Origin of the sequence: Sphingopyxis granuli, from assembly GCF_001559015.1 — a bacterium.
Lineage (GTDB): Bacteria > Pseudomonadota > Alphaproteobacteria > Sphingomonadales > Sphingomonadaceae > Sphingopyxis > Sphingopyxis granuli.
On sequence record NZ_CP012199.1, the window covers coordinates 839,560 to 896,634 of the forward strand.

Below are 57,075 nucleotides of genomic sequence, written 5' to 3' on the forward strand. Positions count from 1 at the left end.
GACCAGTCGATCGTGCCGTCTTCGGCGACGGGGCTTGCCGCCACCCCGTCGGGCAGCGTCGCCGCCTTGTCGGTGCGCTTGTCGTAATCGAAGGTCGCGGCCCCCTGGCCGAGGTCGGCCCCCGCGCAATAGGCGCGGTCGCCCGACCCGGTGAAGATCACCGCGCGCACCGCGTCGTCGGCGTCGCACTCGTCGAGCGCGGCGACGATCTCCAGCATCATCTGGGTGGTGAAGGCGTTCATCCGGTCGGGCCGGTGCAGCGTCAGCAGCGCGATACCGTCCTGCTTGTCGAGGCGAATCTGGTCGAAGCTCATATCACTCTCCTTGGGGCTCGGGACATGGTTGCAAGCAGGACGGGTGAAGGCAAGCGCTAGTTGACGTGGACGTAAGCGTAAACCCGTGCAGCCTGCCTGCGCGGCCGGTTCGAGACCGGGCTCGTCCTTTTCTTCGACAAGGAACCGTTCCCCGGCGAAAGCCGGGGAACGGGCGAGACCAGCCCGAGGGTCGCATAGGCCAGACAGGGTCGGGTGGTGAGGGACCGGGATGCGGCCTTGCTTCCACCTTTCCGCCCCGGCGACGCGAGGGATGACGCGCCGCGACTTTGCCGCTATAGGCCGCCTCGTCGCCCCGGCGCCGCGCCTCGCCTGAGTCGCTTGTCGCCGGGGTCATTCTTTTGGTTCCGGCAGAAAGTGTTTGCGCCATGGCCCGTCGCCGCCAGATCTACGAAGGCAAAGCGAAAATCCTCTACGAAGGCCCCGAACCGGGCACGCTGATCCAGTATTTCAAGGACGACGCGACCGCTTTCAACGCGCAGAAGCGCGGGACGATCAACGGCAAGGGCGTGCTCAACAACCGGATTTCGGAGCATGTCTTCACGCTGCTCGGCAATATCGGCGTGCCGCATCACTTCATCCGCCGGCTCAACATGCGCGAACAGCTGATCCGCCAGGTCGAGATTGTGCCGATCGAGGTCGTCGTCCGCAACGTCGCCGCGGGCTCGCTGTCGAAGCGGCTGGGGATCGAGGAGGGGACGCAACTTCCCCGCACGCTGATCGAATATTGCTTCAAGGACGACGCGCTCGGCGATCCGCTGGTCGCGGAGGAGCATATCGCCTGCTTCAACTGGTGCAGCCAGGACGAGCTGCACGACATCCAGGACCTGGCGATCCGCATCAACGATTTCATGAGCGGCATGTTCGCGGCGGTCGGCATCCGCCTGATCGACTTCAAGCTGGAGTTCGGGCGCCTGTGGGACGGCGACTACAGTCGCATCATCCTGGCCGACGAGATCAGCCCCGACGGCTGTCGCCTGTGGGACATGACGACGAACGAGAAGCTCGACAAGGACCGCTTCCGCCGCGACCTCGGCGGCGAGGTCGAGGCGTATCAGGAGGTCGCGCGGCGGCTGGGGCTGATGCCCGAGGGTGGCGACACCGCGGTGCTCGACCTGGAAAGCCACCGCAAGAAAAAGGGATAGTCCGCGGTTCGCGGCGGGCGGCGGACGCCGTTCGTCGAAGGATCGCGCGGCCGGCGCTTCCACGGCTTGACGGGCGGGAAATCGCGGCCAGAACGGACGCATGACGCTTCGCCTGATCCGGCGCGCTTCGGCCGCGCTGTCGCCCCTTCTCCTGCTTGTTGCTCTTGCGCCGCCGACTTTCGCGCGCGCCGATGGCGCGCCGCCCGCCGCCGCCGCCGTCAACCCGCAGACCGACGCCGCGCGCGCGTGGAATTTCGCGGCGAGCGACATAGCGGTCGATCCGAACATCGTCTTCGGCGTGCTGCCGAACGGGATGAAATATGCGCTGCTCCGCAACACGACGCCGAAGGGCAGCGTCGTGATGCGCCTGCGCTTCGACGTCGGCAGCTTCGCCGAGGCCGACGACCAGCGCGGGCTCGCCCATTTCCTCGAGCATATGGCGTTCAACGGATCGACCCATGTGCCCGAGGGGGAGATGGTCAAGCTGCTCGAGCGCAAGGGGCTGGCGTTCGGCGCCGACACCAACGCCTCTACCGGGTTCGACGAGACGATCTACAAGCTCGACCTGCCGGACGCCTCGGACGACCTGATCGACACCGGGCTGATGCTGATGCGCGAGACGGCGAGCGAACTGACGATCGATCCGGCGGCGGTCGACCGCGAACGCGGCGTCATCCAGTCCGAACGGCGCGCCGGCGACAATTACCAGCGGCGCAACACGCTCGATCATTTCGCCTTCCTCGCGCCGGGCATGACGATCGCCGACCGCTTCCCGATCGGAACCGAGGCGGTAATCCGCACCGCCACCGCGGCGCGCATCCGCGACCTCTACGACCGCTATTACCGGCCCGAGCGCGCGACGCTGGTGATGGTCGGCGATTTCGACCCGGCGGCGGTCGCGGCGAAGATCGAGGCGCGCTTTTCGGACTGGGCGGGGCGCGGCCCCGCCGGGCCCGATCCTGATATCGGCACGATCGACTATGCGCGGCCGTCCGCCGCCGACGATTTCGTCGACCCGGCGGTCGCCGATACCGTGACGCTGGCGATGTTCAAGCCGTGGGTCGAAGAGGCCGATACGCGGGCGAAGCGTGCCCGCTCGCTCGCCGAATCGGTCGGCGAGGCGATCGTCGGCCGCCGGCTGTCGAAGATCGCGCTGCGCGAGGATTCGCCGATCGTCGGCGGCTCGTTCAGCGAGGCGGCGGGCTGGAAGGTCTTCGACCAGATCACGCTGAGCGCGGTCGCGAAGGAAGGCGCGTGGCGCGAGGCGCTCGCTATCCTCGAACAGGAATATCGCCGCGCGGTCGAGCACGGCTTCACCCAGGCCGAGGTCGACGAACAGGTCGCGATTCGCCGCACCGCGCTGCGCAACGCGGTAGCCGGGGTCGACACGCGGCGCAGCACGACGCTCGCCGACACGCTGGTCAAGGCGGCGAAGGGCGACTTCGTCTTCGTCCGCCCCGAAACCTCACAGGCCTTGTTCGAACAGGTCGCGCCGACGCTGTCGGCCGCGGCGGTCGCCGACGCCTTCCGGGGGCGCGTCGCGGGGATGAGCGCGCCGCTCGCGCGCGTGACGTCGAAGACGGCGATCGAGGGGGGAACCGACGCGATCCTCGCCGACCTGCGCGCCTCGCAGCAGGTCGCGGTGGCCCCGCCGGCCGAGGCGGCGACCGCCGCCTTCGCCTATCAGCATTTCGGCACGCCGGGGACGGTGGTCGCCGACGACCGCGTCGAGGACCTCGGCATCCGCCGCGTCCGCTTCGCCAACCATGTGATGCTGAACATCAAGCGGACCGATTTCCAGAAGGACCGCGTCTACCTGTCGGTGCGCGTCGACGGCGGCGACCTGCTCGCGACGCGCGACGACCCGACGAAGGTGGCGCTTGCCGGGTCGCTCTCGCTCGGCGGGCTCGCCGCGCACAGCCTCGACGAACTGCGCAGCATCCTCGCCGGCCGGACGGTCAGTCCCAGCTTCGGCAGCGGCACCGACGCCTTCGGCGGCAGCGCGCTGACCTCAGCGGAGGATTTCGCGCTGCAGGCGGAGTTGATGGCGGCTTTCGTGACACATCCCGGCTATCGCGCCGATGGGCTCGCGCTGATCCGCCGCTACCTGCCGCAGCAATATGCCGCGAATGACGCGACCGCCGCGGCGGTGCTCGCGCGCGACGCCGCGGGCATCGTCGCCGACGACGATCCGCGTGCGCAGACGCCTCCGCTCGACCGGCTGATGACGCTCGACTGGTCGCAACTCGAACCCGCGATCGCCGACAGCCTGGCCCACGGTGCGATCGAGATCGGCGTCGTCGGCGACATCGACGAACAGGCGGCGATCGACGCGATCGCGGCGACTTTCGGCGCGTTGCCCGATCGCCGCGCCGGCTTCGATCCGCGCACGGAGGCGCGAGTGCGGCATTTCGCCACCGACCGCAGCGAACGCACGCTGATCCACAAGGGCCCCGCCGAGCAGGCCGAGCTGCGCGTCTATTGGCCCGCCCGCGACGACAGCGACCTGGCCGAGGCGATGCGGCTCAACCTGCTCGCGCGCGTGATGCAGCTCGAACTGGTCGAGGAGCTTCGCGAGCGGCTGGGCGAGACCTACAGCCCGGGGGCCGGCGCCAGCCTGTCGGACGAATATCCGGGATTCGGCTATCTGGTCGCGGCCGGCAACGTCGATTTCAAGGATCTCGCGACGACGCGCGCCGCGATCTTCGCCATCGCGAAGGCGCTGCGCGACACGCCGGTCGACGCCGACATGCTCGACCGCGCGCGCCGTCCGCTGGTCGAGGCGATGACCAAGGCGCGGCGTGAGAACAGCTATTGGCTCGCCTATGTCGCCGAGGCGACGAGCCGCGCCGACCGCCTCGACCGCAGCCGCAACGGGATCGCGGAAGTCGAGGCCGCGACCCCCGCCGAGCTGCAGGCGCTCGCGCGGCGTTATCTGGTCGACGACAAGGCGCTGGTGATCCGGGCGATGAGTGACAAGGCGGGGTCCTGATCGGAAGGAGGCCGGTATCTCGCCCCCTCCCGCCTGCGGGAGGGGGCGGGGGTGGGCCAGCGACTTTGCGCCGGTGAGCACCCCAAATGCTCCCCGGCGAAAGCCGGGGTCCAGATGGCATAGTGCTGCCTCGCATGGACCCCGGCTTTCGCCGGGGAACAGGCCCTTGCGTGTGTGAAGGGTTTGTACGCCCTTTGCGTCTGCCCACTCCGCTGCGGGTAGAGAACGCAGTTGCAATTCTCGCTGCCCCGCCTGCAAGCGGCAGGAGAGGTCGTTTCAGCCTCCCCCGACGCTTCCCGGCGCTCTGGCGCGCAGGAAATTGCCGAGTGCGACGAACAGCATCTCGCGGGCGTCGCCGCCGAGCATCTCGCCGCTCAGCCAGTCGAACTGCGCGCGGTTGCCGCGCGCCACGGCGCCGATCATCGTTGCGAGCAGCGCCTCATCGAAGCTGACGCGCGGACAGCAGGGCGGGGCGACCGCGAAGGGATCGGGCCAGATCTGGCCGATCGCCTCGACCACCAGCCGATAGCGCCGCGCGGCGAGCACATTGCCCCAGCGCCGTTCGAGTTCGGGCATCGGATCGCGCTCGCTGCGGCGGCAGAGAATGCAATAGCGCAGCGCGAGCACGGCCTGCGCGGCGTCGACGGGCAGGTCGCGGACCAGCGGTTGCGCGGTAAGCCGGCGAACCAGCGTGCTGCTTTCCATGGTGCCTCCCGTCGCGGCCCGGTCGCCTTGCAGTCCTCCCGCCGGGTCCGAAAAAGGTGCCGGCTGCCGCTTTCGCAGCAGCCGGCAGGAGGTGACTGCCTCACCGTGCTATTGAGAATTAATCGCAAATACAAGCAAAAAAAGAGGCACCGTGAAGGTGCCTCCGATTCTCGCGGAAATCCGTGCCGGAGGCGCCTTCGCGGCGCCTCCTTGCGGGATGCGTCAATCGTCCCCGGCGGGCTTCGACTGGAGCTGGATGTAATTTTCCATCCCCATCCGCTCGATCATCTCGAACTGCTTCTCGAGTTCGTCGACATGATGCTCCTCGCTTTCGAGGATGTCGGCGAACAGGTCGCGGCTGACATAGTCGCGCACGCCTTCGGCATGGGCGATCGCGTCCTTGAGCAGCGGGATCGCCTCCTCCTCGAGCGCGAGGTCGGCCCTCAGTATTTCCTCGACCGTTTCGCCGACACGCAGCCGGCCGAGCATCTGGAAGTTGGGCAGGCCGCCGAGGAAGAGGATGCGGTCGGCCAGCTTGTCGGCGTGTTTCATTTCGTCGATCGATTCCTCGCGCTCGAAGTGCGCGAGCCGCGCGACGCCCCAATTGTCGAGCATGCGATAGTGCAGCCAATATTGGTTGATCGCGGTCAGCTCGTTCTTGAGCGCCTCGTTGAGGAAATCGATGACCTTTTCGTCGCCCTTCATTCGTCTTGTCCTGTCATTGTCCGGGTGTGGGATGGCGGGCGGCATCATAGCCGCCCGGACCCGGTCAGGCCAAGGCTAAAAAGGACGGAAATCCTAGGAAAATCAGGCGGTCGCCGCGGCGTCGCTGATGATATTGCGAGCGAATGACAGGCACTGGCCGCACTTGGGTTTGCGACCCAATTGCGCATAGGCGGCCTTGGCGCTGCGCAATTCGCCATTCCGCGCCACATCGCGCAGTTCGCGTTCCCTTATTGCGTTGCAGACACAGACGACCATGTGCGAATCCCTCTCAACAATCCTTCCTCTAGAGATAGTGCGAAGGATTCGCAACAACAAAGATGCGACTGGTTCGCAATCCCGGTTCGTGGCTCGCCGCCGTTTTTTCGCTCGCCGCTCCGTTTTCGCCGCCCCTTGCCCGCGCGGCGATTCGCGGGCATAGGCGCGGTCCTTCTCCCACGCTGCTTCGCAAAGGTTCGCCGCCATGAAAGTCCAGGTTCATGTGACGCTCAAGCCCGGGGTGCTCGATCCGCAGGGCAAGGCGATCCACCACGCGCTCGAAGGGCTGGGCTTCGCGGGGGTCGAGGACGTTCGCGCCGGCCGCTTCATTGAACTCGACGTCGCCGACGACGTAACCGACGCCGACCTCGACGCGATGTGCGCGAAGCTGCTCGCCAATACCGTGATCGAAAATTACCGCATCACCCGCGCCTGACCGGCCGATACCGAAGGAGCCACGCCCATGAAGACCGCCGTCATCGTCTTTCCGGGCTCCAACTGCGACCGCGACATGGCGGTCGCGCTCGAAACCGTGACCGGCCGCGCCCCGGCGATGGTCTGGCACCGCGAGAGTGAACTGCCCGCGGGGACCGACTTCATCGCGCTGCCGGGCGGCTTTTCCTATGGCGACTATCTGCGGTCGGGCGCGATGGCGGCGCGCTCGCCGATCCTGCGCGCGGTTGCCGAGGCCGCGGGGCGCGGCGTTCCGGTGCTGGGCGTCTGCAACGGCTTTCAGGTGCTGACCGAGGCACAGTTGCTGCCCGGCGCGTTGATGCGCAACGCGGGACTGAATTTCGTCTGCCGCAGCGTGCGGTTGACCGTCGAGAACAGCCAGTCGCTGTTCACCGCCGGCTACCGCGCGGGCGAGACGATCACGATCCCGGTGGCGCACCACGACGGCAATTATTTCGCCGACGACACGACGCTCGACCGGCTGGAAGGCGAGGGGCGCGTCGCCTTCCGCTATGCCGATGCGGTCAACGGATCGGCGCGGCGGATCGCCGGGGTGCTCAACGATGCCGGCAATGTGCTGGGCATGATGCCGCACCCCGAGCGCGCGATCGACCCCGCGCACGGCGGCACCGACGGCCTAAGGCTGTTCGAGGCCGCGCTCGGCGTCCTCGCCTGAGGCAACCGGATCGAGCGCCCCGGGCGCATCGCCGCGTGGCGGGTGCAGCCAGCGCCCGACGAGCAGCAGGATCGTCGGCCAGAACATCGTGTTCCATATGTCGTGCCAGTGCGCCGCGTCGGGCTGGATCGCGGCGTCGCTCGCCTCGACCGTCATGTCGAGCCATTCGCCGCCGCACGCCATCGCGAGCACCGCCAGCCAGGCGACGAGCCAGCCGCCGCGCCAGCGCCAGATCAGCCGGACGAGCAGGAAGAGCGCGAGGCCGAAATAGATGTGCAGCGCATCCTTGTCGAGCCCGGTCGCCTCGATGACCGAGACCTTCCGCGCCTCGAACAGCGAGGCCAGTTCGATCAGCGTCATGCCGGTTCAGCCTCTGGCGCCGAAGGGATTGAAATCGGTGCCTTCGTCGAAGACGTCGACACCCTCGCGGCGCTTCAGCGTCCCGACCACCCAATAGGTGAGGGGGGTCAGCGCGGCTTCCCAGCCCGTCTTGATCAACCATTGCGACAGCACGACCTGCATCAACTGGTCGGGCGGCCATCCGGCAAGCCCGTAAAAGGCGAGCGGGTAGAAAATCAGGCTGTCGAGACCCTGGCCGACGATCGTCGACCCGATGGTGCGCATCCACAGGAAGCGCCCGCCGGTCCACAGCTTCATCCGCGCGAGAACATAGGAGTTGGCGAATTCCCCGGCCCAGAAGGCGGTCATCGAGGCGATGACGATGCGCCAGCTGTTGCCGAAGACGAATTCGTAGCTCGCCTGGCCGGGCCAGCCGTCGGCGGGGGGCAGCGCGACGACGACCCACGCCATGAAGGCCATGAAGGCGAGCGCGGCGAAGCCCGTCCAGATCACCCGCCGCGCGCGCGCATAACCATAGACCTCGGTCAGCACGTCGCCGATGATGTAGCTGATCGGAAAGAAGAGGACGCCGGCGCCGAACGCCCACTGACTGCCGTCGGGCATCGGGATGTAGCTGGGCTTCGAGGCGCCGATGATGTTCGACAGCAGCAGGATGGCGACGAAGGCCGCCATCACCAGGTCGTAATAGCGGAAGTGCCGGACGCTGGCGGCGCTGACCTGGGCGGGCCGGGCCGAAGCGGCCGAAAGGGAGACGGGGGAGTCGGGCATGGCGTTGCTGCTTAACCTGCTTTGCGCGATGCGCAAACCACGCTATGCGCCAGCGGGCGCCGACCGCGCCGCGCGCCCGTAGCTCAGCTGGATAGAGCACCCGCCTTCTAAGCGGGTGGTCGCAGGTTCGAATCCTGCCGGGCGCGCCACATTCTCTTGGACGTCGATCCCCGTACCGTGGGGCCTATCGCGACTTCGACTATTCGCGCGGCCTCGTCCGGCTGGGCTGGACCGATGGTGGCGTCGAAGCTGGCACGCATCGACCGTGCGCCTGTTCGTGTCGAGCCGATTCCCTTTGCCGGTCAGCGATCCCCAAGCGCTGCGGCTCAACCATTCGCGAGGTGTCGGAACGCCGCCTCGAGCGCTGCCATGAGCTGCGCCGGCTGTTCCAGAGGTATCAGATGGCCGGTCCGATCGATGATCGTCATCGTCGATTGCGGGATATGCTCGTGCAGCGTCACGCTTTCCTCGACGGATCTCAGTTCGTCATCGGCCGCGGCGACGACGAGCGTCGGGCACCTGATCTCGCCGAGGCGCGCGGTGTCGTCGTCGCGGTGGAGCCGGGATTGGCGATCGAAGACGTCGCCGCCCAGGCGGCTGCTCATCCGCTGGACGCGCGCGATCAATTCGTCGCTGCGATGCGCCGGATGAAGGGAGCGGCTGACCGCGCCGCGGCTGAGTTCGCGAAAGCCCGTCCGGCCCAGCTGCGTGGGCGCGCGCGGGGTGCTGCCGCGGGACGATGTCGCGATCAACGCAAGGCCAAGGACCCGTTCCGGCGCCCGATACGCGATCTGCCGGGCAACATATCCACCCATCGAAAAGCCGACCAGCAGGGTGGGTTCGGTCATCGACTGAACGGCGCGGTCCGCCATCGCCTCGATCGAACCGTCCCGCGTCGTATCGGCATCGACGACATGGCCGAGCCGTGCAAGGCCGGGACGCATATCGCTCCACAGGTCGGCGTCGAGCATGAAGCCGGGAACGAGAAGAATATCCATCGACCCGCTTTGGCACGACCGATGCCCTTCGTCACCAGCGCGACGCGCAGTACCCCATTACCACGCCCCGGGGGCGCGGTTTCGGCTGCGCCCTCCGCTGCGCGGGCGGTGCGGCCGTCAGTGTGCGCTGCCACCCAGCGTCGACAGCGGGACGTGCCGCCAGAGCTGGCGAATCTCGTCGTCGTGGCCGGTGAGGTCGTACCGCAGCAGCGAGACCGGCAGGCGGCCGGTGTTCATCAGATAATCGTGATAGTCGCGGATCGAGAATTTGTCGCCGAGCTGCCGCTTGCGGTCGACGAGCAGCTTCTGCAACTGCATCGCCCCGATCGTGTAGGTCATCCCATAGCCGGGAGGACGGCGGATATAGATGCCCGCGTCGACGCGCGCGACATTGTCGTCGAGATAGGGCGTCCATTCCTTCCAGAAATTCATCGTCTGCTCGACGCTCATCTCGTTGCGCTGCATCTTCACGTCGCCGATTGTGCGCGCCGCGCGGAACAGGCCGAAGATGTAGATGAGCTCGCGCGTCCGCGGCCGGTCGTCGAACAGCCCGAGCTGGAGCGCGCTTTCCTCGAGATAGAAGCCCCACCCCTCGGTCCGCCCGCTGTCGCTGACAAGGCGGCGGATCGGGTGCGTCACGCGTTTGCCCGTCATGCCATCGAACCGGTGCCCCGGGAAGGTGGCGTGAAGATGGTCGGGCGAGGCGTCGCGGAACTGCACCTGTTCCCAGAACATCGGGCCGTTCGGCCGGACGATCCACGGGGCGTTGAAGCCGACCTCCTGATAGCTATCCGGAATATAGTCGGGGATCGAGATGATCTCCTCGTCGCGCAGCCATTTGCGGATCTTGGCGTCGGTCCCGGCGAGCTGCGCCTCATATTCCTCGGCCGATCCGGGCAACTGCAGCTCGGGCAGATTGCGGTTGCGGTGCCGCTCGGTCGTGTAGTTCGCCCAGTGCCGATCGAGCTCACGCTCGGCGAGCGTGACGATCTGGTCCGAATCATAGGGCATCAGCCGGACGTTCTTCAGGAACCAGTCATAGGCGGGCTTGCCGACGCCGGCCTGCGCGGTCATCGTCGGTCGCGATGCGACGAGCCAGTCGCGAAAACCCGCGATCGCCTTTTGCGCCGCGTCGATGTCGGCCACCAGTGCGGGCTGCTGCGTCGTGGCGCGCCCGCGCAGGTCGGCGAACCAGCCGATCAGCCCCTCGGGCTCCACCGCGCGATAGGGCATGCCGTGACCGACGCCGTCGCCATGCGACAGGCTGTGGATCGCCAGGTCGGCATAATCGGCCGCGACAGAATCGAGATTGACCCGCGCCTGCGCCAGATAGGCGGGAATGGTCCGCAGTCGCGCCTGGAACGCCGTGAGGGCGTCGCCCTTCAGCGGCAGGTCGGTGTAGGCGAGGCGCTGCAGCTCGTCGACATACATGCCCGGATCGCGCGCCCACGGCTTGGTGACGTTGAGCGTGAAGTCCATCAGGTCCATCTGCGCGCGGACGGCCAGATAGTCGACCTGCCGGTGGCGGTCCCAGCGCGCGACCCCGAAATCGGGCAGCTTCGCCTGAAAGGCGCGCAGCTCGGCGCGGCGCTTCTCGACGGTGGCGGGGCTGTAATCCACCACGCCGTTCACGGCCGTGGGCGTCTTCCATTCGGTGAAGGCGGCGAACAGCGTGACGAGATCGTCGTAGCTGCCCTGGCCGTCGGGTGGGCTGTCGGGGCCGGGCGCCGCCTGTTGGGTGGCCGCGGCGGCGACGGGGATCGGGCTGCTCGCGCCCGCCAGCAGCGCCGCGATGACCAGGATGGATGCCTTGCGCATGGATCGTCTCCTCCCGTGTATCTGCCGTGACCGGGCCGGCAGTTTCAATTTAGTTCTAAAAACGCGTGAATTTGGTTATGATGTAATGCTTGTGGCGCGAGGTCAAGAGACCATTTACTGCTGGGTGACGGCATCGGCGGCGGCCGGCGAATTGTAGCCGCCGCAGCAGGCGGCGGGCGATCGCGGTCGTGGCGTGGACAGAGCGATCGTTCTAATATAGCTTTATATATCAGCATATTATCTGTTTCTTACCCTTCGGCAGAGTGGAAAGGGTCTCTCGTCCGGGAAGGCTGCTTGCTTCAAAAGTGACAGTTTTCACATTTTTTTATGTCGCGGAATTGACTGTCGCTTCACATTATGCTCAAAATCACGCAACTGTTCACAGGAATGGCGGTAATCAATGCCGGCGACCGTGGAAGTCACAGACGGGTTTCCAGTTCGGGGAGTTTAGGAGCATGGATATGAAGCGGGTTGCAGGCATTCGGGCGGGATTGCGGGGCGGATCGGCGCTCTTCCTGTCGATGGCGGTAATGGGGACGGCCATGGCCCAGACCCCGGGTTCCGAAAATGACGGCATCGCCGACGACAGCGTGGGCATCGTCGTCACCGGGTCGCGCATTCCGCGCCCCGACGTCGATTCGAACAGTCCGGTCAACGTGGTCGGCGAGAGCGAGATCAAGCTGGCGGCGACGGTCGAGAGCGAGCAGCTCCTCAACGCGCTGCCGCAGGCCGTCTCAGGGTCGGGCGCGCAGTCCAACTCCGGCAACGGGTCGGCGACGGTCAACCTTCGCAACCTCGGCGCCGTGCGCACGCTGGTCCTCCAGAACGGTCGCCGCATCGTCGGCGCGTCGCAGGACGGCGTCGTCGACCTCAACATGATCCCGCCCTCGCTGGTGTCGCGGGTCGAGGTCGTCACCGGCGGCGCTTCGGCCGTGTACGGTTCGGACGCGATGGCGGGCGTCGTCAACTTCGTCACCAAGGACGATTTCGAGGGACTCGAGATCGGCGGTTCATACGGCATCAGCGACGAGGGTGACGCGCAGCGCTACAACGTCGACCTGACCGTCGGCGGCAACTTCGCCGACGGCCGCGGCAATATCGTCTTCCACGGCAGCTATTACGATCGTGCGATGGTCAAGGGCGCGGCCCGCGATCATGCGGTCGTCTATCTGGCCGACGCCATCGTCGACGGAAAGCCGGTGCTGGTCCCGTCGGGCAACGGCGTGACGCCGCAGGGCACGATCTTCAGCCCGCAGCTGGTCGGCCTCACCGATCCCTACGGCAACACCATCGGCACCGCGGGCATCTTCTTCGCGCCCGAGGGGTGGCGCGCCTATCGCGCGAGCGACGGGTTCAACGACCGTCCCTATACCAATCTGCAGATGCCGATGCAGCGCTGGCAGGGGTCGGTCATCGGTCATTACGACGTGACCGACGATGTTACGGCCTTCTGGGAAGGGTCGTACGTCCACAGCAAGATCAACTCGACGCTGGGCGCCGTGCCGATGAGCAGCTCGGGCTTCATCCCCGGGTTCCAGCTCGACCTGCGCAATCCCTATCTCGCGCCGACGCTGCGCGATTTCCTGAGCGCCAACATGGATGCCGATGGGGATAATCTGGTTCCCGTGAACATCAACCGGCGCCTGCTCGACGGCGGGTCGCGCACCAGTGACCAGACGCGCGATTTCTATCGCTTCGTCGTCGGCCTGCGCGGCAATCTGACCGATCGGCTGAAGTGGGAGGTCTTCTACAACCAGGGCGAGACCAAGGTGACCGACGTCCAGGGCGGCGGCGTTCTCATCGACAATTTCGCCAACGGCTTCCTGACCGATCCGACCGATCCCTACAAGTGCGCGGTCGCCGATCCGAAGTGCGTCGTCCTCAATCCCTTCGGCCTCAATTCGCTGACGCCGGAGATGATGAACTATATCTACACCGACCTCACCAACATCACGACGATCCGGCAGAAGCAGGCCGGCGCGAGCGTGACGGGGTCGCTCTTCTCGCTGCCTGCCGGCGACGTCGGCATCGCGCTGGGCGCGGAATATCGCAAGGAAAGCTCCGCCTTCGATCCCGATCAGCTCTATGTGCAGGGCAAGGCGCTGTCGCGTGCGGCGGGGCTCAGCCCGACCGCAGGGTCGTTCGACGTCTCCGAACTCTATGGCGAGCTCTATGTGCCGATCCTCGCCGACATGCCGGGGATCCAGCTGCTCGCGTTCGAGGGCGGTCTGCGCTACTCCGACTATTCGACCGCGGGCGGGGTCTGGTCGTACAAGCTGGGCGGTGAATATTCGCCGTTCCGCGGCCTGAAGCTGCGCGGCCTCTATCAGCGCGCGGTGCGTGCGCCGAACGTCGTCGAACTCTATTCGGGTGCGACGAACACGGCGCCGCAGGCGGTCGACTTCTGTAACGCGACGCCCGAACGCACGGCGGCGGAGCGCGACTTCTGCGTCAACTCGCTGGGCGTTCCGGGGGCCGTCATCGACGTGTTCCAGCAGGAAAACCAGCAGATCCGCGCGATCACCGGCGGCAATCCGAACCTTCAGGAAGAAACCTCGGACACCTGGTCGGTCGGCGCGGTGGTTCGTCCCGACTTCGTCCCGAACCTTCAGTTGACGGTGGATTATTACAATATCCGCATCAAGGACGCGATCGGATCGTTCGGCGGCGGCCTGCAGTCGGTGATCAACGCGTGCAATGCCAACATGTCGATGAGCAACATCTTCTGTCAGCCGCTCAGCAAGCGGACCCCCGACGGCCAGCTCTATGACGTTGCGCTGCTCAACGCGAACATCGCCAACATGAAGGCGTCGGGCATCGACTATCGTATCGACTACCGGCACAGCCTGGGTTCGGGTAGCCTCAGCTACTATCTGGCGGGCACCTATCTGATTGATTCGATCACGCAGGGCAGCCCGATCGCGAACTCGGTCAATTGTGCCGGCTTCATCGGCGGCGGCAGCTGTTCGACGGCCAACCCCAAGTGGCGCTTCACGCAGCGCCTGACCTGGGAAGTCGACAAGCTGCAGCTTTCGCTCCGCCACCGCTTCATTGGTTCCGCGAAGGATGGTCGAATCGCGGGAGCAAAGGCTTCGGGCGCGGCGATTCCCTTGCTCGCCGTGCCCGAAACCGGCGACGTCCATTACTTCGACCTCAGCGCCAACTATGACGTGATGGACAATTTCAGCTTCTTCGCAGCGGTCGACAATCTGTTCGACCGTGATCCGCCCTACTACCTCTACGAGCGTGAAACCTACGACGCCATCGGTCGCCGGTTCACGATCGGGTTCCGGGCGAACTTCTGAGTGGAAAGGCACCGGCCGCGGCGGCATCATTCCGTCGCGGCCGGGCCGCCGTGCGAAGTGCGTTCAAGCTGGGGTTGCGATAGATGAACAAGGTGGGTCTGTTCCGGTCGGTCGGCGTTGCGCTGGCGTTGGCTCTTTCCTCGACGGCGGCAAGCGCGCAGGATCGCCCCGCACCGCATGCCCCCGTCCACGGCGGCGCGAAGGTGGCGGGGACGTCGCTGTCGATCGACGAACTCTATCGCACCAAGAGTCTGATCGGAACGACGCCCGAAGGCTATAGCTGGGCGGCGGACGGCGACACGGTGTTGTTCCTGTGGAACGACGAAGGTTACAGCTTCCGCGACATCTGGTCTTATTCGGTCCGGACGGGGAAGAAGACGCGGCTCACCTTCCTGGGCCGCGACAGCAAGCCCGAGGCCGAGCAGAAGGGGATCGCGCAGGCGGTCGCGCTCGACCGGGGGCGGGTGGCGTTCACGCTGGGCGGACAGCTTCATATCCGCGAGGCGAACGGCACGGTCACGCCGGTCGAAACCGACAAGCAGGCGGTTCGCAAGCTTGCCGTGTCGCCCGACGGCACGCGGCTGGCCTTCATTTCCGGCAACCCCGTCGATACGCGCAATCGCGTGACGCTGGGCGGCGTGCTCTGGGTCCGCGACGTCACGGCGAAGGGCGGCAATGCCGCGCGCCGCGTCGCGGGGGACGATGATCCCAAGGTCTATATCGGCGATTTCCAGTGGTCGGCCGACGGCAAGGCGATCGCCTTCGAGCAATCCGACGACCGCGCCATGCCCGAGCGCGACATCTATTATTATGCCAAGGGCGGCTTGCAGAACAATCGCGTCATCCGGGCCTTTCCGGGCGACGAGACGACGAAGGCGACGGTCGGCGTCGTCACCCTCGCGTCGGGCGACGTGCGCTTTTTCGAGCGCCCGAACGCCAAGGATCATATCTGGGACTATGGCCTGTCGAACGACGGCAAGCGCCTGTTCGTCAGCGGCTCCGACATGGAGGCGAAGGAACATAGCATCTATGTCTTCGACGTCGCGAGCGGGACGCGCGAGACCTTCTATCAGCTGCGCGAGGCGAAGCATCTGCGCCCCGACTGGAAGGTCGCATGGGCGCCGCGCGACGACGGGCTGATCATCCTGACCGACCGCGACGGTTGGCTGCACCTCTATCACCAGCGCGCCGCGGGCGAAGCGCCGCGCCAGATCACGAGCGGCCGGTGGGAGATCGAATCCTTCGCGGTCGACGGCAAGCGCGGCCAGCTTTATTTCACCGCGAACGAATCCTACATCCCCGACCGCCAGCTCTATCGTGTGCCGGTCGCGGGCGGTGCGATCGAGCGGTTGAGCGGTGCCGCGGCCGGGACGCACCAGCCGGTCTATTCGCCCGATTTCCGGCATATCGCCGACTGGTACAGCAACGACACCACGCCGCCCGAGCTTTTCCTGATCGACACGGCGAAGCCGGGCAAAGCGGTGCAGGTCACCAAGTCGCCGCAACCCGAATTCTATACCCAAACCTGGGCGAACATCGGCTATGTCGAGTTTCCGAGCCATGTCGACGGCACCAACCTTGTCGCGCGGCTGAGCCTGCCCGCCAACTACGACCCCGCGAAACGCTATCCGGTGATCGTCGGCTCGGTCTATTCGGACGCGGTGCGCAACCAGTGGGGCGGCCGCCGCGCGCACCCGACCTGGGGCCTCGACCAATATTTCGTCGCGCAGGGCTATATCGTCCTCAACGTCAATATCCGCGGATCGTGGGGGCAGGGACGCGACCACAACCAGACGCAATATCAAAGCTATGGCGAGACCGACATCAACGACCTGGAAAGCGGCGTCCGCTATCTGGTCGAGAAGGGCTATGCCGATCCCAGGCGGATCGGCATCTGGGGGTCGAGCTATGGCGGGCTGATGACGATCATGTCGCTGGCGAAGAAGCCCGGCGTCTATGCCGCCGGAATCGCCGGGGCGCCCGCGACCAACGTCTGGCATGCCTATCCGTCGCAGATGTGGATCATGGGGCCGCCCGACGGTGCCGACATGCCGGCCCGCTACGAAGCGCAATCGGCGCTCTATCAGGCCAAGGGCATCAAGGACGCGCTGATGATCATCCACGGAACGCGCGACCCGGTCGTGCTCTATTCCGACACGATCGCGCTGATCGAGGGGATGATCCAGCGCGAGCAGATGTTCGAACTCGTCACCCTGCCCGGCGCCAACCATGCCTGGGCCAGCGACAACCTGCCGCAGGCGCGTTTCGCCTTCAAGAAGATGGTCGATTTCTTCGACCGCAATGTGAAGAACAGGGAGTGACATGCTGCGGCGTGCGATTTCCCTGATGATCGGCGGCGCGGCGCTGCTGTCGGCTACGGGCGCCGCGGCACAGGCCGAGGTGCAGGCGCTGGGTGCTGACTTCTGGGCGTGGCGCGCCACGACCCAGCCGGCGACGAGCGACGACATTCCGCGGATCGTGCGTCCCGAAAAATGGACGCCCGACTGGTCGCCCGCCGCCGTCGACGCCCAGAAGCGGCAGCTCGCGGCGTTCGAAACGCGGTGGAAGGCGCTCGCGCAGGCGCCGCGCTCGGTCGGCGAGACGGTCGATTACCGGCTGGTCGGATCGGCGCTGGCGCGCGTGCGCTGGGAACTCGACCATGTCGCCGCGTGGCGGCGCCAGCCGCATTTCTATGTTGCGCAGGCGCTGAACCCGATCTTCGAACTGCTGTTGCCGCCGCCGCCGCTCGAACGGGCGCGGATCGACGACGTCATCCGGCTGCTCGGCCACGCGCCGGCGACTCTCGCTGCGGGCAAGACCAATCTCACCGACATGCGCGGGCCGTTCGTCGACGCCGCGCTCGCGCAGGTCGCGCAGGTCCCGTCCAGCCTGAACGGGATGATCGCCGGCATCGATCCGCACGCGACGCCGGGCCAGCGCCGACAACTCCGCGCTGCGGCCGACAAGGCGATCGCGGCCTTCGCCGATTTCGAAGCCTTCCTGAAGGCCCGGCGCGCCGGCCTGTCCGATGCGACCGCGGTCGGCCGCGACAGCTATCGCTATTTCCTCGGCAGCGTTGCCCTCTATCCCTATTCGCCCGAGGAACTGCAGGTGATGGGGCGGCAGGAATGGGCGCGCTCGGTATTGTTCGAGGAACTCGAGCGCAACCGCAACGCGGGGCTGCCCGAACTGCCGATCGGCGCATCGATTGACGCGGTGACGGCGAAGCTCGACGCCGACGAACGCAAGGTCCGGGCCTTCCTGCGCGACCGCAAACTGCTGACCGTGCCCGAATGGGTGGGCCATTATAACGCCCAGCCCTTTCCGGCCTATCTGGCGCCGATCGGCTGGCTGGGGCGGACCTTCGACCTGACGAGCCGGACGCGCGTCGGACAGAATGCGACCGTCTATCTTCCCGAACCGTCGCCCGGGCTCGGCTATTTCAACCTGTCGATCACCCGCGATCCGCGCCCGATCATCGTGCACGAAGGCGTGCCCGGCCATTTCTTCCAGCTCAGCCTGGGCTGGAAGCATCCGAACCCGCTGCGCCGCCATTATTACGACAGCGGCGCGAACGAGGGGACGGGCTTCTATGCCGAGGAAATGATGCTCCAGGCGGGCCTATGGGCCGACGCGCCCCGGACGCGCGAGATCATCTACAATTTCGCCCGGCTGCGCGCGCTGCGGGTCGAGGTCGACGTGAAGCTGGCGCTTGGCGACTTCAGCATCGCCGAGGCGGCGGACTATCTGGAAAAGATGGTGCCGATGGACCGCGCCACGGCGGAAGAGGAAGCGGTCTTCTTCGCCGCCGCGCCGGGACAGGCGATCAGCTATCAGATCGGCAAGATGCAGACGGCGGAATTCCTGGCCGAGGCGCGGGTGCGCGAGGGCAAGGATTTCGACCTCAAGCGCTTCCACGATTATCTCTGGCTCAACGGCAATGTGCCCATCGCGCTCCAGAAGCAGGAGTATCTGGCGATGGTGGACGGGAAATAGGGAGCGCCATGCGTATCATCCGACTGACCGAACCGCAGTCCGGCCTGTCCGCGCGCTGCCGCCTGATCGAGGATGCGGCGCCCGAATCGGCCGCTTTCCTGTGGGACCTCGCCGAGCGCCGCGCGGCGTTCGAAGCCATGCATGCGATCTGGACCGGCCCCGAGATCTCCGTCCCGATGCCGGCCAGCACGCTGCCGGCCGGGATGGCGCAGCCCGCCATCCCGGCCGAGAACGCGACTTCCTATCCCGAGGCGGGCGACATCGTCCTCGCCTATCTCGCCGCGGGCAGCACCAAAGGGCTGCCGCCGGGCCCCTTCTACGACATCGGCCTCTTCTATGGCGGCGGCGGGCGCCTGCTGATGCCCTTCGGGTGGATCCAGGCGAATGTCTGCGCCCGCATCCTCGACGAGGATCTGGCCAAGGCGCAGGCCGACTGCCGCGCCATCCGGCGCAGCGGCGCCTGCACCCTGACGATCGAAACCGCCTGAGGACGCCCGCCCATGACCTATGACGATCTGATGTCCTTGCTGGGCAACTGGCTGCTTCCGGGATCGCTGGTGGCGATCATGGTGTCGATGGGCCTGTCGCTGACCGCCGACGATTTCCGGCAGGTGTTCCGCAACAAGCGCGCACTGATCTTCGGCGTCTGCTCGATGCTGGTCGTGCCGCCACTGATCGGGCTCACGCTCGCGCTGACGGTGGTGCCCACCGCGGCGCTTGCGGTCGGCTTCGTCCTGCTCGCGACGACCCCCGGCGGCATGTTGTCGAACCTGTTCACCGATATGGCGAAGGGCGATCTTGCGCTGTCGATGTCGATGACGCTGATCCTCAGCATGATCTATATCTTCGTGGTCCCCTTCTACGCGCATTTCGCGCTGCTCCATTTCATGGGGCTGGAGGCGGACGTGCAGGTGCCGCTCGCCTCCTTTTTCTGGGACATCTTCTCGATCACGGTGCTGCCCGCGACGGTGGGCTTCGCGATCCGCGCGTGGCGGCCCGATTTCGCGATCTGGTTCAAGCGCTACCTGAAGAATGCGGCGACGATCGTCCTGTTCAGCTCCTTCGGCGTGATCCTCTACGACCAGGTTCCGGTGCTGCGCGAGAATCTGGGGGCGCTGTTCTGGATCACGGTCGCGCTCAACCTGACCATGGTCGTCGTCGTGATGACCATCGTGCGCTTCGCCGGCTTCTCGCGGCGCGAGAATGTCGCGATCGGGATCGAGCATCTGATGCGGCAGGAAGGCACCGCGATCTTCATCGCCGTTTCGATCGTCGGCAACAACGAGATGTCGTTGCCGATGATCATGAACACACCCGTGGCGCTTTGTTTCGTGCTGCTCTTCGTCGCCATCGCGCGGCGGACGGGGCGGTCGGAGCAGGGCGTTCCAGCCACGATCTGAACCATAGCAAGATAGAGCGCCCGGCAAACGGGCGAGCAGGAAAGTTCGCAGTTATGACAGTGTCCCGAGTTGTGGGCGTCGCGACGGGGTCTCTCCCGCTCGTCGCGATGGGCACCCTCTTCGTCGCTTCGACGGAGCGATGATGCAGCATCGATCGATCTCCCGCGCCGCTCGCAAGGATAGTGTCACGAGCCCGCTGTGGACGGCGACCGCCGCCCCGGGGCCCGCGCTGGCGCCGCTTTCGGGCCATGTCGAGACCGACGTGCTGGTCGTCGGCGGCGGCATCGCAGGAACCGCGACGGCGCTTCATCTGGCCGAAAAGGGTGTCCCGGTCGTGCTGGTCGAAGCGGGCCAGCCGGGCGACGGCGCGACCGGGCAGAGCGGCGGGCTCGTCGCGCCCGATTATATCCGCCATTCGCCCGATTCGGCACGGCAGGCGTTCGGCGCGGAGGACGGCGAACGGCTGAACCGGATGATCGGGGCCTCCGGCCGCTTCGTCTTCGACCTTATCGCGCGGCACGCGATCGATTGCGACGCGCGCCCGGACGGCTTCTACACGCCCGCGCACACCGAGGCGCTCGCCGATAATCAGCGCCGCTCCGCCGACCAGTGGCGGTCGCGCGGCTATGCCGTCGATTTCGTCGAGGGCGCGGAGGTCCGGCGGCTGTTCGGCGCCGACCGCTATTGCGGCGCGCTGCGCTTCGGCGACGGCGGCAGCCTCAACCCGCTCGCCTATGTCCGCGGCCTTGCCCGCGCGGCCGAGCGCGAAGGCGCGCGCCTGTTCGCGAACAGCCCAGTCGCCGCGCTCGAACGGACGACGGACGGGTGGCTTTGCCGCACGCCCGGCGGGACGGTGCGCGCGGACCGCGTCGTTCTGGCTGCCAACGGCGGCAACGGTGCGCTGCACCCGGCGATGCGGCGGACGACCCTGCCGCTGCACGTCTTCCAGTTCGCGAGCGCGCCGCTCGACGACGCGCAGCGCCGGGCGATCCTGCCCGAAGGGGGCGCCTTCACCGACAAGGTCCCCTATCTGTTCACCGCGCGGCTCGACGGGCAGGGGCATCTGGTCTCGGCCTTTCCCGCGTCCTTCCTGATCCGCAGCGATGCCGCGCTCTATCGCGAGGCCCGACGGCGGCTGGCGCAGCATTTCGCGGCGATGCCCGATCCGCAGATCGATTTCCTGTGGCGCGGCCTAGCGTGGGTGAACACCTCCTTCCTTCCCGAAGTCTATGATCTCGGCGAGGGGGCGATCGCCATCCAGGCCTGCAACGGCCGCGGGATCGCGACCAACAGCGTGCTGGGGGCGGAGGTGGCCGCCATGCTGGCGACGGGCGATCGCACGGCGCTTTCGGTGCAGCCGCGCGCGCCGGCGCCGGTGCGCTTTCATGCCGGCGCGGCGTGGCTGCCGAAGCTGCTGATGTCGATGGCCTATCTGTCGAACTGAGGCATGGGCGATCCGGGGTCGATCGACGTTCAGCTCTGGTCCGCAAACAGCGGCGCCATCGGAATGCCGAACTCCGGCACCGGCAAAGTCGCCATTTCCGGCTCGCTTGAACCGCGACCGCCGCTAGGGCGCCAGCGGTTCCAGATTGTCGTGAAGCCGGCCGAGCAGCGCGATCAGTTGCTCGAACTCCTCGGCCTTCAGCCCCGCGATCAGATGGGCATAGATGGGTGCGGTCGCCAGCCGCGCCTCGGCCAGCTGCGCTTCGCCAGCCGGGGCGAGCGCGACCAGCGTCACGCGGGCGTCCTCCCGGCTCGGCGTGGCGGTCACCAGTCCGGCCGCGGTCATCCGCTGGATGATCCGTGTCATCGTCGACAGGTTGATGACCGCCGCCTGCGCGATCTCGCGCGCGCCGCGCGGCGATTCCTCGCCGAGGATCATCAGGACGCGCCAGCTTGGAATATCGAGGCCGATCGCGCGCAGCCGCGCATCGATGATGCTGTTGTACCGGCTGACCAGCCGGTTGAGCAGATAGAAGGGGTATCGATCGACCCGAAAGGCGGTGTCGCCGGGGTTCCCCGACTGAAAGACGTCCATGACCGCCGCTTTAGCTCAAAGCTCTTCGGTTTCAATCCGCCGCGTCCCGGTGCGGCGCCGTTCCCCTGAAAGGAATTCGCCATGGCTCCTGCAATCCCCACCCCGATCCGGCGCTGGTGCCGCGTCGTAGCGCTGTGCGGAGGAGCCCTGCTGCTGGGCGGGGCCGCGACACCCGACCTGCCCGACCTGATCGATCGTTACGAGCATTTCGCGGAAGACTATCCGATGGAGGCGGGGCGCTCCGATCCGTCGCGGGCGCGGGTCGGCTGGCCCGACGAGACGCCGGCGGGCATGGCGCGGCGCAAGGCCGAACTCCAGCGGATCGCCGCAGCGCTCGATGCGCTCGACGATGTGGCGCTGACCGACGAAACGCGCGTCGATCGTGCCTATCTGCGCCAGCTCATCGCCTGGCGGGTCGAGGGGATAGACTTCGACGAACGGCGCTTCGCCTTTGTCGCGCATGAAGGCTTCTACAACACACCCTATTCGCTCGCGCGCGGCCTGACGCTGCGGAGCGAAGCCGATGCGCGCGCGTGGGTCGAGCGGATGCGCGGCATTCCGCGCTATTTCGCCGAGCAGCGCGCCAACCTCGCGCGCGGGGTGGCGTCGGGCTGGACGCACCCCGCGGTCGTGATCGACGTGGGGGTGGCGATCCTGCGCAACCAGATCGCGCAGCCCGTGGCCGAGGACCCGATGTTGGAGCCGCTCAAGCCCTATCCGGCGATCGCGGCGGAGGCGCAGCGATTGATCGAACAGGAGATCCGGCCGGCGCAGCGCGAGGCGCTTGCCTATATCGATGGTCCCTATCGCGCGAAGGCGCGCAAGGAACTGGGTATCGCGGCCGTGCCGGGCGGGCGGGCCTATTACGATTTCCTGCTGCGCTATTATACGACGACCGACCTGACCGCCGAGCAGATCCACGAAATGGGGCTGGCGGAGGTGCGCCGGATCCGCGCCGAGATGGACAAGGTCATCGCCTCGACCGGCTTTGAGGGGAGCTTCGCCGACTGGCTGCGCTTCCTGCGCACCGATCCGCGCTTCTATGCGACGAGCCGCGAAGGCCTGATCGAGAAATATGCCGCGGCGGCCAAGCGTATCGACGGCGTGCTGCCGCGCTATTTTTCGGTTCTGCCGCGCCAGCCCTTCACGATCGTGCCGGTGCCGCGCGAGCTGGAAGAAGGCTATACGACCGCGCGCGGCGGCGGCGGCGGCGATTTCGAGAAGGGCTTTGCCGGGACCTTCGTCGTCAACACTTCGCATCTCGACCAGCGGCCGCTGTACGAGGTCCCGGCGCTCAGCCTGCACGAGGCGGCGCCGGGGCACCACACGCACGGCGCGCTCAACAACGAGAACAAGGCGCTCCCCGGCTTCCGCCGCGCCCGCGACCTGCTGGCCTTCCGCGAGGGATGGGCGCTCTATGCCGAACGGCTCGGGCACGAGATGGGCGTCTATCGCGATGCCTACGAGACCTTCGGTAGCCTCTCGACCGAAATGTGGCGCGCGTGCCGCATGGTCGTCGATACCGGCATCCACGTGATGGGCTGGAGCTATGACCGGGCGCGGCAGTGCTTTGCCGAGAATACGGCGCTGGCCGACATCAACATCGACACCGAACTCGCGCGCTATATCGGCGCGCCGGGGGGCGCGGTCGCCTACAAGGTCGGCGAACTCAAGATCGTCGAGCTGCGCCGCCGCGCCGAACAGGCGCTGGGCGACCGCTTCGACATCCGCGCCTTTCACGACCTGATCCTCGCGCAGGGGCAGTTGCCGATGACGATGCTGGAGGCGAAGGTTGACGCCTGGATCGCGGCGAAACGTTAGGGCATTTGCCGCTCGCAATGACGATTCCGGTCGATTTCATCTCGCTCTAGATTGGGCCCCATTCAAGCTCTTCCCCGAAGGAGGGCTTTTTCGGGCTTCAGCCTGTCTTCCTCGGCAGGGCTTCGCTGAGCGTCGGCGATCAGGAGGCCAGGGCTTGATCGAGTGCCTGGCCTTCCTCGTCCGCCAGCGCCGCTTCGCGCAGGCGGGCGATGTCCGCGGCGGCGAGGCCGCCCTTGCGATACCGCTCGACGATTCGCTCGTAATTGCCGAGGCCGCGCTCGAACGTGTCGCCATAGCCCTTGATCAGCCGCTGGCATTTCACGATCTCGACCGCGACATCGGGCTCGGCGGCGCGGGCGAGCGCCAGCCATGCTTCGATCCGCGCCTGCTCGATCCGGTAGCGCAGCGTGCCGCGCCGCCAGCGCCGCCAGCCGGCGAGCAGCGACAGCATCAGGAACCAGCGCAGGCTGGTCGTCTCGACATGGCGGCCTTTCGCGAACAGCGGCTTCAGCCGCCGCGTCAGTCCCGGGCTGGCGAGGATGCGGCGCCCGATCGGCGTGGGCAGCGTCTCGCAGACCTCTTCGAGCCGCGGATGCATATATTCGGTGAGCTCGACGATCTGATCGTCCTTCGCCTTCACCTCGGCGCGGACGCGGGCGAAGCGGCTCGCCCGGACCTTCAGGGCCGCGACGCGGATCGTGTCCTCATAGGACATCCACAGCGCCAGGTGACGCGCGGCTTCGGTCAGCAGCGCGGGATCGGTCCCCAGCGCTTCGAGCCGGTCGAGGTAGAGGGCGGCATAGGCCGCGTCCTGATAGTCCATCAGCCGTTTCACGCCCTCGACCGCGAAGTCATGCGCTTCGCGCGGCAGATTCGCTTCGATGCGCGCCAGCAGCGCGCGGCCGGCCGCAGTGGTCGGCGCAGTGGCGCGCGGCGTTTCCTGCGGCGTTCCGCCCTTGCCCTGCGCGGCGTCGAAGCCGGCCGCGAAGCCTTGCAGATTGGTTTCGATCGCCTTGCCGCCCGCGCGGATCGCATCCTCGAAGGCCGCGCGGGGAAAGGGCAGGATGCCGCTGCCCGCGAGCGCGCCGAACATGATCGAACTGATGACGCTGCCCGTGCGCGCGGCGGCATCGTCCATGTCGAAGCCGATGAAGCGGCGCGCCCGCTCCTGCGCGGCGGCCAGGATGCGCTCGCCGCTGGCGCGGCCGTCGCCCATCGCCGATTTCTCGTCGATCGCGTAGACACGGTGGGTCGAGCCGATCAGCAGCGTGTCCTTCGACACGAAGCCGCGCAGGATCGCGCGGCCGGCCTCCATCAGTTCCGATGCAAGGACGACATCGACGTCGCCGGGCACCGGCATGAGCGCGAGCACCGGCGGTGCGCTGGCGCAGCCGGCCGGGAACATCTCGATATAATAGACGGTAGCGCCGGTGCGCTGCGCGACGCCGGGGACCGATGTGCCCTGCGCGACATAGTTGTTTGCTTCGCCGAGCTGGACGATCCAGTCGGCGAGGACGCCGCCGCCTTGTCCGCCGAGCCCGAGGACGGCGATGGTGATGCGTTCGCGCCGGGCCATCAGAAGGCCCTCGCGGCCAGCCGGCGCGCCGATCGCTGCTGGAGCGCGCCGATCACCCAGCCGCGCAGCCGATGGCGCAGCCGGTCGCGCCGATTGGGATTGGCGATGATCCGCGCCTTGTAGAAGGACGGGCAGAGGACGGCCGCGTGGCTGACCTCTCCGCACACGCCGCATCCGACGCAGCTGTTCTCGACATGCGCAATCGGGTCCTGGCGCAGCGGATCGGGGTTCGACCGGATCGTCAGCGACGGACAGCCAGACAGGCGGATGCAGCTGTGGTCGCCGGTGCAGGTGTCGGGGTCGACCCCGAAGCGTTCGCGCACCACCCGCTCGCCGGCGCGCAGCGCTTTCGCCATCTGGGGCTTGATGCGCCGCTGGCGGTTGAGCTGGCATTCGGACTGGGCGACGAGCACCTTCGGACCCTTTTCGGGCGAGGTCAGCGCATCGCGGATCGCATCGCGCATCCCAGCCACGTCATAGGTGCGCGTCCGCGTCTGCGCCCAGCCGATGCCGACGCCGCGCACCGCGCGCTCGATCGGGTTGTTGGTCTGGCGGTGCGGCGGTCGCGCGCGCGACGAGGGGATGTCCTGTCCGCCGGTTGCGGCCGAATAGCCGTTGTCGACGATGATCGTCAGATTGTCGTCCTGGTTGAAGACGGCGTTGCCGATGCCCGACGTCAGGCCGTTGTGCCAGAAGCCGCCGTCGCCCATGATCGCGACCGCGCGCTTGCCCTCGGGCTTGAACGCGGAGGCGCCCGCGGTGCCGAGGCCATAGCCCATCGTTGTGTTGCCGATGTGAAAGGGCGGCAGGATCGAGAAAAGGTGACAGCCGATGTCGGCGGAGACGTGCAGTTCCCCGACCTCCTTCTGGACCAGCTTCATCGCCGAGAAGATCGGTCGCTCGGGACAGCCGGTGCAGAAGCCCGCGGGCCGCTGCGGCACCGCGCCCGGCGGTAGCGCGGGCGGCTGGGCGGGCTCCTCGGCCGGTGCGCGGTCGGGAGCGTGGGCGCGCAGGAAGCGGGCGATGCCGTCCTTGATGACCGCGGCCGTATATTCGCCCGCGCGCGGCAGCACATCCTTGCCGATGATGCGCGTCTGGAGGTCGGCGCGGCGGACGAGCGTGTTGAGTTCGTGCTCGATGAATTCGGGCTGGCCTTCCTCGACCACCAGCACCGCGCGCTTGCCGGCGCAGAAAGCCTGCACCTCGTCGGGGATCAGCGGATAGGTGACGTTGAGCACATAGACGGGCAGCGCCGCATTGCCGAAGGCGTCGGACAGGTCGAGCAGTTCGAGCGCGCGGTTGAGCGAATTGAACAGCCCGCCCTGGACGATGATGCCGATTTCGTCGCGCTCGGTGCCGAAATGCTCGTTCAGTCTGTGCCGCCTGACGAAGTCGATGCCGGCGGGCCAACGCTTCTCGATCTTCTCGACCTCGTGCAGGAAATTGGCGGGCGGCAGGACGATGCGGTTGGTGTCGCGCGTCGGTGCCGCCGCGGCTTCGGCGACGGTCAGCGGCGGCCGCCGGTTGTCGCGCGCCGTGAAACTGCCCGTGACATGGCAGGCACGCACCCTGAGTTCGAGCATGACCGGGGTGTTCGACGCTTCGGAAAGCTCGAACCCCTTTTCGACCATGTCGACGATCAGCGGCAGGCTGGGGCGCGGGTCGAGCAGCCACATCTGCGATTTCATCGCGAATGCGTGGGTGCGCTCCTGCATGATCGAGGAGCCTTCGCCATAATCCTCGCCAAGGATGATCAGCGCCCCCCCGGTGACGCCGCCCGATGCGACGTTCGACAGCGCGTCCGACGCGACGTTGGTGCCGACCACCGATTTCCACGCGACTGCGCCGCGCAGCGGATAGTTGACCGACGCGGCGAGCATCGCTGCGGCGGTCGCCTCGCTGGCCGAGCTTTCGAAATGCACGCCGAGCCCGGCCATCAGGTCGCTGGCGTCGGAAAACACGTCCATCAGGTGGCTGATCGGCGACCCCTGGTAGCCGCCGACATAGGCGACGCCCGCTTGGAGCAGCGCTTTGGTGACCGCGAGGATGCCTTCGCCGTGGAAGGGCTCGCCGTCGCCGAGCTTGAGCTGCTCGACCTCCGCCTTGAAGGAACGTTCCGCCATTGCCGCGTCAGCCCGCGACGAGCGCGAGCACGCGCAACGGGCTGCCCGAACCGCCCTTGATCTTGAGCGGCGCGGCGACGACCACGCTGCCCGTCGGCGGCAGCAGGTCCAGATTCTCGAGGCACTGGAGCCCATAGCGGCCCGCCGCGTGGAACAGCGTGTGCGCCGGATAGGCCGGGTCGAGCAGATGCGCCTGCCCCGCGTCGGTGCCGATCGTCTCGACGCCCAGCCCGTGCGCGTCGCGTTCGTCGACCAGAAAGCGCACTGCCTCCGCCGACGGCCCCGGCGTGTGCGCCCCGTCCTCGCGCCGGTTGGTATAGGCGTCGACGTCGCGCTTCGACCAGTCGGTGCGCAGCATGACCCAGCTGCGCGGCGGGATGCGGCCATGCGTGGCTTCCCATTCCTTTATATCCTCGACCGTCAGCAGATAGTCGGGGTCGGCGGCCGCCTTCTGCGAGATGTCGATGACGACGGCGGGCGCGATGAAATCGGCGGGCGCCACCGTGTCGACCGAATTGTTTGGCAGGTCCTTACCCGTGATCCAGTGGATCGGCGCGTCGAAATGGGTGCCGGTGTGCTCGCTGACCGTGAAATTGTTCCAGTACCAAGCGACCCCGCGCTCGTCGTAGCGCGAAATCTCTTCCTGGCTGAAGGCGGCGCACTGGCCGAATTCGGGCGGCAGAACGAGCGTCGGCGTCTCGGGCGACAGCGTCTGGGTCAGGTCGATGGTGTGGATCGCGCCCGATGCGACGCCCGCGGCGAATTGCTGGATAATGTTTGCAGTCATGATCTTTTCTCCCGAGCCGGATTGTGCGTCGAAAAACTTGCATATGCAAGTAAATTGATGATCCCCTAGTCCGCCGGCACGACGTCGAACGCGATCGTCGTGCGGTGCCCCTCGTCGGCGAAGGGGATGGTGCCGTGGTAGAAATAGGACGGGAACAGGACGAGGCGCCCCGGTTCCGGACGCACCGTGCGGACGATCCGTTCGCGGGCGCCGAGGCGCAGGCCGGTTTCGCCGAACTTGAGCCACCCCTGTTCGCCTTCGGCGACCGCCGCGGGGAGGGCGACATAGTAGACCGCGCTGATCCAGCCTTCGGGGTGGATATGGTTGGTGTGATGGCCGCCGTCGTGCAGTCGCACCGACCAGGAGCCCGAAAAGGCGAAGCGGGATGCCTTGCGGTTGAGGAAGGGGTGGGCGGCATCGTCGGGCAGCGCGGCGATATAGCGGCGGACGCCTTCCTCGATCAGCGCCCGGACCGCCGCGACCTCCGGCACGTCGCGGCCGAACAGGTCGTCGGCCGTCTGCGTCCCGCCGCGCAGCGTCTGTTCGAGCGGATGCCGCTGCCCGAGGTGCAGCGCGCCAAGCGCTTCGTCGAGCCGGCGATTGAAACCGGCGACGTCGCCGTCTGCGGGACTGAGGGCCAGTGTGCCGATCAGCGCCACATCGTTCAGCCATTCGGCGCGGGCGTTGCCGGTGAACCGCCACGCGATACCTTGGAGGGCGAGCGCCTGCTGGTCGCGGGGGTCGGTATCGAGGCGGCGCGCGATGCGCGGCATCGCCTCCGCCGGCCGGTCGAGGATCAGGAGCGAGCGGGCGGATTCGCGCAGGGCGGCCGCATGCTCCGGGTCGCCGTCCAGCGCGGCGTCGAAGGCGGCGAGCGCCTCTTCCGACCGGCCGCTCGACCAGAGCGCCTGCCCCAGCCGATATTGCAGGTCGGCGCCGCCGACGCCGCGCGCGACCGCCGGGGCGAGCAGCGCCACCGCCTCGCCCGGTTCGCCGCCGAGCGTCAGGCGGTTGGCAAGCCCCGCGAGCAACCCGGCGTCGTTGGGATGGCGGCGCAGCGCCTCGCGATAGCTGTCGAGATGGCGATCGGCGCGGCGATGCTCCCAGAGCAGTCGGCTGAGCGAATCGTGCATCGCGGCGTCGGTCGGCGTCAGGCGGATCGCCGCGCGATAGGCCGCGGCGGCTTCGTCGATGCGACCAAGATCCTGCAGACAATGCCCGAGGTTGTACCGGATCTTCGCTTCGTCGTGTGCCTGCGCGGCGCATTCCTCGAAGAGCGGCAAAGCCTCTTCGGGGCGCCCGACGAGCCGCAGCGCCACCGCGAGATTGTGCTGCCAGGGCGCATGGCCGGGGCGCAGGCGCAGCGCGGTGCGATAGGCGTCGACGGCCTGCTTTCCGTCGTTCAGCGCGTTCAGCGCCTGACCGAGCACGGCCCATGCGCGCGCATGGTCGGGGCGGGCGCGGACGAGCGGAGCGAGCCCGTCGCGCGCCGCGACCGGATCGCCGAGCGCGATCCGCGCCAGCGCGAGGTTGATCCGCGCGTCGTCGTAGCTGGGCGCAAGAGCCAGCGCTTCCTGATAGGTGGCGGCGGCCTCGGCGTGCCGTCCGAGATCGGAAAGGCTGCTGCCCAGATTGTTGAGCACGTGCGGCTGGGCCGGACGGACGGCCAGCGAGCGGCGGAACAGCGCCGTCGCCGCGGTGTGATCGCCGCGCTGCCGCGCGACCATGCCCAGCAATTGCAGCGCGTCGGGCTGATCGGGGCTGTGGGCCAATATGGCTTGCAGCCCGGCCTCCGCGGCATCGAAACGCCCCGAACGGGCGAGCGCCATCGCCTGACCAAGCGCCTGTTCGAGGCCTGCCTGCGGTTGCGCCAGCGGCATGTCGTGCTCCGGCGGCCGCGATCGCCCGCCGATCCGGCCGCCGGGCATCGAAGCAAATCCCTCTTGTGTCGTCAAGCAAATCGCGCTTTAAATCATATGTAAATTCACATTTTAGGGGACGTTGCCATGCAGGATCATATCGCACGTCGTCGAGGGGGCGGTCACTGGAAGCATGCGGCGCTGGGCGTCGGCCTGCTGGCATCGCTCGCCGCCTTGTCGCCGGTCGTGCAGGCGGCCGAGCGCCCGATTCCCGAAACGACTGACGACGTGCGGCGCGTGCCGATTCCCCCGATCGATCGCAGCCACGAACCGATTGTCGTGATCGCCGGCGGTACGCTGATCGACGGACGCGGCGGCGCGCCGATCTCCAATGCGGTGGTGGTGACCCAGGGCGACCGGATTCTCGCCGCGGGACCCGCCGGGTCGGTGGCGGTGCCCGCCAATGCCGCGCGCACGATCGACGCCTCCGGCCTGTACGTGATGCCGGGCCTGATCGATCTCCACATCCACTTCACCCAGCAGCGCTGCCACGATTTCGGCAAATATTCGGACAGCCCGGCGGGCGCCGCGATCCGCGGCGTCGCGCTGGCCGAGCAACTGATCAACGCCGGCATCACCGCGGCGCGCGACGTGGGCACCGTCGACGATGTCGCGCTGCGCATCAAGGAAGGGGTCGACCGCGGCATTATCCGCGGACCGCGCGTCCTGTGGAGCGGGCGCATCATCGCGACCACCGGCGGCCACGGCGACGAGGTAACGTCGACGGCGACCGGGCGGCAGAAGCCGGCGCTGGGTGGGCCGTCGAAGGGCGCCAACGGCCCGTGGGAATGGCGCACCGCGGTGCGCGAGCAGATCCGCAACCTCGCCGACTGGATCAAGCTCGGCGCGCCCGCCGACAAGGAGGAACTGGCGGCGGCGATCGACGAGGCGCACTCGCTGGGCGTGCCGGTCGCGATCGACAGCTTCGGCAAATATACCGACTGGGCGATCGAGGCGGGGGTCGACACGCTCGAACATCCGCTGGCGATGAGCAACAATGCGGTGCCGCTGATGAAGAAGCACGGGACCGCGTTCGTCCCGACGATCATCGCCTTCGACAACCTGCTCAACGGCGGTTACCCGACTGCCGGCATTCCGAGCGGCGGCTTCTATCACACCCATTCGCGCCGTTTCGTGATCGACCAGCGGGACCATCTGAAGCGCGTGACTGAAGCCTATCGCGCCGGCGTGCCGATCGGCGTCGGGACCGACATTCCGTTCGAAAACGACGAACGCTATCCCGACGCCTATTTCCACGAGCTCGATTATCTGAGCCAAGCGGGGATGAGCAACGCCGACATCCTCGCGTCGGCGACCCGCGTCGGCGCGCAGATCATGCGAATGGGCGACAAACTGGGCACGATCGAAAAGGGCAAGATCGCGGACATATTGATCGTCGGCGCGAACCCGCTCGATTCGCTCAAGAATCTGCGCGACGTCCGCTACGTCGTCGCGGACGGCAAGGTGGTCGTCGACGGGCCGGCGCGTTAGGCCGGATCGACATTCCGCTCTGGCGACCTGCAAATGGCGGTTTTTCGCGCTTCCGCTGCTCAAGTTGGGAATTATCCCTTTTCGACAAGGAACCGTTCTCCGGCGAAAGCCGGGGTTCACGCAGGGCAGTGCTGTGCCATCTGGCCCCGGGCTTTCGCCGGGGAACAGGTTCTTGCCGCTTGCGGGTGGCGCGTCCGTACAATGTCATCGTCCGCCCGCGCGGTGCTATTCGATTGGCAGTTTGCTGAGGTTGGCGCTGATCTTCTGAAGCGTGCGCAGCAGGTGGGCGAGGTCGCGGTTGCTGATGCCGTCCATCGCGCGCGTGAACTGGCGCCCGACGATCGGAGTCAGCTTGCGCAGCGTCTGCTGGCCCGCGGGCGTCAGCGTGACTTCGGTGACGCGGTTATCCTCGGGATTGGGCTCGGTCGTCACGAGCCCCTGTTCGATCATCCGGTCGATGATCCGGCTGATCGTCGACCGCTTGGTCAGGGCGGCTTCCGCGATCGCGCCGATGCTTGCGGGCTGACGCTCGCGCAGCACCGTCATGACGCGATAGACGGGCTTGGACACGCCGTGCTTATGCAGCACCTTGTCCATATCCTCATGATATTTGAAATCGGCGTGCGCCATCAGATAGAATGGCGAATTCTCCAGGCGAAACGTCGGACTGCTCGGGTCGTAATCGCCACGATTTTCCATTTCGCCCCCCAATTTGTCCGTCGATTTCCTCGTCGACCTTGCGTTCATGTGTTCCCCAAATGCCCTGTAGGATCAAGCCGTTCCGTCACGGCGGAACGCTCATGGCGCTCGAATTAGCCGAAAACATATGTATTTGCACTTGGTTATGAGGGGGCGGTTCCGAAATCGTCTGTTGGGTGCCCGCGCCGGCGCCGGGAAGGATTGCGAGACGGCCCTCGATCTCCTCCCTTGCCGTTACGACTGCCGTTCTTTTTTCCCATAGTAGTCGGTGACGCCCGCCACGGCATCACGTGGTCCTTTCCGTGGTGGATAAATTGACACTAATCGCGTGAATATGAATATATAAGTCGCGCTGAGCCGAACGGCCGCTTCCGCGGGACGGCACGCAATACAGGAGGAGGGTGGCGATGCGGGCGAATCGGCTGGTGCGGACGATGGGAATGCTGACGATGCTGTCGGCGGTGGTCGCGGTTCCCGCCCCGGCGCAGGAAGCGAAACAGCGCTGGGACCAGCTATGCCAGATCCGCAAGGACAAACTCGACCTGATCCTGCCGGAGGCGATGCGCGAGAACGGCATCGACATGTGGATCGTCGCGTCGCGCGAAGGGCATGACGATCCTAATGCGGCGATGCTAGGCGGCGGCTATGTCGGCGACATCGGCTATTATATCTTCACCGACCGCGGCGGCGGGCGGATCGAGCGGGCGGCGCTGGGCATCGGCGGCGCGGCGTTCGACCAGTGTCCGCTCTATGACATCAAGGGGCCGCCGTCGGACCTGCGCGCCTTTGTCGAGGCGCGGGTGCCCGCGCGCATCGGCATCAACGTCGCGACCGAGATCGGCACCGCCGACGGGCTCAGCCATTCGCTTCACGAAGCGCTTCGCGCGGCGCTGGGTCCCGATCTGGCGGCGCGGCTGGTCTCCGCCGAAAAGCTCGTCTCCGATTTCCGCTCGCGGCACAGCGCCACCGAGATCGCGGCCTTTGCGCGCGCCGGCGAATATTCGCGGACCATCGCCGAACGGGCGCTATCGAACGAGGTGATCCGGCCGGGCCACACGACGACCGGCGACGTCGCCTGGTGGATGATGGAGGAATTGCACCGGCAGGGGCTGGACAATAGCTTCGGCCTGCCCAGCATCTATGTGCTGGGGCCGGGCGAACGCGGGCCGACGTCGGGCGATCACATGATCCAGCCGGGCGACCTCATCACCATGGATTGGGGCGTCAACTATCTGCTCGCCTACACCGACATGAAGCGTATGGCCTATGTGCTGAAACCCGGCGAGAATGCGCCGCCGCCGGGGGTGCAGCGCGCCTTCGACAAGGCGATGGAGATACGGCGGATGATCCTCGACGCGATCCGCCCGGGCGTGACCGCGGGCGAGGCGCTGGCGGCGGTCAACCGCCGCGTCGCGCAGACGCCGGGGCTTGCGCTCGGCCGCTACGACGATCCGAGTCCCGACCCGAAATATTCGGACGTGGTGATCGGCAGCCATTCGGTCGGCGACTGGGGGCATGGATCGGGGCCTTCGATGGCGGATTTCAACCCGCTGCGCATGACCTATGCTTTGCGGCCCGGCAATTTCCTGTCGATCGAGCTGTTTCTCTATACCCCCGTTCCCGAATGGGGCGAGCGCAAGATCAAGATTCCGCTCGAGGACAATGGCGTGGTGACCGCGCGCGGCTTCGAATGGACCGCGCCCCCGGCGAGCCGCATCCTGCTGGTGAAATAGCGGCCGATCCAGCCCTCCCCCGAAGGGGAGGGCTCGATTCACGCTTCGGGGACGACCGCGATCGTCTCGATCTCGATCTTCGCTTCGGCCTCGACCAGCGCCACGACCTCGGCCACCGCCATCGCGGGGAAGTTGCGGCCGATCAGGTCGCGATAGGCTTCGCCGATCGCGGGCAGGCTGGCGAGATATTCGTCGCGGCTCGTCACATACCAGGTCATGCGCACGATATGCTCGGGGCCCGCGCCGGCCTCTGCGAGGATCGCCAGCGTGTTGGCCAGGACCTGGCGGAACTGGCCCGCGAGGTCGGGGCTGACGAAGCGTTCCTCGGCATCCCAGCCGACCACGCCGGCGGTGAAGACCATGCGGCCGGTCGCCGCGACGCCGTTGGCGTAACCGCGCGGCCGCTTCCAGCCGGGGGGGAGCAATGCTTGATGAGCGGTCATGATATTTCCTTGTTCAGACGGTCGAGAAGCTCGGGCGGCCAGGGGCGCGAGCGGCCCTGCGCCAGATCGATGAGCACCTGGGTGTAGCGGACGGAGAAGCGGGGCTGGCCCGCGCAGGCGATGGCGACGGCCAGATCGACCGAACTGCGGCCGGCCCGCGTGACCGCGACGGTGAAATCGAGCCGGTCGCCGAGGCGGCTCGGCGTCGCGAATTCGGCGTGCAGGCTGACCGTCGGCAGGCCGAGCCGCATGTCGAGATGCAGCGTGCGGCGGTCGATCCCCAGCACCGCTGCGGTCCAGTCCTCGATCGCCGCATCGCACAGCTCGAAATAGCGCGGATAGAAAGCGATGCCCGCGGGGTCGCAGTGTGCGAAGCGCAGCGGCAGGCTGGTGTGGAACATCAGGGCACGCTCTGGGCGAGATGCTGGCGTGCGATGACGACCTTCTGCACCTCCGACGCGCCCTCGTAGATGCGCAGCGCCCGCACCTCGCGATAGAGTGCCTCGACCGGTGTGCCGACGGTGACGCCGAGGCCGCCGAACATCTGCACCGCCTTGTCGATCACCTGCTGTGCACTATCGGTGGCGTGCAGCTTGGCGAGCGCCGCCTCGCGTGTGTTGCGCTCGCCGCGCACGTCGCGGAGCCAGCCGGCGCGGTAGATGAGCAGCGCCGAGGTGTCGACGTCGAGCACCATTTCAGCGAGCTTCGCCTGCGTCACCGCATTGTCAGCGAGCGTGCCCGCGCCCAGCTTGCGGACCCGCGCGCGCGCAGTCGCCTCGTCGAGCGCGCGGCGCGCGAAGCCGAGCGCGGCGGCGCCGACGGTGGTGCGGAAGATGTCGAGCGTCGCCATCGCGGCGGCGAAGCCGCGTCCAGATTCGCCGAGCAGCGCGGTTTCGGGCAGTGCCATGCCGGTGAAGGTCAGGGTGGCGAGCGGATGCGGCGCGATGACGGCGATGCGCTCGGTCACCGCGAGGCCGGGGGTGTCGGCATCGACGATGAAGGCCGACACGCCCTTTGCGCCGGGCGCCTCGCCGGTGCGGGCGAACAGGACATAATAGTCAGCGATGCCGCCGTTCGAGATATAGGTCTTGGCGCCGTCGACGCGATAGCCGTCGCCGGTGCGGGTCGCGGTCGTCTCCATCGACGCGACATCGGAGCCTGAGGCGGGCTCGGTGAGCGCGAAGGCCGCAATCTTCCGCCCCGCCGCGACGTCGGGCAGATAGGCGCGCTTCTGCGCCTCGGTCCCGAACAGGCTGATCGTGCCCGACCCGAGCCCCTGCATCGCGAAGGCGAAGTCGGCGAGGCCCGAATGGCGCGCCAGCGTTTCGCGGATCAGCGCGAGCGAGCGGATGTCGAGCGTGTCGTGCATCCCGCCATAGGCGGTGGGGACGCAGTAGCGCAGCCAGCCGGCGTCGCCGAGCGCGCGGACCAGCGCGCGGCATTCGCCGTCGACATCTTCCGAATGGGCGTGCGCGACGTTCGCCGCGCACCAGTCGTCGAGCTCGCGGCCGAGGCGGCGGTGACCGTCGTCGAGGAACGGCCAGTCGAGGAAGCTGCGGTCGGCCATCAGTCGCCCGCGAATTCGGGGCTGCGCTTGTCCGCGAACGCCTCGAAGGCGCGGCGGAAATCGTTGGTCGCCATGCAGATCGCCTGCGCCTGCGCCTCCATCTCGATCGCGGTTTCGACCGAGACCGCCCATTCGGTGTTGAGCTGCGTCTTGGTGATGCCGTGCGCGAAGGTGGGGCCGCTGGCGAGCGAGCGGGCGAGGCCGAGCGCCTCGTCGAGCAGCGCGTCGGGTTCGACGAGACGGTTGTGGAAGCCCCAGCGTTCGCCTTCCTCGGCACCCATCATCCGGCCGGTGTAGAGCAAGTCCGACGCGCGGCCCTGGCCGATGATGCGCGGCAGGATCGCGCAGGCGCCCATGTCGCACCCGGCGAGGCCGACGCGCGTGAACAGGAAGGCGGTCTTTGCCGCCGGGGTCGCGATGCGCATGTCCGACGCCATCGCCATGATCGCGCCGGCACCGACGCAGATGCCGTCGATCGCGGCAATGATCGGTTGCGGGCATGTGCGCATGGCTTTGACGAGATCGCCGGTCATTCGCGTGAATTGAAGCAGTTCGGGCATCGCCATCTTCGTGAGCGGCCCGATGATTTCGTGCACGTCGCCGCCCGACGAGAAGTTGCCGCCGGCGCCGATGACGACCACCGCCTTGACCGCGGGCGCGTAGACGAGCGCGCGGAAGGTGTCGCGCAGTTCCGCGTAGCTTTCGAAGGTCAGCGGATTCTTGCGTTCGGGGCGGTTGAGCGTGACCGTGGCGACGCCGGCGTCGAACCGCCAGCCGAAATGTTCGGGCGAAAAGCTTTCGGGATTCATGCCTCTTCCTTTCCAGTGTCGGCGGCCAGCGAGTGCTTGAGCGCGCCGAGCAGATCATAGAGTGCCGTGCGCTGGTCGCGGCTGAGCCCCGCGAGCATCGCGTCGATCCAGTCGTGGTGCGCGTCGGCGAGACCGGCGAAGCATTCGCGCCCCTGTTGCGTCAGGCGGACGATCGACGCGCGGCCGTCGGTCGGCGACGGGGCGATGCTGACATAGCGGTCGCGGGCGAGCGTCTGGACGACGCCGGTGACATTGCCGTTCGAAACCAGCAGCGCCTGCGACAACTGCCCCATCGTCATGCCTTCGGGATGGCGGTCGAGCGCGGCCATGACGTCGAAACGCGGCAGGGTGACGCCGAACCGGTCGGCGAAACGGCGCTTGATGCGCTTTTCGATCACCGTCGCGCAGGTCAGCAGCCGCAGCCAGAGGCGGACGTTGCCGTGCGCGCCCATCGCGCCATCGTGCTTTTCGCGGATCGCGGCGGGGGCGGTCACATCACCTCTCCACCCGCGACCATCACCGCCTGCCCGGTCACCGACCGGCTGGCGGGCAGGCAGAGCCACAGCACCGCCTCCGCGACCTCAACGGGGTCGATGAGCCGCCGCTGCGGGTTGAAGCGCGTCAGTTCGGCCAGCGCCTCGGTTTCGCTGCGGCCGGTCTTCGCCCGGATATTGGCGACCGCCTGTCCGACGATGTCGGTGTCGGTGAAGCCCGGGCAGACCGCGTTGGCGGTGAGGCCGGTCGCCGCATATTCGATCGCGAGCGCGCGCATCAGGCCGATCGCGCCATGCTTCGATGCGACATAGGGCGCGGTATAGGCATAGCCCTTCACCCCCGCGGTCGAGGCGACGGTGACGATCCGTCCGGCGGGCGCCGCCAGCAGGTCGGGCAGCGCCGCCTGGCAGCAATGAAAGAGGGCGTCGAGATTGATCGCCATCGCGCCGCGCCATGCTTCGGCCGTGACGCGGGCGAATGGCGCGCTCGGCGCGATCCCGGCGTTGTTGACGAGAATGGAAATCGGTCCATGGGCGCCGCGCGCGCTGTCGAACGCCGCCTCCACCGCCGCGCGATCGGCGACGTCAGCGGGGGCGACATGCGCGTGGGGCAGCGAGGCCGCCGTCGCTTCGAGGGCGTCGCGCCTGCGCCCGATCAGCGTCAGCCGCGCACCTTCGGCCGCGAGCGCCCGTGCGATGGCGGCACCGATTCCCGATCCGCCCCCGGTGATGACGGCATGCACGTCCTGCAAACGCATTGGGGCTCCTCCCGCCTCAGCCCCGCAGGGCGGCTTCCTGTTCGGCCGCACGCTTCATGTTGCGCGCGAGCTGGCTCATCCCGTTCAGATAGGGGGAGGGCACCGCGGCGCCGCGATAGTCGTGCTGCGCCGCGGCGCGCAGCGTCCACATCGGATCGATCATGTGCGGGCGCCCGAGCGCGACGAGATCGGCGCGGCCGGCGGCAAGGATCGAATTGACATGGTCGGGTTCGAAGATGTTGCCGACCGCCATCGTCGACACGCGCGCCTCGTTGCGGACCTGGTCGGCGAAGGGAGTCTGGAACATGCGGCCATAGACGGGCTTGCAATCGGCCCAGGTCTGGCCGGCGGACACGTCGATCAGGTCGGCGCCCGCGGCGCGGAAGGCCTCGGCGATCAGCACCGCCTCGTCGGGCGTCACCCCGGCGTCGCCCATCCAGTCGGTCGCCGAGATGCGGACCGACATCGGCCGTTCGGCGGGCCACGCCTCGCGCATCGCGGCGAAGACCTCGAGCGGGAAGCGCAGCCGGTTTTCGAGGCTGCCGCCATATTCGTCGGTGCGCCGGTTCTGGAGCGGCGTGATGAAGCTCGACAGGAGATAGCCGTGCGCGGCGTGCATCTCGACCATGTCGAAGCCGGCGTAGATCGCCATGCGCGTCGCCGCGACGAACTGGTCGCGTACCATGTCCATGTCGGCGCGCGTCATCGGACGGGGCGTCTGGTTCGATCCGCTCCACGGCACGTCGGACGCGGCGATCAGCGGCCAGTTGCCCTCGTCGAGCGGCTCGTCCATCCCTTCCCAGCCGATCTTCGTCGATCCCTTGGCGCCCGAATGGCCGAGCTGGAGGCATATCTTCGCCTTGCTCTCGCGGTGGACGAACTCGGTGATGCGGCGCCACGCGGCGGCGTGCTCGGGCGCGTACATGCCGGGGCAGCCCGGGGTGATCCGCGCCTCGGGCGAGACGCAGGTCATCTCGGTATAGACCAGCCCCGCGCCGCCCTGCGCGCGAACGCCGTAGTGGACGAAATGGAAATCGCCCGGCGTGCCGTCGACCGCCGAATACATCGCCATCGGCGACACGACGATGCGGTTTTCGAGCTGCATGTCGCGCAGCTTGTAGGGGGCGAACATCGGCGGCGCGCTGTCGTTGCGGCCGCCGGGCGCCTGCGCCTGGAACCAGCGTTCGACGCTTTCGAGCCAGCGCTTGTCGCGCAGGCGCAGATTTTCGTGGCTGACGCGCTGCGAGCGGGTGAGCAGCGAGTAAGCGAACTGGATCGGCTGGAAAGGCAGGTAGCGGTCGAGCGTCTCGAACCATTCGGTCGAGTTGCGCGCGCTGTTCTGCAGCTTCAGCACCTCGATGCTGCGTTCGGCCTGATATTCCTCCAGCGCCTGCGCGCGGGCGAGACCCGGGCGGTTGAGCACCTCGGCAAGCTTGATCGCGTCCTCGAGCGCCAGCTTGGTTCCTGACCCGATCGAGAAATGCGCGGTGTGCGCGGCGTCGCCGAGCAGGACGAACTTGTCGTGCGACCACTGGCCGGTGATGATGCGCCGGAAATTGAGCCACGCGGCCGAACCGCGCAGATGCGACGCGTTCGACATCAGCTTGTGACCGTCGAGATATCTGGCGAACACGCGCTCGCTCCACGCGATCGCCTCGTCGGGGGCCTGCCGGTCGAGGCCCAGCCTTTCCCACGTTTCGGGCGCCATCTCGACGATGAAGGTCGAGAGATTGTCGTCGAAGCGATAGGCGTGCGCCCACACCCAGCCTTCTTCGAGCTGCTCGAAGGCGAAGGTGAAGGCGTCGAACGTCTTGTGCGTGCCGAGCCAGATATAGCGGTTGCGGCGGGTCTGGATGTCGACGTCGAAATGTTCGGCATAGGCGTCGCGGATGCGGCTGTTGGCGCCGTCGGCGGCGATGACGAGGTCGTAATCGACCCAGTCGGCGAGATCGGGCCCCATCTCGGTTTCGAAATGGAAGCGGACGCCCAGTTCGCGGGCGCGGTCCTGCAGGATGCGGAGCAGCCGCTTGCGGCCGATGCCGATGAAGCCGTGCCCGGTCGACCGGATGCATTCGCCGTGGATATGGACGTCGATGTCGTCCCAATGCGCGAATTCGTCGCGGATCGTCGCCCCGCTGACGGGATCGTTCGCCATCAGATTCTCGACCGTCTGGTCGGAAAAGACCACGCCCCAGCCGAAGGTGTCGTCGGCGCGGTTGCGCTCGAACACGTCGACCTGGTGCGCGGGGTCGCGCAGCTTCATCGAGATGGCGAAATAGAGGCCGGCCGGGCCGCCGCCCACGCATGCGATCTTCACTGCGAACGACTCCCTACCGTTGACGATGCGGCGATTCCTAAGCCCATGCCGGAAAAGCTTCAAGCCTAAAATTTTAAGCTTGAAATATCATATATCATGCAATTATTCACGTGTATGGACAGCATCGGAGGCATGATGATGAAGTGGCCGGCACAGCGTCTGACGACGGGATCGAAGAAAAGCTTCGGCATGTATGACGAGGCGGCGAAGCTCGATGCGCAGGGCGCCGACCTGATCCACCTCGAATTCGGACGGCCGCACGCCGACACGCCGGTGCATATCAAGGAAGCGGCGAAGGCGGCGCTCGACGCGGGCATCGTCCACTATGGCGATTTCCGCGGCACGCTGTCGTTCCGGCAGGCGCTGGTCGAAAAGCTGCGCAGCTTCAACGGCCTCGATTACGGCGTCGACGAGGTGCTGGTGACGAACGGGCTGACGCATGCGTCGTTCGCCGCGTTCATGGCCGCGATCGATCCGGGCGACGAGGTCATCCTGCTCGATCCCTATTATCCGCAGCATGTCGGCAAGACCGAACTCGCCGGCGGCAAGGTGGTGATCGCCGAGCTCGACAAGGCCGACAATTTCGCGATCTCGAAAGAGAAGATCGCGGCGAAGATCACCGACAGGACCCGGATGATCGTGCTGATCAACCCCGCCAACCCGACCGGCCGCGTCTATAGCCGCGCCGAGCTTCAGGCGGTCGCGGACCTGGCGATCGCGCACGATCTGCTCGTGCTGTCGGACGAGGTCTATGAATATATCACCTATGACCAGGCGCAGCATGTCAGCATCGCGAGCCTGCCGGGGATGCGCGAGCGCACCATCACCTGCTTCGCCTTCACCAAGGCCTATTCGATGGACGGCTGGCGGGTCGGCTATCTGACCGCCGACGCCCGCCTGATGCCCGCGATCCTGCGCATCACCATGACCGACGTGACGCACGTCAACGTCTTCGTCCAGGAGGGCGCGCGCGCCGCCGTGGAGGGGCCGCAGGACGCGATGCACGCGCTGGTCGAGGCCGACCGGCGCAAGCGCGACATCGTCGTCCAGGCGCTCAACCAGATGCCGGGCGTGACCTGCGCCGAGCCCGAGGGCACCATCTATGCCTTTCCCGACATCAGCGGCACCGGGCGCGGTTCGCAGGAGCTTGCGATGGCGATCCTGCAGGAGGCGCATGTCGTCGTCGAATCGGGCAGCTTTTACGGCCCGAGCGGCGAAGGCCACCTGCGCATCTGTTTCGGATCGGAATCGGAAGCGCGCGTAAGCGAGGCGATGGACCGGCTCACCCGCTTCTTCAACACGCTGTAGCCCCGGCCGTGCGCGCCGCGACGGAAGGACGAAAGGGACATGCCATGAGAAAGACGCTTCACCTCGCCGCCGCGCTGACCGCGATGCCGCTGCTGTCGCTTGCCGCGGCGGCGCCGCTCGCCGCGCAGGACCAGGCCGCGCGCCCGGACCATGCGGCGCTCGTCGCGCTCTACGACGCGTTCCGCGCCTTCGTGCCGCCGCCGATGGTGAAGGGCGTCCCCGATTATTCGCCGCCGGCGATGGCGAAGCAATATGAGGAGCTGAAGCGGTTCCAGGCCCGGCTCGCGGCGATCGACGACAGCGGCTGGCCGGTGTCCGAGCGCGTCGATTACATGGTCGTGCTCGCGGAAATGCGCGGGCTGGAATTCCAGCACCGCGTCGTTCAGCCGTGGAAGCGCGACCCCGCTTTCTACAGCACCACCAACCTCGGCTTCGGGCCGAAGATGCACGGCGCGATCGCGATCCCGAAACTGCCGCTGCCCAAGGACAAGCTGGCCGAGTTCGCGGCGCGGCTGAACGCCGTGCCCGAAGCGTTGCGCCAGGCGCGCGTCAACCTGACCGAGCCGCGCGGCGACCTTGCCCGGCTGGGAATCGCGCAGAAGCAGGTCGAGGTGAACGTCTATGGCGAGCTCGCGGCGCGGGCGGCGCAGGTGCAGCCCGCGCTGGTCGCGCCGGCGAAGCGGGCGCAGGCCGCCGCCGCGGAGTTCAAGGCGTGGCTCGAAAGCATCGAGGCGGGGCTTCCGGCGCACGGCGGCGTCGGCCGGGACAATTATGCCTGGTATCTGAAGAACGTCCTGCTGCTGCCCTATACGCCCGAGGACATCGCCGTGATCGGCGAGCGCGAATATCAGCGGCAGGTGGCCTTCCTGAAGATCGAGGAGCATCGCAACCGCAATATCGCGATGCCCGAGCCGGTGCAGACGCGCGCCGAATTCGATGCCAAGCGCAAGGCCGAGGACGAGGATCTGCTGAAATTCCTGCGCGACGGCGACTGGGTGACGATCCCCGATTATGTGCAGCACGATCCCGAGGAGGGGCCGTATCAGTTCCCGTTCGAGAAGGACCCGGCCAAGCCGGGGCTGTTCGATCCGCCGCTGCATCTCCATTTCTTCTTCCAGGCGGAGTTCCGCGACGGGCGCCCGCTGCGCGCGCACAACCTGCCCGGCCACGCCTTCGACGCGCTGCAGGCGGCGCGCGACACGCGGCCGATCCGCGGCAAGCCGCGCCTGTTCTTCGTCAACGGCCTGCGCAACGAGGGCTGGGCCTTTTATCTGGAAGAGATGATCCTGCAGGCCGGGCTGCTCGAGGACCGGCCCAAGACGCGCGAGATCGACTATATCCTGGGCGCGAAGCGCGCCGCGCGCATCCTGCCCGAGCTGAAGATGCAGGCGAACGAATGGACCTGGAAGCAGGCCAACGCCTCGCTGATCGCGCGCACGCCGAAGTGGATGGAGCCCGGCGACGCGGTGGCGCAGTTCGATATCGAGCTTTATCTGCGCCAGCCCGGCTATGGCATCGGCTATTACATGGGCAAGGTCGAGCTCGAGAAACTGCTCGCCGACGTCGCGATGCAGGAAGGCGACAGGTTCGACATCAAATCCTTCCACGACCGTTTCCGCGCCGCCGGGTCGATCCCGATCTCGCTCATCCGCTGGGAAATGACCGGCCGCGACGACGAGATCCGGGCGCTGCGCTGAACGAAAGGACCCGCACGAAGCCGATGCGCCGCGTGCGGGCCGACGATCCCGGTCAGAAGGCGATCCGCGCCGTGATCCGCGCGCCGTGGCTCTGGCGGCCCGAGGCGAGGGCGCCGCTGTAGGCCGCGCCGATGTGGAAGCCGCCCGCGCGATAGTCGAAGCCGGCCTCGACCTCCGCCGCATTCTTCGGGATCGCGCTGCCGCGGATCGCGAACGATGGTCCGCCCGCGACGAACCGGCCGTTCGCCAGCGCCGCGCGGTCGCCGAACGCGCGGTTCCACGCCAGCGACGCATAGGGCTGAAAGCCCGGCGCGTCGGCGTTGAGGCGCCCGCGGACGCCGAGGCTGAGGAAGCTGGTGTCCTGCCCGGCGTCGGCGACGGCGAGCGCGCCGCTGCCGCCCGTCTCCGCGAAATCGTCGCTGCGGGTGCGGACATGGGCGAGGCGCGCGAAGGGCGTGATCGCGGCGCCGCCCGCCGCCAGATCATATCCCATTTCGCCGAAGAGCTGGAGCGTGTCGGCGTCGCGGCCGGAGGTCAGCGTCTGGGCGAGCGGCGCGACGGTGACGGTGCGGCTGGTGTCGATGGCGTGCCAGCCATAGCTGACCCCGAGCGCGCCGCTGAAGCCCGTGCCGGTGCCGTAGCGGGCATGGAGCGCCAGATATTTGCTGTCGACGTCCGCATGGTCGCCGCGCCCGCCCTGCCGGAAATCGGAGTTGCCGATGCCCGCGGAGAGCGCCGCCGCGAAGCCGTTGCCGCCGATGCCGACGCCGGCGACCAGCCCCTTGTGATCGGTGTCCATCGCGCGCTGGCCGCCGCGGGCATCGAAATCGCCCCAGCCGCCGAAGGCCGATCCCCACACGAACAGGCCGCCTTCGTCCGGGACGGGAAGGCCGAGCAGGGCGCCGCGCAGATGGCGGCTCTCGTCGGTCAGCCCGCTGACCGCGCCCGAAAGCAGCTCGCCCGACAGCTCGGTATAGGCCGTCTGGGCGGTCGCCGCGCTCTGCACGAGCACCGCCTCGAACAGGGGATTGTCGAAACCGAGCGATTCGATGGCCGCGGCGACGCCCGTCTGGTTGAACCCCAGCGCGACGTCGGCGAAACCGATGTCGTTGCGATAGAGCGACAGCGTCACGCGATCGGCGCCATAGCGCAGCAGCGGATCGAGGAAGGCGAGGTTCGACGTCACCGATCCGAAGCGTCCCTCGACGCCGCCCGCGCCGGTCAGGATGACATAGTCGGTGCGCGGCCGGTAATCGCCGCTCTCCGCCAGCACCGCGACCTTCGCCGTGGCGCTGATCGTGACCCGGCCCGTCGCGTCGATCCGATCGGCCTCGCCCGCGGCATTGGCCTCGACCTCATAGGTCGACCCGGCCGCGAACGCGAGGTCGCCGGCGACCGTCAGGCGCCCGATCGAGTTGCCGGGCGCGATGATGCCGCCCGCGAGCGCGGTGGTCGAACCGACCGTGCCGTTGCCGCCGAGCACGCCGCCCGCATTGATCGTCACCGGCGAGGCGATCGAACCGTTGACCGCGAGCGTGCCGCCGTTGATCGTCGTCGGCCCGGTGTAGACATTGTCGCCGGTCAGGTTCAGCGTCCCGGCGCCGGTCTTGACGAGGCCGCCGGTCCCCGAAATCGTGCCGCCGAACCTGCTGTCGTCGCTCTGGTCGACGGTCAACTGGTTGGCGCCGACGACGACCTGCGAATGATCCTCGCCCGACAGGCCGCCGATCACCTGATCCGTACCGGTGATGTCGAGCGTCCCCTCGGCGCCGAGGTCGAACTGCGTTTCCGGCGCGATGACGCCGCCGATGCGGACCGAGCCGCCGAAGATGTTGGTGACGCCCTGAAAGCTGTAATCGCCGAGGAAGGCCAGCGTGCCGGCGCCGCGCTTGTCGAGGATGCCGCTGCCCGAAAAGGCGCCGAGGAAATCATAGCTGTCGGACCGGTCGAAGACGAAGCGGCCATCGTTGACGATGGAGCCCGCAAAGCTTCCTTCGGTGCCGCCCGCGCCGAGCGTGAAGACGCCGTCGCCCTGTGTCCGGACGTCGCCGGCGAGCTGTCCGGTCAGGACGAGCCCGCCGTTCGCAACCGTCGTGCCGCCGCTGTGGGCCATGTTGGCGGTGTCCAGCGTGAGCACGGCGTCGCCGACGAGCTCGACTGCGCCGGTTCCCGTCATGGCGATGTCCGCGAAGCCGGATAGTGCGGCATCGTCGTCGAAATCGAGCACGAGCCGTCCGGCGTTCGCCACCGACGCGGCACCGATCGGGTTCGCCCCGGCGGCTTCGTTGATGTGCAGGGCTGCGCCCGCGCCGATCGACACGGTATCGAAGGCGCCGACCGCCCCCGAGGTCGACCAATAGCCCGCGTCGACGTTCAATATCTCGAAATCATGCGCGGCGCCGAGCATCTGCGCGGTCGTGAGTTCCAATATGTCGCCTTCGAGAGCGAGCGTGTCGGTGCCTGCCCCCGCTTCGATCGCGCCGGTGATCGCGCTGCCCGTGCGCAATGTCACCTTGTCGTCATAGTCGCCGAGTTCGATGGCGACGCCTGCGCCGCCGCGCAGCGTGCCGCTATTCTCGACGGTCGCCCGGACGAAGCTGATCAGCGCCGCGCCGTCGGCGCTGGCGATCGTGCCGCTGTTGACGATGCTCGCGGTGAAGCCGTCGGGCCCGCCCGCATCGCCCTGCACCAGCACGCCGCCGACCGTGCCGTCGATGGTGCCGGCGTTGGCGATCGTGCCGCCGCCCGACAGGATGATGCCGAACCGCTCGCCGATGATCGTGCCGGCGGCGGCGTTGGTGACCTGCGCGACATAATCGGCCTGCGCCTGCGCATCGTGGCGGAAGATCGAGATGCCGTCGGCAAGGCTGGCGCCGGTGCCGCTGATCGTGCCGCTGTTGGTGACGCTGCCGCCGCCCATCAGGCGAAGCCCGTCGTTGCTTTCGCCGGCTATGGTGCCGCTGTTCGCGACCTCGGTCGCCGCCGCAAAAACAATGAGGTCGTTCGTGCCCGGCTCGCGGAAATCGCCCGCGACGATGCCGCCGCCCGCGCCCGAAATGACGCCCTCGTTGACGATGCGCGATTCGCCTGCGGAGACGAAGACGCCGGCGTCGGATGCCGCGGCGCCGTTGCCGCGGATCGTGCCGCTGTTGGCGATATCCACAGCCCCCAGCCGCGCCAGCACGCCCGACATCGCGCCGGTGATCGTGCCCCCGGCCCGATTGTCGATCGTCAGCGCGCCCGACTGGTTGTTCGCGATGCCGGACCCGGCCGTTCCGGTGATGGTGCCGCTGTTTTCGAGCGACGCCTGCTCCAGGATGCCGCCGAAGGTGGCGCCGTCGGCGCCGGTCAGCGTGCCGCTGTTGCGGATCGCCGCCGCTCCGCCGAGGACCGGGTCGCTCTGGACGGCGATGGCCGCCACCCCACCGCTGATCGTGCCGGCGTTGGCGATGGCGGACGGGCCGGAGAGGATGGCGCCGAAACGGTCGCCCGTGATCAGGCCGCTGGCCGCATTGTCGAGGCTGACGATCTCGCCCGGCCGCAGGGCCGAAGCGAGCATCGAGACGCCGTCGGTCAGCGATCCCGACACGCCGCGGATCGTGCCGCTGTTGACGACGGTGCCGCCCCCCATCAGCCGGATGCCGTCATTCGCCTCGCCGATGATCGTCCCGCTGTTGCGGATCGACGTGGCCCCCGCATTCGATTCGAAGCTGTCGGTCGCCGCATTGTAATAGGCGTCGGTCGCGATCCCGAATGTCGCGCCGCTGATCGTGCCGCCGTTGACGATCGACGACGATCCCGCCAGCAGGATGACGCCGCCGTCGGGCGTGGTATTGCCCGCATCGGCACCGTTGCCGCGGATGACGCCCTCGTTGGTGACGGTGACGCCGCCGCCGCGCGCGACGATCGCGGACCGGGCACCCGAAATTTGCCCCGCGGCGCGATTGTCGACGACCAGCAGGCCGGGCTGATCGTTGACGATGCCATGGGCGTCCGTGCCCGAGATGGTGCCGCTGTTGTCGATCAGCGCCTGTTCGAGCAGGCCGCCGACGCGGACGCCGTCGCCGCCGGTCAGCGTGCCGCCGTTGCGGATCGATGCCGTGCCGCCGAGGATCGGGTCGCTCTGCACCGTGATGGCTGCCTCGCCGCCGCTGATCGTGCCGGCGTTGTCGATGGTGGACGGACCGCTGAGGATGGCGCCGAACCGCGCGCCCGCGATCGTCCCGCCCGCCGCATTGTCGAGGGTGACCGCTTCGCCCGGCGTCAGGGCCGACGCCAGCATCGAGACGCCGTCGGTGAGCGGTCCCCACTGGCCCTGGATCGAGCCGCTGTTGGTGACGCTGCCGCCGCCGAACAGGCGGATGCCGTCGTTCTGGCTGCCGATAATCTGTCCGCTGTTCTCGACGCGGGTCCGCGGGGCGTTCGATTCGAAACTGTCGGTTTCAGCATTGTAATAGGCATCGGTGGCGATGCCGAACATCGTTGCGTTGATCGTCCCGCTGTTCACGATGTGCGACGAACCGGCGCGGAGGACGATGCCCCCGTCGGGGCTGTCGTTGCTGCCGCTCGTCCCGTTGCCGCAGATCGCCCCGGCGTTGGTCACGTCGACGGGGCCATTGTTCGCCAGGATGCCGATCCCGTCGCCGCAGACGGTCTCTGCCGGGCCGACGTCGATCGACAGGCGCGCGGCCTGATCGTTGACGATGCCGACGGTCTGGGCCTGCGCCGCGGCGGCCGGGACCAGGAAGGCCGAAGAAATGAGAAATTTCTGTTTCAGCGAAAGAATCATGTCTTGCCCCCGTCATCCGTTCGTTGCGCCGCCGAAGCGGCTTTTTCCTCGTCGAAGCGCCGTAGCGGGGCCGTTTGCGGGGGGCATCACCACTAATGGGGAGATTGCCGGCCTTCCGGGGGCGGCGGAGGGCGTCCGTAATTTGACAGCGCGCGCCATTTTCCTAATCTGCGCAGATGGATGCGAGGGGGTATCTGGAAACGCGCGAGGCCCTGGCCCAGGCGCCGTTCGAGCCGGCGCGCTGGGCCGATGCGCTGACGTCGCTCGCGTCGCTGTGCCACGCGACCAGCGCCCAGCTGCTTTCGTTCGGGCCGACCCGCTTCAATCCGATGGTGGCACCGGGCGTCGGCGAAGCCGACGTGATGGATTTCCTGGCCATCGGCGGCATGGACCCGGCGACGAATCATGGCCTTGCCGCCATGCTGCGCGCGGATGCCGGGCATGTGGTGACGGACCATGAATATCTGTCGGACCACGACCGCCGCCGCGATCCCCTCTACAACGAGTTTTTCGCGAAATATGACGGTCACTTCGTCAGCAGCGGCGTCCTGTTCCGCGAAGGGGGCAGGCTGCGCAATCTCAACCTCTTTCACCATCGCAGGCAGCAGGGACTGGGGCCGAACGAATCGGGCCTGATGGCGCGGTTGCTTCCGCATTTCGCCAAGGCCGTCGACCTGTCGATCCAGCTGGAAGGGCGCGCCGCATCGCTGAGCACGAACGCGATCGAGCAGGCCGGCCCGGCGACGATCCTGTGCCAGGCCGACGGAAAGATCGTCGCCGCCGGCCGCAAGGCCGAGGCGATGCTGTCGCGGGGCGATGTCGTCGGCGCGCGCGACGGGCGGCTGCGCCTGTCGTGCCGCGAGGCGCAGGCCGAACTGGACATGCGGATCGCGGCGGCGGCGCGGCGGTTCGCGCCCGAATCGGGCAGCGTGATGGTGCAGCGCCTCTGCGACCGGCGCGTCCGCATCGCATGCGCGCCGGTGCCCGAAGGCGACCACAACCGCTTTCTCGAGCCGCTGGCCTTGCTGATGATCCGCGACGACGACCGGCCGATGCTCGACCGCCGGGCGGTGGGTCGGACCTTCGCGCTCACCGAAGCCGAGACGAGCATCGCGGAACTGCTGATCGAAGGCGCGTCCTCCTCCCGCATCGCCGAGGTGCGGGGCGTTTCGGTGGAAACGGTCAACAGCCAGATCAAGTCCATCCTGTCCAAGACCGGATGTTCCAAGCGCTCCGAAATCCCGAACCTGATGCGGATGTATCTGTCGCTGTAGCGCGGCGGCGCCTATAGGCGAGATGTATCGATCGGGAGGCTGCGATGAGCGGGAAGACGCATGGATATGAGGTGCGCGTCGTCTGGACCGGAAACGACGGGACGGGGACCCGGACCTATCGCGGCTACCGGCGCGATCATCAGATCGCGGCCCCGGGAAAAGCGCCGATCGCCGGGTCTTCCGATCCCGCCTTTCGCGGCGACCCAGCGCGGTGGAATCCGGAAGAGCTGCTCGTGGCGTCGCTGTCGGCGTGCCACAAGCTCTGGTATCTGGGCCTTTGCTCGCAATCGGGCGTCAATGTCCTGTCCTATGAGGACGATGCGCACGGCGCCATGATCGAGGAGCCCGGCGGCGCGGGGCAGTTCACCGCCGTCGTGCTGCGGCCGCGGGTCTTGATCGACGCCGCGTCGGACGCGGCGCTCGCGCGCGATCTCCACCGCAAGGCGCATGCCATGTGCTTCATCGCGCGATCGGTGAATTTCCCGGTCGAGGCCGAGCCAGAGATCGTCGTCGCCGCCTGAACCGTGCGCTGCGGAAAATCCTCTTCCTCCCGGCCGCACGGGTCATCCGGCGCTTTGCGGCGCGGCCAAGCGCCGCTATGGACGCCCGCATGACTCACGCTGCCTTTCCCGATCTGCGCCTCCGCCGCACCCGCCGCACCGCCTGGAGCCGCGCGATGGTGCGCGAGCATCAGCTGACCCCGTCGAACCTGATCTGGCCGCTGTTCGTCTGCCAGGGCGAGGGGACCGAGGAACCGATCGCCAGCCTGCCGGGCGTGTCGCGCTGGTCGGTCGACCGGCTCGTCGACCGTGCCAAGGATGCGGTCGCCGCCGGCATCCCCTGCCTCGCGCTCTTTCCCTACACCCAGCCCGAGCGGCGCAGCGAGGACGGCGCCGAGGCGCTCAACCCCGACAATCTGATGTGTCGCGCGACCGCGGCGGTCAAGGATGCGCTCGGCGACGCCATCGGCGTGCTCACCGACGTCGCGCTCGACCCCTATACCAGCCACGGGCAGGACGGGCTGATCGACGAGGCGGGCTATGTCCTCAACGACGAGACGGTCGAGGTGCTGGTCGGGCAGGCGCTGTGTCAGGCGCGCGCCGGCGCCGACATCATCGCGCCCAGCGACATGATGGACGGCCGCGTCGGCGCGATCCGCGAGGCGCTGGAGATCGAAGGGTTCGGCCATGTCCAGATCATGGCCTATTCGGCCAAATATGCGTCGGCCTTCTATGGCCCGTTCCGCGACGCGGTCGGATCGCGCGGGCTGCTGAAAGGCGACAAGAAGACCTATCAGATGGACCCCGCCAATGTCGAAGAGGCGCTGCGCGAGGTCGAGCAGGATCTGGCCGAAGGCGCCGACAGCGTGATGGTCAAGCCGGGCCTGCCCTATCTCGACGTGGTGCGCGCGGTGAAGGATGCCTTCGCCGTGCCCGTCTACGCCTATCAGGTGTCGGGCGAATATGCGATGATCGAGGCCGCGGCGGCGGCCGGGGCGGGCGAGCGCGACGCGCTGGTCCTCGAAACGCTGCTCGCTTTCCGCCGCGCCGGCGCTTCGGGCGTGCTCACCTATCACGCGCTCCACGCGGCGCGGCTGCTGGGCGCCTGATACGGTGCCGCGCATGACCGCGGTCGCCTCGCCGCGCCGCTGGCTGTTCGTGCTGACGATCCTCGTCGGCAGCTTCCTGCTTTTCCTCGTCCAGCCGATGGTCGCGCGGATGGTGCTGCCGCGGCTCGGCGGCGCGCCGATGGTGTGGAACAGCGCGATGCTCGTCTATCAGGCGCTGCTGCTCGGCGGCTATGCCTATGCGCACTGGCTCGGCCGCTTCGCGGTGCGGCGGCAGGCGGCCATCCATATCGCGCTGCTGCTCGCGGCCGCGCTGTGGCTGCCGATCGGCATCGCGCAGCTTCCGCCGCCCGCGCCGGGGCAGGAGGCGCTGTGGGTGCCGCTGCTGCTCGCGGCGTCGATCGGCCCGGTCTTCTTCGCGGTCGCCGCGCAGGCGCCGCTGATGCAGCGCTGGTTCGCCGCCGATCCGCGGGCGGGCGATCCCTACATGCTCTATGCGGCGTCGAACCTGGGCAGCTTCGCCGGGCTGATCAGCTATCCCGCGCTCGTCGAGCCGGCGCTGCCGCTCGCCGTGCAGAGCTGGGGGTGGAGCGCGGGCTATGCGCTGCTGGTGCTGCTCGTCGCGGCGAGCGCCGCGGCGCGTTGGCGCGGCGGGGCGGACATGGCCGGGGACAGCGGCGGCGCCGAGGCGCGGCCGACCGCGCGCCGCCAGCTTCGCTGGCTGCTGATCGCCGCGGTGCCGTCGGGGCTGATGCTGTCGACGACGACGCACCTGACCACCGATATCGTCGCGATGCCGCTGCTGTGGGTGCTGCCGCTGGGCCTCTATCTGCTGAGCTTCGTCATCGCCTTTGCGCCGCGCGCGCCGGCGCGCATCGCCATCGTCATCGCGCCGGCGGTGCTGCTGGGGGTCGGGGGACTCGCGCTGCTCAGCACGGGGGGCGCCGCGATGCTGATCGCGATCGCCAGCCTGGGGATGCTGTTCGTCGTCGCGACGGCGCTGCATGCGCATCTGTACGACCTGCGCCCCGCGCCGCGCTATCTGACGCTTTTCTATCTCGTCATGTCGGCGGGCGGGGTGCTCGGCGGCCTGTTCGCCGCGCTGGCGGCGCCGCTGCTGTTCGACTGGGTCTACGAGCATCCGCTGCTCGTTCTCGCCGCGGCGCTGCTGCTGCCGCTGCCGCCGCTGCTGGCGTGGGAGAAATGGACGCATCTGTCGGCCGGCGCGACGCGCATTATGGTGGCGCTGTTCGTCCTGACCGCGCTGTTCGCCAGCTTTCATCTCGTCCGGACATGGACCGGCGAATTCGCGGGGGCCGCGCTGCTGTGGGGCGGCTTCATCTTCGCGATCGGGCTGCTGGTGACGCGCTGGCGCTGGGCCTATGCGACGGTGCTGGCGCTGCTGATGGTCGGGCTCGGCGGCTGGAGCACGCTGCACGACAGCCTGTCCGACATGCGCGTGCGCAGCTATTTCGGCGTCTATACCGTCACCGACGATCCCTGGCGCCACCAGCGCCGGCTCGCGCACGGAACGACGCTGCACGGCCTGCAGCGCACCGACGCGGGGCACGAACTCGACCCCACGACCTATTATGGCCCGCAATCGGGGGTCGGTCTCGCGCTCGACAGGATCGAGGTACTTGCCGGGCCGGGGGCGTCGGTCGGAATCGTCGGGCTCGGCGCCGGGACGCTCGCCTGCTATCGCCGGCCGGGCCAGCACTGGACGATCTTCGAGATCGACCCGGTGATGGTCGACATCGCGCGCGACCCGACGAAGTTCACCTTCCTGTCGCGCTGCGCGCCGCATGCGCCGGTGGTGATCGGCGACGCGCGGCTGCAGATCGCGGGCCAGCCCGCGGGGCGCTTCGACATCCTCGTCATCGACGCCTTTTCGTCGGATGCGATCCCGCTGCACCTGCTGACGCGCGAGGCGATCGGCATCTATGCGCGCGCGCTCAAGCCCGACGGGCTGCTGCTCATCCATATCTCGAACCGCTTCTTCAACCTTGAACCCGTGCTCGATGCCGAGGCGAAGGCGCGCGGCTGGGCCGCAGCGATCCGCAACGACCCGGCGGGCCGCGGCGACGATCCCGACATGCTGACGCGGTCGAGCTGGGTCGCGCTCGCCGCGACGCCGCAGCGGCTCGCGCAGTTGACGGGACCCCTCAAGTCCGCCGACAAGGCGCACGAGGACGGCGCGTGGATCGCGCTGGCCGGCCGCCCGCATTTCGATCGCTGGACCGACGATTATGCGTCGACCCTGCCGATCCTCTATTGGAACCACATCTTCTTCGGACGCAGCGAATGACCCACAGCGACATCAGCATCATCAGCGTGAACGGCAAGACGCCGCGCATCGACCCCAGCGCCTTCATCGCGCCGGGATGCCGGATCATCGGCGACGTCGAGATCGGGCCCGACGTCAGCATCTGGTACAATTGCGTGCTGCGCGCCGACGTCAGCCATATCCGCATCGGCGCGCGGTCGAACGTCCAGGACGGCAGCGTGATCCATTGCGACGGTCCGACCCCGCTCCGGCCCGACGGCTATCCGACGATCATCGGCGAGGACGTGCTGATCGGCCATCTGGCGATGGTGCACGGCTGCACGCTCGCCGACCGGGCGTTCGTCGGGCTGAAGGCGACGGTCATGAACGGCTGCCGCATCGGCAGCGACGCGATGCTGGCGGCGGGCGCGCTGCTGACCGAGCACAAGGAGATTCCGCCGCGCGAGCTGTGGGCCGGCGCGCCGGCGCGGCGCGTGCGCGACATCGACGACGCGCAGGCGGCCGGAATGCAGGCGGGCGTCGCCCATTATGTGCTCAACGGCCGCATGCACAAGGCGGCGGTGGAGGGGGCTTAAAGTATCGTGCGCTGAATCCGCCTCACCCTTTCTGCCGTTCGTGCTGACCCCGGATTAATCCCGGGGGAAGCACTGTCCTTCTTCTTGCGGCGCCAAAAGAAAGAACGGCCCTCTTCGACTGCCTTGCAGGCGCTCAGGGCAGGCTTCGACAAGCTCAGGGCAAACGGTTCAGATTCAATGCTCGATGCTCTACGGTCTGTGGGGATTCGGGTTTTGGCGCGCGGCCTCATCCTTCGTCATGCTGAACTCGTTTCAGCATCCATGGCCGGACCTTCCCTTTTATGCTGCCTTTCATTCGAGGGCAGACCATGGACCCTGAAACAAGTTCAGGGTGACGAAAGGGAGAAACCGTGCCGAAACCCGAATCCCCACAGGCCATAAAATATCGTGCGTTGAATCCGCCCCGCTGGAATCGGAGTGATGCCGATTTCGTGCGCGCGGCTATCGGCCTGCAACAGGATAGCCATCGCGAGCGAAGCGATCTCCAGCGTGCGTTCATTCGGGCCGGTGGCTGGAGATTGCTTCGCTTTGCTCGCAATGACGATGGGGGGATTTGGCGATGTCGGCCCTCAGTCTTCGGCTTCCTCCGGCACCGCCAGCCCGTTCTTCAGCATCACCGGCACCTGCGTCAGCGTGAAGAGGAAGGAGAGCGCGGTCACGCCCCACACCTTGATCGTCAGCCACAGGTCGAAGCTCATCCGCTGCGCCTCGATCAGCTCGTACATGACATGGTTGGCGATGCCCAGGACGGCGAAGAACAGGCCCCAGTTGCGCGAGAGCAGCAGCCAGCCGCGCTCGGTCATGCCTTCGAGCGCCGACTGGAGCAGATATTTGAGCATCGGCTTGCCCAGCGCCCAGCCGCCGAGCAGCAGGACGGCGAAGGCCGCGTAGATGATCGTCGGTTTCATCACGATGAAGCGTTCGTCGTGAAACCAGACGGTCAGCGCGCCGAAGCCGATGACGAGGACGCCCGACATCCACAGCATCGGCGAAATCCTGCCCAGCTTCCATTTCGACACCGCCATCGCGACGACGATCGCGGCCATGAAGGCAAGCGTGCCCTTGATCGCGCCGGCGGTCGCCGCAAAGGCGCCGCTGCCGCCCGAGGTGAATTTATAGACGAGGAAGAAGACGAGCAGCGGCCCGAAATCGATCGCGAAGTTCAGCCAGCCATGCTTCGCGGGCGGCGGCGCGGGGATCGGCTCGGGGCCGCCGGGAAGCTGGTCGCTCATCGGATATTTCCTGCAATGATGCCCGCGATCTCGTCGGCGTCGAAGGGGCGGAGATCGTCGATCGTCTCGCCGATGCCGATCGCGTGAATGGGAAGCCCGTGGCGCTCGGCCGCGGCGACGAGGACCCCGCCGCGCGCGGTGCCGTCGAGCTTGGTCATGACGAGGCCGGTGACGCCCGCGACCTCGCGGAACACGTCGATCTGCGACAGCGCATTCTGTCCCGTCGTCGCATCGAGCACCAGCACGACGTCGTGCGGCGCGGCGGGGTTCAGGCGGCCGAGCACGCGCTTGATCTTGGCGAGTTCGTCCATCAGCTCGCGCTTGTTCTGCAGGCGGCCCGCGGTGTCGACGATCAGCACGTCGATGCCGGTCGCGGTCGCCTGCTTGACCGCGTCGAACACGATGCCCGCGGCGTCGCCGCCCTCCGGCCCCGCCATGATCGGCACGCCGAGCCGTTCGGCCCAGACCTTGAGCTGTCCGATCGCGGCGGCGCGGAAGGTGTCGCCGGCGACGAGCATCACGCCATAATCCTGTTCCTGGAACAGGTGCGCGAGCTTGGCGATGGTGGTCGTCTTGCCCGACCCGTTGACGCCGATCACCAGGATCACCTGCGGGCGCGGAAAGGCGTCGATCTCGAGCGGTTCGGCGACCGGGCGCAGCACCGCCGCGATCTCTTCGGCCACGACCTTGCGCAGTTCCTCGGTGCCGCCCGCGACCGCGTCGCGCCGCGCCGCGAGCCGCTCGCGGATGCGCGCCGCCATCGCGGGGCCGAGGTCGGCGGTGATCAGCGCCTCCTCGATCCGGTCGAGGTCGTCGTCGTCGAGCCGTCCCTTGCCGGTCAGCCCCGACAGATTCTCGCCCAGCCGTTCCGACGTGCGGCGCAGGCCGCCGAACAGCCGTTCGCTCCAACTCGTGCTCATGCCGTTCCATCCTTGTCGATGCGGGTTGCCGCCATCCGCTCGCCGTCGCGCGCGCCGATGCGCACCGGCACGATGCTGCCGGGCGCCGCAGGCGCCGCGAGCGTCAGGGCGGTGAAATCCTCGCCATGGCCGCTCACCCCGTCGCGCTCGACGAGCATCGCGGCGATGCGCCCGCGCCGCGCGTCCATCCAGGCGTGGCGGCGGCGCGCATTGGCCTCGCGCAGGCGTGCCGCGCGCTCGCGGGCGACGGCGCGGCCGACCTGCGGCATGCGGGCCGCCGGGGTTCCGGCGCGCGGGCTGTAGGGGAAGATGTGGCCGAAGACGATGTCGCAATCGTCGACCAGCGCCAGCGTGTTCGCGAACATGCCGGCATCCTCGGTCGGAAAGCCGGCGATCAGGTCGGCGCCGATCGCGATGGCGGAGCGCGCCGCCTTAAGCCGTTCGACGAGCCGCACCGCGTCGGCGCGGCGGTGGCGCCGCTTCATCCGCCGCAGCACCATGTCGTCGCCCGCCTGGAGCGACAGGTGGACATGCGGCATCACGCGCGCCTCCTGCGTCAGCAGCGCGAACAGCGCGGCGTCGATGCGGTCGGGGTCGAGCGACGAGAGGCGGAGGCGGTCGAGGCCGGGGAGGGCGAGCAACGCTTCGGCCAGCGCAGCGAGGCTGGTGCCGCTGTCGTCGCCATAGCTGGCGAGGTCGACGCCGGTGAGCACGATCTCGCGCTGGCCGCGGTCGAGCGCGGTGCGCGCGGCGGCGATGACGGATTCGATGCTCGCCGACCGCGCCGCCCCGCGTGCAAGCACCGTGGCGCAGAAGGTGCAATCGTGCGAGCAACCCGTCTGGACGCCGAGGAAGGCGCGGGCGTGGTCGGCGCCCGAGAGGGCGGGGGTATAGGGAGGACGGTGCTTCGACAGGCTCGGCA

45 protein-coding genes and 1 tRNA gene (2 of these 46 cut by a window edge) are annotated in these 57,075 nt (G+C 67.7%); 21 read left to right on the top strand and 25 right to left on the bottom strand.

The window, feature by feature from the left end; all coding sequences use genetic code 11:
• Nucleotides 1-314, bottom strand: partial view of a crotonase/enoyl-CoA hydratase family protein gene (locus tag SGRAN_RS03985; RefSeq protein WP_067180778.1) — the 5' end (the start) only. The gene continues 610 nt to the left of window position 1, outside the view; 314 of the gene's 924 nt are visible here — the first part of the coding sequence; its start codon is at nucleotides 312-314; its stop codon lies beyond the left edge, outside the window.
• Between the two features lie 386 nt (nucleotides 315-700).
• Here SGRAN_RS03985 and purC point away from each other — a divergent pair, with 386 nt between their 5' ends.
• Both purC and SGRAN_RS03995 read left to right on the top strand, forming a co-directional pair.
• Entirely contained in the window at nucleotides 701-1,477 is a 777-nt protein-coding gene (purC, locus tag SGRAN_RS03990) for a phosphoribosylaminoimidazolesuccinocarboxamide synthase (RefSeq protein WP_067105320.1), read from the top strand.
• A 100-nt stretch (nucleotides 1,478-1,577) separates the two neighbouring features.
• Nucleotides 1,578-4,469, top strand: a complete 2,892-nt coding sequence (locus SGRAN_RS03995; protein WP_067180781.1) for a M16 family metallopeptidase — start codon at nucleotides 1,578-1,580, stop codon at nucleotides 4,467-4,469.
• Between the two features lie 276 nt (nucleotides 4,470-4,745).
• On the opposite strand, the gene SGRAN_RS04000 is transcribed toward SGRAN_RS03995, so the two are convergent.
• The 3 genes from SGRAN_RS04000 to SGRAN_RS04010 form a co-directional block, all read right to left on the bottom strand.
• Nucleotides 4,746-5,174 carry an addiction module antidote protein gene (locus SGRAN_RS04000; RefSeq protein WP_067105322.1) on the bottom strand — a complete coding sequence of 143 codons (429 nt, stop codon included), beginning with the start codon at nucleotides 5,172-5,174 and terminating at the stop codon, nucleotides 4,746-4,748.
• 222 nt (nucleotides 5,175-5,396) lie between these two features.
• Nucleotides 5,397-5,879 carry a bacterioferritin gene (gene bfr / locus SGRAN_RS04005; protein WP_067180784.1) on the bottom strand — a complete coding sequence of 161 codons (483 nt, stop codon included), beginning with the start codon at nucleotides 5,877-5,879 and terminating at the stop codon, nucleotides 5,397-5,399.
• A gap of 102 nt (nucleotides 5,880-5,981) precedes the next feature.
• Complete coding sequence (locus SGRAN_RS04010; protein ID WP_067180787.1) at nucleotides 5,982-6,155, bottom strand: (2Fe-2S)-binding protein; 174 nt, start codon at nucleotides 6,153-6,155, stop codon at nucleotides 5,982-5,984.
• Between the two features lie 205 nt (nucleotides 6,156-6,360).
• Here SGRAN_RS04010 and purS point away from each other — a divergent pair, with 205 nt between their 5' ends.
• Together purS and purQ are read left to right on the top strand one after the other, a co-directional pair.
• Entirely contained in the window at nucleotides 6,361-6,591 is a 231-nt protein-coding gene (gene purS / locus SGRAN_RS04015; RefSeq protein ID WP_067105325.1) for a phosphoribosylformylglycinamidine synthase subunit PurS, read from the top strand.
• A 27-nt stretch (nucleotides 6,592-6,618) separates the two neighbouring features.
• Nucleotides 6,619-7,284: a phosphoribosylformylglycinamidine synthase subunit PurQ gene (gene purQ / locus SGRAN_RS04020; protein WP_067180790.1), complete on the top strand. Its 666-nt coding sequence runs from the start codon at nucleotides 6,619-6,621 to the stop codon at nucleotides 7,282-7,284.
• On the opposite strand, the gene SGRAN_RS04025 is transcribed toward purQ, so the two are convergent.
• Nucleotides 7,246-7,644 (bottom strand): hypothetical protein, encoded by a 399-nt coding sequence (locus SGRAN_RS04025; protein ID WP_067180793.1) that lies wholly within the window; start codon nucleotides 7,642-7,644, stop codon nucleotides 7,246-7,248. The genes purQ and SGRAN_RS04025 overlap by 39 nt on opposite strands.
• A gap of 6 nt (nucleotides 7,645-7,650) precedes the next feature.
• Nucleotides 7,651-8,412 carry a queuosine precursor transporter gene (locus SGRAN_RS04030; protein ID WP_067180796.1) on the bottom strand — a complete coding sequence of 254 codons (762 nt, stop codon included), beginning with the start codon at nucleotides 8,410-8,412 and terminating at the stop codon, nucleotides 7,651-7,653.
• Nucleotides 8,413-8,484: 72 nt separating this feature from the next.
• On the opposite strand from SGRAN_RS04030, the gene SGRAN_RS04035 reads away from it, so the two are divergent.
• A tRNA-Arg gene (locus SGRAN_RS04035) sits at nucleotides 8,485-8,561 on the top strand.
• A 177-nt stretch (nucleotides 8,562-8,738) separates the two neighbouring features.
• On the opposite strand, the gene SGRAN_RS04040 is transcribed toward SGRAN_RS04035, so the two are convergent.
• Together SGRAN_RS04040 and SGRAN_RS04045 are read right to left on the bottom strand one after the other, a co-directional pair.
• Nucleotides 8,739-9,410: an alpha/beta fold hydrolase gene (locus tag SGRAN_RS04040; RefSeq protein ID WP_067180798.1), complete on the bottom strand. Its 672-nt coding sequence runs from the start codon at nucleotides 9,408-9,410 to the stop codon at nucleotides 8,739-8,741.
• A 117-nt stretch (nucleotides 9,411-9,527) separates the two neighbouring features.
• Entirely contained in the window at nucleotides 9,528-11,228 is a 1,701-nt protein-coding gene (locus tag SGRAN_RS04045; RefSeq protein ID WP_067180801.1) for a DUF885 family protein, read from the bottom strand.
• 461 nt (nucleotides 11,229-11,689) lie between these two features.
• On the opposite strand from SGRAN_RS04045, the gene SGRAN_RS04050 reads away from it, so the two are divergent.
• The 6 genes from SGRAN_RS04050 (at nucleotide 11,690) to SGRAN_RS04075 (ending at nucleotide 21,373) form a co-directional block, all read left to right on the top strand.
• On the top strand, nucleotides 11,690-14,533 hold the full coding sequence (locus SGRAN_RS04050) for a TonB-dependent receptor domain-containing protein (protein ID WP_172709606.1): 2,844 nt from the start codon (nucleotides 11,690-11,692) through the stop codon (nucleotides 14,531-14,533).
• An 83-nt stretch (nucleotides 14,534-14,616) separates the two neighbouring features.
• The gene (locus SGRAN_RS04055) at nucleotides 14,617-16,854 is read left to right on the top strand and encodes a S9 family peptidase (protein WP_067180807.1); all 2,238 of its coding nucleotides are present in this window, start codon (nucleotides 14,617-14,619) and stop codon (nucleotides 16,852-16,854) included.
• 1 nt (nucleotide 16,855) lies between these two features.
• Entirely contained in the window at nucleotides 16,856-18,529 is a 1,674-nt protein-coding gene (locus SGRAN_RS04060; RefSeq protein WP_067180811.1) for a DUF885 family protein, read from the top strand.
• A gap of 8 nt (nucleotides 18,530-18,537) precedes the next feature.
• On the top strand, nucleotides 18,538-19,017 hold the full coding sequence (locus tag SGRAN_RS04065; protein WP_067180813.1) for a DUF3830 family protein: 480 nt from the start codon (nucleotides 18,538-18,540) through the stop codon (nucleotides 19,015-19,017).
• A 12-nt stretch (nucleotides 19,018-19,029) separates the two neighbouring features.
• Nucleotides 19,030-19,929 (top strand): bile acid:sodium symporter family protein, encoded by a 900-nt coding sequence (locus SGRAN_RS04070; RefSeq protein WP_067180816.1) that lies wholly within the window; start codon nucleotides 19,030-19,032, stop codon nucleotides 19,927-19,929.
• A 142-nt stretch (nucleotides 19,930-20,071) separates the two neighbouring features.
• The gene (locus tag SGRAN_RS04075) at nucleotides 20,072-21,373 is read left to right on the top strand and encodes an NAD(P)/FAD-dependent oxidoreductase (RefSeq protein WP_172709607.1); all 1,302 of its coding nucleotides are present in this window, start codon (nucleotides 20,072-20,074) and stop codon (nucleotides 21,371-21,373) included.
• Nucleotides 21,374-21,496: 123 nt separating this feature from the next.
• Here the strand turns inward: SGRAN_RS04075 and SGRAN_RS04080 are convergent, their stop codons facing one another.
• Complete coding sequence (locus tag SGRAN_RS04080) at nucleotides 21,497-21,967, bottom strand: MarR family winged helix-turn-helix transcriptional regulator (protein WP_067180822.1); 471 nt, start codon at nucleotides 21,965-21,967, stop codon at nucleotides 21,497-21,499.
• Between the two features lie 81 nt (nucleotides 21,968-22,048).
• Here SGRAN_RS04080 and SGRAN_RS04085 point away from each other — a divergent pair, with 81 nt between their 5' ends.
• The gene (locus tag SGRAN_RS04085; RefSeq protein ID WP_067180824.1) at nucleotides 22,049-23,788 is read left to right on the top strand and encodes a DUF885 domain-containing protein; all 1,740 of its coding nucleotides are present in this window, start codon (nucleotides 22,049-22,051) and stop codon (nucleotides 23,786-23,788) included.
• Between the two features lie 139 nt (nucleotides 23,789-23,927).
• Here the strand turns inward: SGRAN_RS04085 and SGRAN_RS04090 are convergent, their stop codons facing one another.
• The 4 genes from SGRAN_RS04090 to SGRAN_RS04105 form a co-directional block, all read right to left on the bottom strand.
• Nucleotides 23,928-25,364, bottom strand: coding sequence for an indolepyruvate oxidoreductase subunit beta family protein (locus SGRAN_RS04090; RefSeq protein ID WP_067180827.1), 1,437 nt, complete (start codon nucleotides 25,362-25,364; stop codon nucleotides 23,928-23,930).
• Nucleotides 25,364-27,487 (bottom strand): indolepyruvate ferredoxin oxidoreductase subunit alpha, encoded by a 2,124-nt coding sequence (locus tag SGRAN_RS04095; protein WP_067180829.1) that lies wholly within the window; start codon nucleotides 27,485-27,487, stop codon nucleotides 25,364-25,366. The genes SGRAN_RS04090 and SGRAN_RS04095 overlap by 1 nt, the downstream gene beginning before the upstream one ends.
• 7 nt (nucleotides 27,488-27,494) lie before the next feature.
• Entirely contained in the window at nucleotides 27,495-28,274 is a 780-nt protein-coding gene (locus SGRAN_RS04100; RefSeq protein ID WP_067180832.1) for a cyclase family protein, read from the bottom strand.
• A 65-nt stretch (nucleotides 28,275-28,339) separates the two neighbouring features.
• A complete protein-coding gene (locus SGRAN_RS04105) occupies nucleotides 28,340-30,202 on the bottom strand; it encodes a tetratricopeptide repeat protein (RefSeq protein ID WP_067180835.1) in 1,863 nt (620 codons plus the stop codon).
• A 78-nt stretch (nucleotides 30,203-30,280) separates the two neighbouring features.
• Between SGRAN_RS04105 and SGRAN_RS04110 the strand changes: the two genes are divergently transcribed.
• Nucleotides 30,281-31,684, top strand: a complete 1,404-nt coding sequence (locus tag SGRAN_RS04110) for an amidohydrolase family protein (protein ID WP_067180839.1) — start codon at nucleotides 30,281-30,283, stop codon at nucleotides 31,682-31,684.
• Between the two features lie 225 nt (nucleotides 31,685-31,909).
• Here the strand turns inward: SGRAN_RS04110 and SGRAN_RS04115 are convergent, their stop codons facing one another.
• Nucleotides 31,910-32,383: a MarR family winged helix-turn-helix transcriptional regulator gene (locus SGRAN_RS04115; protein WP_067105366.1), complete on the bottom strand. Its 474-nt coding sequence runs from the start codon at nucleotides 32,381-32,383 to the stop codon at nucleotides 31,910-31,912.
• 407 nt (nucleotides 32,384-32,790) lie between these two features.
• On the opposite strand from SGRAN_RS04115, the gene SGRAN_RS04120 reads away from it, so the two are divergent.
• Complete coding sequence (locus SGRAN_RS04120; RefSeq protein ID WP_210434198.1) at nucleotides 32,791-34,116, top strand: M24 family metallopeptidase; 1,326 nt, start codon at nucleotides 32,791-32,793, stop codon at nucleotides 34,114-34,116.
• Nucleotides 34,117-34,154: 38 nt separating this feature from the next.
• On the opposite strand, the gene SGRAN_RS04125 is transcribed toward SGRAN_RS04120, so the two are convergent.
• Genes SGRAN_RS04125 through SGRAN_RS04155 form a run of 7 tightly spaced genes read right to left on the bottom strand, consistent with a single transcriptional unit; the run spans nucleotide 34,155 to nucleotide 40,504 of the window.
• Nucleotides 34,155-34,559 (bottom strand): RidA family protein, encoded by a 405-nt coding sequence (locus tag SGRAN_RS04125; RefSeq protein WP_067105367.1) that lies wholly within the window; start codon nucleotides 34,557-34,559, stop codon nucleotides 34,155-34,157.
• Nucleotides 34,556-34,960: an acyl-CoA thioesterase gene (locus SGRAN_RS04130; RefSeq protein WP_067180840.1), complete on the bottom strand. Its 405-nt coding sequence runs from the start codon at nucleotides 34,958-34,960 to the stop codon at nucleotides 34,556-34,558. Before SGRAN_RS04130 ends, SGRAN_RS04125 begins: the two co-directional genes overlap by 4 nt.
• Nucleotides 34,960-36,126 (bottom strand): acyl-CoA dehydrogenase family protein, encoded by a 1,167-nt coding sequence (locus tag SGRAN_RS04135; RefSeq protein WP_067180842.1) that lies wholly within the window; start codon nucleotides 36,124-36,126, stop codon nucleotides 34,960-34,962. Before SGRAN_RS04135 ends, SGRAN_RS04130 begins: the two co-directional genes overlap by 1 nt.
• On the bottom strand, nucleotides 36,126-36,935 hold the full coding sequence (locus SGRAN_RS04140) for an enoyl-CoA hydratase family protein (RefSeq protein ID WP_067180845.1): 810 nt from the start codon (nucleotides 36,933-36,935) through the stop codon (nucleotides 36,126-36,128). The genes SGRAN_RS04135 and SGRAN_RS04140 overlap by 1 nt, the downstream gene beginning before the upstream one ends.
• Complete coding sequence (locus SGRAN_RS04145; RefSeq protein WP_237233739.1) at nucleotides 36,932-37,429, bottom strand: MarR family winged helix-turn-helix transcriptional regulator; 498 nt, start codon at nucleotides 37,427-37,429, stop codon at nucleotides 36,932-36,934. The genes SGRAN_RS04140 and SGRAN_RS04145 overlap by 4 nt, the downstream gene beginning before the upstream one ends.
• Nucleotides 37,426-38,187, bottom strand: a complete 762-nt coding sequence (locus SGRAN_RS04150) for an SDR family NAD(P)-dependent oxidoreductase (RefSeq protein ID WP_067180848.1) — start codon at nucleotides 38,185-38,187, stop codon at nucleotides 37,426-37,428. Before SGRAN_RS04150 ends, SGRAN_RS04145 begins: the two co-directional genes overlap by 4 nt.
• Before the next feature lie 16 nt (nucleotides 38,188-38,203).
• Nucleotides 38,204-40,504, bottom strand: coding sequence for a bifunctional salicylyl-CoA 5-hydroxylase/oxidoreductase (locus SGRAN_RS04155; RefSeq protein WP_067180851.1), 2,301 nt, complete (start codon nucleotides 40,502-40,504; stop codon nucleotides 38,204-38,206).
• Between the two features lie 132 nt (nucleotides 40,505-40,636).
• Here SGRAN_RS04155 and SGRAN_RS04160 point away from each other — a divergent pair, with 132 nt between their 5' ends.
• Nucleotides 40,637-41,812, top strand: coding sequence for a pyridoxal phosphate-dependent aminotransferase (locus SGRAN_RS04160; RefSeq protein WP_237233740.1), 1,176 nt, complete (start codon nucleotides 40,637-40,639; stop codon nucleotides 41,810-41,812).
• A 44-nt stretch (nucleotides 41,813-41,856) separates the two neighbouring features.
• Nucleotides 41,857-43,509 (top strand): DUF885 family protein, encoded by a 1,653-nt coding sequence (locus SGRAN_RS04165; protein WP_067180854.1) that lies wholly within the window; start codon nucleotides 41,857-41,859, stop codon nucleotides 43,507-43,509.
• A 52-nt stretch (nucleotides 43,510-43,561) separates the two neighbouring features.
• Here the strand turns inward: SGRAN_RS04165 and SGRAN_RS04170 are convergent, their stop codons facing one another.
• Nucleotides 43,562-48,298: an autotransporter domain-containing protein gene (locus SGRAN_RS04170; RefSeq protein WP_067180857.1), complete on the bottom strand. Its 4,737-nt coding sequence runs from the start codon at nucleotides 48,296-48,298 to the stop codon at nucleotides 43,562-43,564.
• A gap of 176 nt (nucleotides 48,299-48,474) precedes the next feature.
• Between SGRAN_RS04170 and SGRAN_RS04175 the strand changes: the two genes are divergently transcribed.
• The 5 genes from SGRAN_RS04175 (at nucleotide 48,475) to SGRAN_RS04195 (ending at nucleotide 54,001) form a co-directional block, all read left to right on the top strand.
• Nucleotides 48,475-49,572, top strand: coding sequence for a helix-turn-helix transcriptional regulator (locus SGRAN_RS04175; RefSeq protein WP_067180860.1), 1,098 nt, complete (start codon nucleotides 48,475-48,477; stop codon nucleotides 49,570-49,572).
• A 44-nt stretch (nucleotides 49,573-49,616) separates the two neighbouring features.
• The gene (locus SGRAN_RS04180) at nucleotides 49,617-50,093 is read left to right on the top strand and encodes an OsmC family protein (RefSeq protein ID WP_067180863.1); all 477 of its coding nucleotides are present in this window, start codon (nucleotides 49,617-49,619) and stop codon (nucleotides 50,091-50,093) included.
• An 89-nt stretch (nucleotides 50,094-50,182) separates the two neighbouring features.
• Entirely contained in the window at nucleotides 50,183-51,181 is a 999-nt protein-coding gene (gene hemB, locus SGRAN_RS04185) for a porphobilinogen synthase (RefSeq protein ID WP_067180866.1), read from the top strand.
• Nucleotides 51,182-51,194: 13 nt separating this feature from the next.
• Nucleotides 51,195-53,447 (top strand): fused MFS/spermidine synthase, encoded by a 2,253-nt coding sequence (locus SGRAN_RS04190; protein ID WP_067180869.1) that lies wholly within the window; start codon nucleotides 51,195-51,197, stop codon nucleotides 53,445-53,447.
• Nucleotides 53,444-54,001: a gamma carbonic anhydrase family protein gene (locus tag SGRAN_RS04195; RefSeq protein WP_067180872.1), complete on the top strand. Its 558-nt coding sequence runs from the start codon at nucleotides 53,444-53,446 to the stop codon at nucleotides 53,999-54,001. Before SGRAN_RS04190 ends, SGRAN_RS04195 begins: the two co-directional genes overlap by 4 nt.
• Nucleotides 54,002-54,570: 569 nt before the next feature.
• Here the strand turns inward: SGRAN_RS04195 and SGRAN_RS04200 are convergent.
• The 3 genes in view from SGRAN_RS04200 to SGRAN_RS04210 are tightly spaced (each overlapping or abutting the next) and all read right to left on the bottom strand, a layout consistent with a single transcriptional unit that may run on beyond the window.
• Entirely contained in the window at nucleotides 54,571-55,233 is a 663-nt protein-coding gene (locus SGRAN_RS04200) for an inner membrane-spanning protein YciB (protein ID WP_067180875.1), read from the bottom strand.
• Nucleotides 55,230-56,153 carry a signal recognition particle-docking protein FtsY gene (ftsY, locus tag SGRAN_RS04205; RefSeq protein WP_067110675.1) on the bottom strand — a complete coding sequence of 308 codons (924 nt, stop codon included), beginning with the start codon at nucleotides 56,151-56,153 and terminating at the stop codon, nucleotides 55,230-55,232. Before ftsY ends, SGRAN_RS04200 begins: the two co-directional genes overlap by 4 nt.
• Nucleotides 56,150-57,075, bottom strand: the 3' portion of a protein-coding gene (locus SGRAN_RS04210) for a radical SAM protein (protein ID WP_067180878.1). 394 nt of this gene lie beyond the right edge of the window; only the last 926 of its 1,320 coding nucleotides appear in the window; the start codon falls outside the window, past its right edge; its stop codon occupies nucleotides 56,150-56,152. Before SGRAN_RS04210 ends, ftsY begins: the two co-directional genes overlap by 4 nt.

Coding starts and splice junctions, on each gene's coding strand:
- SGRAN_RS04110 (WP_067180839.1), top strand. CDS start 30,281: ATGCAGGATCATATCGCACGTCGTCGAGGGGGCGGTCACTGGAAGCAT.
- SGRAN_RS04150 (WP_067180848.1), bottom strand. CDS start 38,187: ATGCGTTTGCAGGACGTGCATGCCGTCATCACCGGGGGCGGATCGGGA.
- SGRAN_RS04095 (WP_067180829.1), bottom strand. CDS start 27,487: ATGGCGGAACGTTCCTTCAAGGCGGAGGTCGAGCAGCTCAAGCTCGGC.
- SGRAN_RS04040 (WP_067180798.1), bottom strand. CDS start 9,410: ATGGATATTCTTCTCGTTCCCGGCTTCATGCTCGACGCCGACCTGTGG.
- SGRAN_RS04130 (WP_067180840.1), bottom strand. CDS start 34,960: ATGTTCCACACCAGCCTGCCGCTGCGCTTCGCACACTGCGACCCCGCG.
- SGRAN_RS04025 (WP_067180793.1), bottom strand. CDS start 7,644: ATGACGCTGATCGAACTGGCCTCGCTGTTCGAGGCGCGGAAGGTCTCG.
- purS (WP_067105325.1), top strand. CDS start 6,361: ATGAAAGTCCAGGTTCATGTGACGCTCAAGCCCGGGGTGCTCGATCCG.
- ftsY (WP_067110675.1), bottom strand. CDS start 56,153: ATGAGCACGAGTTGGAGCGAACGGCTGTTCGGCGGCCTGCGCCGCACG.
- SGRAN_RS04045 (WP_067180801.1), bottom strand. CDS start 11,228: ATGCGCAAGGCATCCATCCTGGTCATCGCGGCGCTGCTGGCGGGCGCG.
- SGRAN_RS04085 (WP_067180824.1), top strand. CDS start 22,049: ATGGCTCCTGCAATCCCCACCCCGATCCGGCGCTGGTGCCGCGTCGTA.
- SGRAN_RS04135 (WP_067180842.1), bottom strand. CDS start 36,126: ATGGCCGACCGCAGCTTCCTCGACTGGCCGTTCCTCGACGACGGTCAC.
- SGRAN_RS04065 (WP_067180813.1), top strand. CDS start 18,538: ATGCGTATCATCCGACTGACCGAACCGCAGTCCGGCCTGTCCGCGCGC.
- SGRAN_RS04125 (WP_067105367.1), bottom strand. CDS start 34,559: ATGACCGCTCATCAAGCATTGCTCCCCCCCGGCTGGAAGCGGCCGCGC.
- bfr (WP_067180784.1), bottom strand. CDS start 5,879: ATGAAGGGCGACGAAAAGGTCATCGATTTCCTCAACGAGGCGCTCAAG.
- SGRAN_RS04075 (WP_172709607.1), top strand. CDS start 20,072: ATGCAGCATCGATCGATCTCCCGCGCCGCTCGCAAGGATAGTGTCACG.
- SGRAN_RS04050 (WP_172709606.1), top strand. CDS start 11,690: ATGAAGCGGGTTGCAGGCATTCGGGCGGGATTGCGGGGCGGATCGGCG.
- SGRAN_RS04000 (WP_067105322.1), bottom strand. CDS start 5,174: ATGGAAAGCAGCACGCTGGTTCGCCGGCTTACCGCGCAACCGCTGGTC.
- SGRAN_RS04140 (WP_067180845.1), bottom strand. CDS start 36,935: ATGAATCCCGAAAGCTTTTCGCCCGAACATTTCGGCTGGCGGTTCGAC.
- SGRAN_RS04200 (WP_067180875.1), bottom strand. CDS start 55,233: ATGAGCGACCAGCTTCCCGGCGGCCCCGAGCCGATCCCCGCGCCGCCG.
- SGRAN_RS04080 (WP_067180822.1), bottom strand. CDS start 21,967: ATGGACGTCTTTCAGTCGGGGAACCCCGGCGACACCGCCTTTCGGGTC.
- SGRAN_RS04170 (WP_067180857.1), bottom strand. CDS start 48,298: ATGATTCTTTCGCTGAAACAGAAATTTCTCATTTCTTCGGCCTTCCTG.
- hemB (WP_067180866.1), top strand. CDS start 50,183: ATGACTCACGCTGCCTTTCCCGATCTGCGCCTCCGCCGCACCCGCCGC.
- SGRAN_RS04120 (WP_210434198.1), top strand. CDS start 32,791: ATGCGGGCGAATCGGCTGGTGCGGACGATGGGAATGCTGACGATGCTG.
- SGRAN_RS04160 (WP_237233740.1), top strand. CDS start 40,637: ATGATGATGAAGTGGCCGGCACAGCGTCTGACGACGGGATCGAAGAAA.
- SGRAN_RS04165 (WP_067180854.1), top strand. CDS start 41,857: ATGAGAAAGACGCTTCACCTCGCCGCCGCGCTGACCGCGATGCCGCTG.
- SGRAN_RS04090 (WP_067180827.1), bottom strand. CDS start 25,364: ATGGCCCGGCGCGAACGCATCACCATCGCCGTCCTCGGGCTCGGCGGA.
- SGRAN_RS04055 (WP_067180807.1), top strand. CDS start 14,617: ATGAACAAGGTGGGTCTGTTCCGGTCGGTCGGCGTTGCGCTGGCGTTG.
- SGRAN_RS04115 (WP_067105366.1), bottom strand. CDS start 32,383: ATGGAAAATCGTGGCGATTACGACCCGAGCAGTCCGACGTTTCGCCTG.
- SGRAN_RS04195 (WP_067180872.1), top strand. CDS start 53,444: ATGACCCACAGCGACATCAGCATCATCAGCGTGAACGGCAAGACGCCG.
- SGRAN_RS04180 (WP_067180863.1), top strand. CDS start 49,617: ATGAGCGGGAAGACGCATGGATATGAGGTGCGCGTCGTCTGGACCGGA.
- SGRAN_RS04100 (WP_067180832.1), bottom strand. CDS start 28,274: ATGACTGCAAACATTATCCAGCAATTCGCCGCGGGCGTCGCATCGGGC.
- purC (WP_067105320.1), top strand. CDS start 701: ATGGCCCGTCGCCGCCAGATCTACGAAGGCAAAGCGAAAATCCTCTAC.
- purQ (WP_067180790.1), top strand. CDS start 6,619: ATGAAGACCGCCGTCATCGTCTTTCCGGGCTCCAACTGCGACCGCGAC.
- SGRAN_RS04060 (WP_067180811.1), top strand. CDS start 16,856: ATGCTGCGGCGTGCGATTTCCCTGATGATCGGCGGCGCGGCGCTGCTG.
- SGRAN_RS03995 (WP_067180781.1), top strand. CDS start 1,578: ATGACGCTTCGCCTGATCCGGCGCGCTTCGGCCGCGCTGTCGCCCCTT.
- SGRAN_RS04070 (WP_067180816.1), top strand. CDS start 19,030: ATGACCTATGACGATCTGATGTCCTTGCTGGGCAACTGGCTGCTTCCG.
- SGRAN_RS04105 (WP_067180835.1), bottom strand. CDS start 30,202: ATGCCCGGCGGCCGGATCGGCGGGCGATCGCGGCCGCCGGAGCACGAC.
- SGRAN_RS04030 (WP_067180796.1), bottom strand. CDS start 8,412: ATGCCCGACTCCCCCGTCTCCCTTTCGGCCGCTTCGGCCCGGCCCGCC.
- SGRAN_RS04010 (WP_067180787.1), bottom strand. CDS start 6,155: ATGGTCGTCTGTGTCTGCAACGCAATAAGGGAACGCGAACTGCGCGAT.
- SGRAN_RS04190 (WP_067180869.1), top strand. CDS start 51,195: ATGACCGCGGTCGCCTCGCCGCGCCGCTGGCTGTTCGTGCTGACGATC.
- SGRAN_RS04175 (WP_067180860.1), top strand. CDS start 48,475: ATGGATGCGAGGGGGTATCTGGAAACGCGCGAGGCCCTGGCCCAGGCG.